The 57,671-nt window shown below is 62.5% G+C and carries 44 protein-coding genes, 4 pseudogenes and 1 riboswitch (2 of these 49 running past the window's edge); of the genes and pseudogenes, 26 read left to right on the plus strand and 22 right to left on the minus strand.

The genetic code is table 11. From position 1 onward, the window contains the following. The 3 genes from M3O59_RS16465 to M3O59_RS16475 all read right to left on the minus strand — a co-directional run. Positions 1-662, minus strand: partial view of a YiiG family protein gene (locus M3O59_RS16465; protein ID WP_116906849.1) — the 5' portion only. 379 nt of this gene lie to the left of the window's left edge; only the first 662 of its 1,041 coding nucleotides appear in the window; it begins with the start codon at positions 660-662; its stop codon lies beyond the left edge, outside the window. A gap of 219 nt (positions 663-881) precedes the next feature. Continuing rightward, a complete protein-coding gene (locus tag M3O59_RS16470; RefSeq protein WP_064629185.1) occupies positions 882-1,697 on the minus strand; it encodes an SDR family oxidoreductase in 816 nt (271 codons plus the stop codon). Between the two features lie 126 nt (positions 1,698-1,823). Continuing rightward, positions 1,824-2,483 carry a serine/threonine-protein kinase gene (locus tag M3O59_RS16475; protein WP_116906846.1) on the minus strand — a complete coding sequence of 220 codons (660 nt, stop codon included), beginning with the start codon at positions 2,481-2,483 and terminating at the stop codon, positions 1,824-1,826. Positions 2,484-2,625: 142 nt separating this feature from the next. Between M3O59_RS16475 and M3O59_RS16480 the strand changes: the two genes are divergently transcribed. Next, complete coding sequence (locus M3O59_RS16480; protein ID WP_116906845.1) at positions 2,626-4,707, plus strand: bifunctional DedA family/phosphatase PAP2 family protein; 2,082 nt, start codon at positions 2,626-2,628, stop codon at positions 4,705-4,707. Positions 4,708-5,143: 436 nt separating this feature from the next. On the opposite strand, the gene M3O59_RS16485 is transcribed toward M3O59_RS16480, so the two are convergent. The 4 genes from M3O59_RS16485 to M3O59_RS16500 form a co-directional block, all read right to left on the minus strand. Further along, a complete protein-coding gene (locus tag M3O59_RS16485; RefSeq protein ID WP_064629191.1) occupies positions 5,144-6,028 on the minus strand; it encodes a bestrophin family protein in 885 nt (294 codons plus the stop codon). A gap of 286 nt (positions 6,029-6,314) precedes the next feature. Then, on the minus strand, positions 6,315-6,911 hold the full coding sequence (locus M3O59_RS16490) for an LON peptidase substrate-binding domain-containing protein (RefSeq protein ID WP_116906844.1): 597 nt from the start codon (positions 6,909-6,911) through the stop codon (positions 6,315-6,317). Further along, positions 6,911-8,278, minus strand: a complete 1,368-nt coding sequence (gene mpl / locus M3O59_RS16495; RefSeq protein ID WP_181920668.1) for a UDP-N-acetylmuramate:L-alanyl-gamma-D-glutamyl-meso-diaminopimelate ligase — start codon at positions 8,276-8,278, stop codon at positions 6,911-6,913. The genes M3O59_RS16490 and mpl overlap by 1 nt, the downstream gene beginning before the upstream one ends. A 347-nt stretch (positions 8,279-8,625) precedes the next feature. After that, entirely contained in the window at positions 8,626-9,189 is a 564-nt protein-coding gene (locus M3O59_RS16500; RefSeq protein WP_116906842.1) for an adenylate kinase, read from the minus strand. A gap of 158 nt (positions 9,190-9,347) precedes the next feature. Here M3O59_RS16500 and M3O59_RS16505 point away from each other — a divergent pair, with 158 nt between their 5' ends. From M3O59_RS16505 to M3O59_RS16550, 10 genes and pseudogenes are all read left to right on the plus strand, one after another. Then, positions 9,348-10,604 carry a 6-phosphofructokinase gene (locus tag M3O59_RS16505; protein ID WP_116906841.1) on the plus strand — a complete coding sequence of 419 codons (1,257 nt, stop codon included), beginning with the start codon at positions 9,348-9,350 and terminating at the stop codon, positions 10,602-10,604. Positions 10,605-11,177: 573 nt separating this feature from the next. Further along, positions 11,178-11,939, plus strand: a complete 762-nt coding sequence (locus M3O59_RS16510) for a hypothetical protein (RefSeq protein ID WP_116906840.1) — start codon at positions 11,178-11,180, stop codon at positions 11,937-11,939. A gap of 50 nt (positions 11,940-11,989) precedes the next feature. Next, entirely contained in the window at positions 11,990-13,120 is a 1,131-nt protein-coding gene (locus M3O59_RS16515) for a TrbL/VirB6 family protein (protein WP_249047101.1), read from the plus strand. Positions 13,121-13,172: 52 nt separating this feature from the next. Next, positions 13,173-13,700, plus strand: coding sequence for a DUF4189 domain-containing protein (locus M3O59_RS16520; RefSeq protein WP_181920690.1), 528 nt, complete (start codon positions 13,173-13,175; stop codon positions 13,698-13,700). A gap of 31 nt (positions 13,701-13,731) precedes the next feature. Next, positions 13,732-14,253: pseudogene (locus M3O59_RS16525) on the plus strand (type IV secretion system protein); the annotation flags it as partial. Positions 14,254-14,278: 25 nt separating this feature from the next. Next, positions 14,279-14,803 carry a DUF4189 domain-containing protein gene (locus M3O59_RS16530; protein ID WP_116907002.1) on the plus strand — a complete coding sequence of 175 codons (525 nt, stop codon included), beginning with the start codon at positions 14,279-14,281 and terminating at the stop codon, positions 14,801-14,803. A gap of 613 nt (positions 14,804-15,416) precedes the next feature. Then, positions 15,417-15,995 (plus strand): hypothetical protein, encoded by a 579-nt coding sequence (locus M3O59_RS16535; RefSeq protein ID WP_116907004.1) that lies wholly within the window; start codon positions 15,417-15,419, stop codon positions 15,993-15,995. Beyond that, a complete protein-coding gene (locus M3O59_RS16540; protein ID WP_116907001.1) occupies positions 15,992-17,338 on the plus strand; it encodes an alpha/beta hydrolase family protein in 1,347 nt (448 codons plus the stop codon). The genes M3O59_RS16535 and M3O59_RS16540 overlap by 4 nt, the downstream gene beginning before the upstream one ends. Positions 17,339-17,430: 92 nt before the next feature. Further along, positions 17,431-18,444: pseudogene (locus M3O59_RS16545) on the plus strand (type IV secretion system protein); the annotation flags it as partial. Between the two features lie 280 nt (positions 18,445-18,724). After that, entirely contained in the window at positions 18,725-19,048 is a 324-nt protein-coding gene (locus M3O59_RS16550) for a DUF4189 domain-containing protein (protein ID WP_249047102.1), read from the plus strand. A gap of 327 nt (positions 19,049-19,375) precedes the next feature. Here the strand turns inward: M3O59_RS16550 and M3O59_RS16555 are convergent. Next, a protein-coding gene (locus tag M3O59_RS16555) for an IS5 family transposase (protein WP_330462227.1) occupies positions 19,376-20,139 on the minus strand; the annotation gives its coding sequence in 2 pieces (ribosomal slippage) (positions 19,376-19,824 and positions 19,824-20,139; 765 coding nt in all). Between the two features lie 362 nt (positions 20,140-20,501). On the opposite strand from M3O59_RS16555, the gene M3O59_RS16560 reads away from it, so the two are divergent. Beyond that, on the plus strand, positions 20,502-21,086 hold the full coding sequence (locus tag M3O59_RS16560) for a hypothetical protein (RefSeq protein WP_116907060.1): 585 nt from the start codon (positions 20,502-20,504) through the stop codon (positions 21,084-21,086). After that, positions 21,083-21,823, plus strand: a pseudogene (locus M3O59_RS16565) (DUF6792 domain-containing protein); the annotation flags it as partial. The gene M3O59_RS16560 and the pseudogene M3O59_RS16565, both read left to right, overlap by 4 nt. A gap of 7 nt (positions 21,824-21,830) precedes the next feature. On the opposite strand, the gene M3O59_RS16570 reads toward M3O59_RS16565, so the two are convergent. Further along, positions 21,831-22,629, minus strand: a protein-coding gene (locus M3O59_RS16570) for an IS5 family transposase (protein WP_373419007.1) whose coding sequence is annotated in 2 segments (ribosomal slippage) — positions 21,831-22,359 and positions 22,358-22,629 — 801 coding nt in all. Because the reading frame shifts where the segments join, the coding sequence is not laid out codon by codon here. Between the two features lie 76 nt (positions 22,630-22,705). Between M3O59_RS16570 and M3O59_RS16575 the strand changes: the two genes are divergently transcribed. Then, a complete protein-coding gene (locus tag M3O59_RS16575; protein WP_249047081.1) occupies positions 22,706-23,038 on the plus strand; it encodes a hypothetical protein in 333 nt (110 codons plus the stop codon). Between the two features lie 362 nt (positions 23,039-23,400). Here M3O59_RS16575 and M3O59_RS16580 read toward each other — a convergent pair whose 3' ends face one another. After that, entirely contained in the window at positions 23,401-23,925 is a 525-nt protein-coding gene (locus tag M3O59_RS16580) for a hypothetical protein (protein WP_116907021.1), read from the minus strand. Positions 23,926-24,176: 251 nt separating this feature from the next. On the opposite strand from M3O59_RS16580, the gene M3O59_RS16585 reads away from it, so the two are divergent. Beyond that, entirely contained in the window at positions 24,177-26,204 is a 2,028-nt protein-coding gene (locus M3O59_RS16585) for a sodium-translocating pyrophosphatase (protein ID WP_116907022.1), read from the plus strand. A gap of 257 nt (positions 26,205-26,461) precedes the next feature. After that, positions 26,462-27,564 (plus strand): IS3 family transposase gene (locus M3O59_RS16590; protein ID WP_373418981.1). Its coding sequence is split into 2 segments (ribosomal slippage): positions 26,462-26,711 and positions 26,711-27,564, totalling 1,104 coding nucleotides; the frame shifts between segments, so codons are not numbered across the junction. A 134-nt stretch (positions 27,565-27,698) separates the two neighbouring features. Here the strand turns inward: M3O59_RS16590 and M3O59_RS16595 are convergent. Further along, positions 27,699-28,181 (minus strand): hypothetical protein, encoded by a 483-nt coding sequence (locus M3O59_RS16595; protein ID WP_116905904.1) that lies wholly within the window; start codon positions 28,179-28,181, stop codon positions 27,699-27,701. A gap of 196 nt (positions 28,182-28,377) precedes the next feature. Between M3O59_RS16595 and ppa the strand changes: the two genes are divergently transcribed. Both ppa and M3O59_RS16605 read left to right on the plus strand, forming a co-directional pair. Next, a complete protein-coding gene (gene ppa / locus M3O59_RS16600; RefSeq protein WP_064629205.1) occupies positions 28,378-28,914 on the plus strand; it encodes an inorganic diphosphatase in 537 nt (178 codons plus the stop codon). Positions 28,915-29,027: 113 nt separating this feature from the next. Continuing rightward, positions 29,028-30,176 carry an HDOD domain-containing protein gene (locus tag M3O59_RS16605; RefSeq protein ID WP_064629207.1) on the plus strand — a complete coding sequence of 383 codons (1,149 nt, stop codon included), beginning with the start codon at positions 29,028-29,030 and terminating at the stop codon, positions 30,174-30,176. 454 nt (positions 30,177-30,630) lie between these two features. Here the strand turns inward: M3O59_RS16605 and M3O59_RS16610 are convergent, their stop codons facing one another. The 6 genes from M3O59_RS16610 to ggt form a co-directional block, all read right to left on the minus strand. Then, on the minus strand, positions 30,631-33,600 hold the full coding sequence (locus M3O59_RS16610; protein WP_064629209.1) for a TonB-dependent receptor plug domain-containing protein: 2,970 nt from the start codon (positions 33,598-33,600) through the stop codon (positions 30,631-30,633). 48 nt (positions 33,601-33,648) lie between these two features. Continuing rightward, entirely contained in the window at positions 33,649-34,542 is an 894-nt protein-coding gene (locus tag M3O59_RS16615; protein ID WP_116905903.1) for a helix-turn-helix domain-containing protein, read from the minus strand. Between the two features lie 110 nt (positions 34,543-34,652). Then, positions 34,653-36,992: a winged helix-turn-helix transcriptional regulator gene (locus M3O59_RS16620; protein WP_116905902.1), complete on the minus strand. Its 2,340-nt coding sequence runs from the start codon at positions 36,990-36,992 to the stop codon at positions 34,653-34,655. 422 nt (positions 36,993-37,414) lie between these two features. Then, positions 37,415-39,292, minus strand: coding sequence for a phosphomethylpyrimidine synthase ThiC (gene thiC, locus M3O59_RS16625; RefSeq protein ID WP_116905901.1), 1,878 nt, complete (start codon positions 39,290-39,292; stop codon positions 37,415-37,417). 115 nt (positions 39,293-39,407) lie between these two features. Beyond that, positions 39,408-39,505: riboswitch (TPP riboswitch) on the minus strand. A gap of 453 nt (positions 39,506-39,958) precedes the next feature. Beyond that, complete coding sequence (locus M3O59_RS16630) at positions 39,959-41,797, minus strand: methyl-accepting chemotaxis protein (RefSeq protein WP_181920554.1); 1,839 nt, start codon at positions 41,795-41,797, stop codon at positions 39,959-39,961. Positions 41,798-41,875: 78 nt separating this feature from the next. Beyond that, positions 41,876-43,585 (minus strand): gamma-glutamyltransferase, encoded by a 1,710-nt coding sequence (gene ggt / locus M3O59_RS16635; protein WP_249047079.1) that lies wholly within the window; start codon positions 43,583-43,585, stop codon positions 41,876-41,878. 653 nt (positions 43,586-44,238) lie between these two features. Here ggt and ilvC point away from each other — a divergent pair. The 5 genes from ilvC (at position 44,239) to M3O59_RS16660 (ending at position 50,026) form a co-directional block, all read left to right on the plus strand. Then, positions 44,239-45,240 carry a ketol-acid reductoisomerase gene (gene ilvC / locus M3O59_RS16640; protein ID WP_064629222.1) on the plus strand — a complete coding sequence of 334 codons (1,002 nt, stop codon included), beginning with the start codon at positions 44,239-44,241 and terminating at the stop codon, positions 45,238-45,240. A 40-nt stretch (positions 45,241-45,280) separates the two neighbouring features. Then, positions 45,281-47,002 carry an acetolactate synthase 2 catalytic subunit gene (ilvG, locus tag M3O59_RS16645; RefSeq protein ID WP_116905900.1) on the plus strand — a complete coding sequence of 574 codons (1,722 nt, stop codon included), beginning with the start codon at positions 45,281-45,283 and terminating at the stop codon, positions 47,000-47,002. Further along, complete coding sequence (locus M3O59_RS16650) at positions 46,986-47,243, plus strand: ACT domain-containing protein (RefSeq protein WP_064629225.1); 258 nt, start codon at positions 46,986-46,988, stop codon at positions 47,241-47,243. The genes ilvG and M3O59_RS16650 overlap by 17 nt, the downstream gene beginning before the upstream one ends. A gap of 153 nt (positions 47,244-47,396) precedes the next feature. Further along, the gene (locus M3O59_RS16655) at positions 47,397-48,467 is read left to right on the plus strand and encodes a threonine dehydratase (RefSeq protein ID WP_249047083.1); all 1,071 of its coding nucleotides are present in this window, start codon (positions 47,397-47,399) and stop codon (positions 48,465-48,467) included. Next, positions 48,464-50,026, plus strand: a complete 1,563-nt coding sequence (locus M3O59_RS16660; protein WP_064629229.1) for a 2-isopropylmalate synthase — start codon at positions 48,464-48,466, stop codon at positions 50,024-50,026. Before M3O59_RS16655 ends, M3O59_RS16660 begins: the two co-directional genes overlap by 4 nt. Before the next feature lie 416 nt (positions 50,027-50,442). On the opposite strand, the gene leuB is transcribed toward M3O59_RS16660, so the two are convergent. From leuB to leuC, 3 genes are all read right to left on the minus strand, one after another. After that, a complete protein-coding gene (leuB, locus tag M3O59_RS16665) occupies positions 50,443-51,516 on the minus strand; it encodes a 3-isopropylmalate dehydrogenase (protein WP_116905898.1) in 1,074 nt (357 codons plus the stop codon). An 80-nt stretch (positions 51,517-51,596) separates the two neighbouring features. Further along, positions 51,597-52,244, minus strand: coding sequence for a 3-isopropylmalate dehydratase small subunit (leuD, locus tag M3O59_RS16670; protein ID WP_064629233.1), 648 nt, complete (start codon positions 52,242-52,244; stop codon positions 51,597-51,599). Between the two features lie 68 nt (positions 52,245-52,312). Continuing rightward, on the minus strand, positions 52,313-53,752 hold the full coding sequence (leuC, locus tag M3O59_RS16675; protein ID WP_064629235.1) for a 3-isopropylmalate dehydratase large subunit: 1,440 nt from the start codon (positions 53,750-53,752) through the stop codon (positions 52,313-52,315). A 122-nt stretch (positions 53,753-53,874) separates the two neighbouring features. Here leuC and M3O59_RS16680 point away from each other — a divergent pair, with 122 nt between their 5' ends. Next, positions 53,875-54,759, plus strand: coding sequence for a LysR family transcriptional regulator (locus M3O59_RS16680; RefSeq protein ID WP_064629237.1), 885 nt, complete (start codon positions 53,875-53,877; stop codon positions 54,757-54,759). A gap of 183 nt (positions 54,760-54,942) precedes the next feature. Here the strand turns inward: M3O59_RS16680 and M3O59_RS16685 are convergent, their stop codons facing one another. Both M3O59_RS16685 and M3O59_RS16690 read right to left on the minus strand, forming a co-directional pair. Continuing rightward, positions 54,943-55,197, minus strand: a complete 255-nt coding sequence (locus M3O59_RS16685) for a GGDEF domain-containing protein (RefSeq protein WP_249049339.1) — start codon at positions 55,195-55,197, stop codon at positions 54,943-54,945. Next, positions 55,177-56,427, minus strand: a pseudogene (locus tag M3O59_RS16690) (ligand-binding sensor domain-containing protein); the annotation flags it as partial. The pseudogene M3O59_RS16690 and the gene M3O59_RS16685, both read right to left, overlap by 21 nt. A gap of 270 nt (positions 56,428-56,697) precedes the next feature. Here M3O59_RS16690 and M3O59_RS16695 point away from each other — a divergent pair. Together M3O59_RS16695 and M3O59_RS16700 are read left to right on the plus strand one after the other, a co-directional pair. Continuing rightward, positions 56,698-57,351: a TetR/AcrR family transcriptional regulator gene (locus M3O59_RS16695; RefSeq protein WP_064629239.1), complete on the plus strand. Its 654-nt coding sequence runs from the start codon at positions 56,698-56,700 to the stop codon at positions 57,349-57,351. A gap of 128 nt (positions 57,352-57,479) precedes the next feature. Beyond that, positions 57,480-57,671 carry the beginning of a protein-L-isoaspartate O-methyltransferase family protein gene (locus tag M3O59_RS16700; protein WP_116905906.1) on the plus strand. 465 nt of this gene lie beyond the right edge of the window, so the window shows 192 of its 657 coding nt (coding positions 1-192); the start codon lies at positions 57,480-57,482; its stop codon lies beyond the right edge, outside the window.

Raw genomic sequence — 57,671 nt, forward strand, 5'->3', positions numbered from 1 at the left:
GCGTCGCGCATCATCGCCAGCCGGTAGTACGCGCGCGTGCGGCCCTCGCCCTGCTCCAGCGTCCTGAGTTTTTCGCGCTGCGCCGCGTCGTTTTGCAGGTCCAGTTCGGCGCTGAAGGCGGTACTGGCATCGGCATAGGCGGACAGCGCCTCCATCAACTGCGAATGCAGCTGTTTGCCCTTGGCGAACTGGTCGTCTTCGTAGTCCTGGCGCGTGTAGTAATCGGCCAGCGCGTGACTGATCGGCTGCAGCGCCGTCAAGGCCGCGCGATAGTCGCGCGCCGCCTTGTCCAGTGCCGGCAGCGAAGGCTTGGCCGCAGCGGCCGCGCCGACCGGCGCATCGCACTGCTTCATGTCATACGCGTCGATATCGTACGGACCGGTCATGCCGGACTCGCCACCGGTCGGGCCAGCGAACGGGTCCTGCATCCAGCCGGTGTAGGACCTGGCGCCGGCGTGCACCTTCGCGTTGACGCGGTTGAAGCAGTCGATATAGGCGCCAAGCTTGGCAGTCACGCCTTGCAGGAAATCCAGCTGTTCTTCAGTCGATGTGGTATCCGCACCCTCGGCATCGGTTGCAGCCTGCTGCGACTTGCCGCCACAGGCGGCCGCCAGGACAGACACGCAAGCGGCCAGAACAAACCCACGGAACTTGGGAGACACGCGCGACACATCCCTTTTGGAAACGTTTTCAGCCGCGCACGGTAGCAAACCCTCCTGTGAACTCCCTGTGCTCGCTCCAGATAAAACGTGAGGCTGCTGGACCGCCACGGCACGGCCGCTGGTGGGCCGCACCTACACTCTCAATTGCGGCACCTGCGCGCCGATGCTCAAGCGCCCTCCGTCTCCAGCCAGCCGCACGGGCCGTCACGGTCGCCGCGCTCAATCGAGAAACAGATCCGGCAACAACGCACGCGACGGGTCGACCGCATAGCCGCTCAAATCGGTGACGCCGGCCTGTGCCAGCACCTGCTCATCGATCAGGAACTGGCCATGAAAGCCAGCCGCCTCGCGCGTCAGCACCGCGTGCGCCGCATCGGCCACGATCTCCGGCCGGCGGCAGGCCGCCGCATCCACACCGGGCAGCATGTTGATGGCATCGGTGGCGATCACGGTACGCGGCCACAACGCATTGATCGCCACGCCCTGCGGGCCAAATTCTGCTGCCAGCCCCAGGGTGACCAGGCTCATGCCCATCTTGGCCAGCGTGTAACCGGTGTGCGCGCCCCACCATGCCGGGTTCAAGGACGGCGGTGGTGCCAGCGTGAGGATGTGCGGATTGGCAGCCTGCAGCAGGTGCGGCAGGCACGCTTGTGCGCACAGAAAACTGCCGCGTGCGTTGACCTGTTGCATCAGGTCGAAGCGCTTCATCGGTGTGTCCAACGTTCCGCGCAACCAGATCGCACTGGCGTTGTTGACCAGGATGTCGATCCCGCCGAAGGCATCGACCGTCGCCGCCACCGCCGCGCGCACCTGATCCTCCTCGCGGATATCGCACTTGAGCGCCAGCGCCTGCCCACCGGCCGCAGTCACCGCCGCGGCCGCACTGTGGATGGTGCCGGGCAGTTTGGGATTGGCCACCGCCGATTTGGCCGCAATCGCCACATTGGCCCCATCGCGCGCCGCCCGCAACGCAATCGCCAAGCCAATTCCGCGCGAGGCACCGGTGATGAACAGGGTTTTGCCGTTTAACGTCATGGGATTTGGGAGTCGTGATTGGAGATTCGTAAAAGCTTATCGCCTTCACCACTACAAGCGACCAGACCACCGCTCGAGCAATACGCTCTTACGAATCCCAAATCCCGAGCAACCAATCCCCGCCGCTCAGGGCTTCGGCCCCTGCCCTTCGTTGTCTTCCCAATGCAATATGCGGCGGGTCACGAAGCGATAGACCGGTTTGCCGGTGGCGAACCACAGCTCGCGCACCCAGGAGGTGCGCTTGAGCACGCGGCGTTCCACCGGGGTCAGTGCGGCCGGGCAGTACATACGCTTGTGCTTGAGCAGGTGGCGCAGGTCTTCGCGGGCAAGCAGGCGCATCCAGCGTGCGCGCGGGTTGCCGCGCACTGCCAGCTGGAAATCGACCACCGCCGGGCTGCCGTCGTCCTGCACCAGCCAGTTGGCTTCCTTGGCCAGATCGTTGTGCGCAACGCCGCGCCGATGCAGCTGCTGCAACAGCCGGCGCGCGCTGCGGAAGTAGGCCAGGTCGCCACGCGGCGGGCGCTGGTACATCGCAGCGCCGGCCAGATAGCTGCGGTCCAGGTGCTGCCCGTCCCAGTGCAGCAACCGCGGTGTGCGCGGCAAGCCGTCGAGCTGGCGCAAGGCCAGCGCCTCGCGCCGTGCCAACCACCAGGCCACGCCACGCAACAGCCACGGCGCCACGCTCAGGTCGCGACGCACGAACACGCGTTCGCCATCGCGGATCAACAAAATGCGCCCGAACGTATCGGACTTCAGCGGCAGATCGCCGGTGGGGTCGTGACTCATCCCCCATTGTAGGCGGCCGCTCTGTCTGGCCGCGCGCGTATGTGCATGCGGCACGTGCGCGGCCGCAACCGCAGGTGAAGCCGACAGCCCGATGTGAGGACGGCGCAAGTCAGCTGCCGCCGCGCCCACCTATAATTCGGAGATGAACTCATGGATCGACGCCACGCTGGAGTGGATCGGACACCACCCCACCTTGGCTGGCGTGGTGATCTTTGCCATCGCATTCTGTGATGCGGTGATCGTGCTGGGCGCCATCGTCCCGGCGTTGCCGTTGCTGTTCGCCATCGGCGTACTGATCGGGCTCGGGCAGATCAATGGGCCGTACGCGGTGGTGTGCGCCACGCTGGGCGCCTTTGTCGGCGATGCGCTGAGCTTCTGGGTGGGCCATCGCTGGGGTCACCAGCTGCACACCTATTGGCCGTTCCGGCGCTACCCGCAATTGCTGGAACGCGGCGAACTGCTGTTCCGGCGCAATGCCTTCAAGAGCATTCTGATCGCGCGGTATGTGGGTGCGGTGCGGCCGTTCGTGCCGGCCATTGCCGGCATGTCGCACATGCCGTTCAAGCGCTATCTGATCGCCAGCGGGCTGGCCTGCATTTCCTGGGCACTGCTGTTTTTGGTGCCCGGCTGGGTGCTGGGCACCGCCTACGACGCAGTGGCTGCGGTGGCCGGGCGGCTGTTCGTGGTGGTGACGCTGATGGCCGCCGTGATCGGGCTGGCCTGGGCGATCGTGCTGTACTCGTACCGCTGGTCGGCCGGGCATCTGGATGCGCTGCTGGCGCGCCTGCTGGAGTGGTCGCACCGGCATCCGGTGCTGGGCAATTGGTCGGTCAGCGTGTTCGACCCGCGCCGTCGCGAATCGGTGCCGCTGGCAATGATGGCGCTGATGCTGTTGCTGCTGGGCTGGGGCTGGTTCGTGCTGTTGATGGTGGTACTGGCGCATGGCGAACCGCTACGCGTGGACCTGGCCGTGCACGACCTGATGCTGGCGCTGCGCAACCCGCTGGCCGACTACCCGATGGTCGCGCTGGCCTCGCTGGGCGACTGGCAGGTATTGCTGCCGGCCATCGCCGCAGCGATGGGTTACCTGGTCTGGCGCCGGCGCTGGATGGCGGTGGCGCACTGGGTGATTGCGCTGGCGTTCGGCCTTGCCCTGACGCAGTTGCTTGGCGCCACCGTGCAGGTGGTGCGCCCGCCCGCAGCCAGTAGCGGCTTCGGGTTTCCGTCGGTGGCGGTCACCATGGCCACGATTGGCTTTGGCTTTTTCGCACTGCTGATCGCGCGCGAGTTGCCGGGCCGCCGCCGGGTATGGCCGTATCTGGTCAGTGGCGCGATCGTGTCGCTGATCGGTTTCGCACGGCTGTACCTGGGCGCGCACTGGCTCAGCGATGTGGTCGGCGGCATGTTGTTCGGCATCTTCTGGCTACTGGTGCTGGGCATTGCGTACCGCCGCCGCGCCACCCGCGCGTTCTGGGTCAAGCCGGTGTCGTGGATCTTCTATGGCGTATTCGTGGGCTGCGCGATCTTCTTTGCGCCGCGCAATCTCCACACCAAGCTGGCCAAGTTCGAACCGCCACCGCCACTGCTGATGGACCTGCCCGCCAGCGACTGGTGGAAGGGGCAATGGCGGCTGCTGCCGGCACGCCGTAACGAATTCGACGACGACCAACGCTGGCCGCTGGACGTGCAGGTGGCCGGCCCGTTGGCGCCGCTGCAACGCCAGCTCGAAGCGCGTGGGTGGCGGGCACAACCGCAGGCCGGTTGGGAGCAGGCACTGCATCTATTGGATGTCAGCGGCCGCCCGGACGAGGTGCCGATCCTGCCGGCCACGCTGGACACCCAGGTCGAAGCCCTGCTGATGGTGCGCCACGCCGCGCCCGGCCATGTGCACGTGCTGCGCCTGTGGCCCGCAGCCGCACGCTTGCAGCCGGATACGCAACCGCTATGGGTGGGCAGCACGCAGACCTTGCGCTACAGCCGCCACTTCAGCCTGATCGGCCTGTGGTACCCGCTGCGTGGAGTCGATCCGGCATTGAGCGCATTGCGCGATGCACTCGGCCCGCTGCCGCATCGCGTGGAGCAGCGGCGTCGTTCGCAGGTGCCGGTGATCCTGATCGACAGTACCTCGGGCAGTGCGGTGCGTGGCGAGGACAACGCTGCACCGCAGAAGGAAACCACTGCGTCCAAGCCTGCTGCATCAGATCCGCCACAACAGCGCCGCTGAGCGATCGGGCAACAGTAGGTGGCGGTCGGCAATCCGCGCCAGACCGCTACTGGTTGCTTGTTGAAAACGCAGCAAAGGCGCAGCGTCGGTCGAGTGCGCGGTGCCCTCACCGCTCGCGGGACACGCCGTTAACCCCTCCATGGGGCTCGTTGGCGGCATCCATGCCGCCAACGGTCCCGCAATCGGTGAGGACACCGCGCCACACAGTTGGCTGGCGGCTCTATTGAAGAACGAAATCACCTCACCACCAATTTTGCTGGCTGTTTGATCGAAAGCTAAGTGCACCGACCGACTCGACTGGCCCTGCAGCCAGGCCGCAGACCAACCGCTCTACAACTGCCCCATCCGCACCGTTCAATCACCTACGGCAATCAAGAACTTGCGCTTCAAAGCCGTTTGAATGTTCCCACCCGGGCAGGTCGAAGGCGCGATGCATTCACCACAACACGCCGTCCACCGGCTGCATCGGCTCCGGCGCTTGCTCACCTATCGCCTGAAGCGCATCGATCTCCACCGTGCGGCACATGGTGTCCAGCGGCAGGTCGTGGATGGTATTGGCGAACGGGTCGACCAGCTCATCGCCGATCTTCAGCACCGCCAAAAACATCAGCCCGGCCACGGTCGATCCCACCGGTGTGGCGTATTGCAGTGTTTCCACCAGCCCGATCGGCAGCAGCACGCAGAACAGCCGCGTAAACAGGTTGGGATAGAAGCGGTATTGATACGGCAGCGGCGTGTTTTTCAGGCGTTCCATGCCGCCTTGGGCGTTGGCGATGTCCACCAGGATGCGCTCCACACTGGCCTGCTGGATGCTGTCGATCCAGCCATCGCGCCGCGCCTGTTCCACGCTGCGCCCGGTGGTGTCGAGCAAGCCGTTGGCGGCATTGGTGCGGGTGATCACTGCCGCCACTTCATCGGCGTCCAGCCACGGCTGCAGAGCCCTGGCAACCGGCAACCGACGCAACTGGCAACGCAACGCATTGACGTAGGCAATCTGACGCAACGCGATCGTGCGGCCCAATGCAGCCGCTTCCGGTGCGGACAGAATGCTTACGCTCAAACGCACCAGATTGCGCGATGCGTTGATCATCTGGCCCCACAGCACCCGCCCTTCCCACCAGCGCTGATAGGTGGAATTAGCGCGAAAACCCAGGAATAACGCCAGTGCCGAACCGAAGATGGTCAGCGGCAACGCCGGCGCACGGAACGGCAGCACGTAATAGACGATCGTGATCAACACATCCCAGACAAACAACAGCGCCAGGGTCCGCCCGACCTGGTTGAATACATCCGCCACACGCGGTTTGACATCGATGATCAAGGCTCACTCCTTCACTGAAACGCGTTTCGCCATTGCGCGCATCCAGTGCGTGGATGCCATCGATAGCGCACTCAAGCGCGTCAAGTGTGCCGTTGCGGCGGTGCAAGCGCGGTGATGGGGATCCCAGCGATTGTCTCGCGAGAGCGAAACAGGCCTGAGCGATCATCCGTCAGGCGCGACCGATGGATGGAATCTGCATGCATCACCTGTCGGCGTTCGCGGCCTCCGCACCCGATGCCCGGCGGCGCCTGCTGATTGGCCGCGTCAGGTTACTGGCCGCGCTCGCTCAGGGCATCCAGGCCAGCAACTGTTCCAGGCGCTGATGCGGGCTGTCCTGCTGCAACAACGACAAGCGTTGCTGCTCGGTCAACGGCAGCAGCTCGGCCAGCCGCCAGCCCACCCACGCAGACTGATCCAGCAGCCCTGGACCGACAGATGCGAATTCACCACCCACCTTTTCGAGCAAGCGCTCGAGCACGGTTGCCAGCAGGCTGTGCTCGGGCCGCAATTCGTCGTCGGGGTCCGGCTCGCACCAGCTCACCTCGCCTACCAACAACCCGTTGTCGCGGATGCGCGAGCGCTGCACATGAAAGCGACGCGTGCCACGCAGCCGCAGCACCAGCACGCCGTCGGCGCCGACATCGAAATCCTCGGTACGCACCTCGGTGCCGAACGCCGCCGGCGTTGCCGGTACGCCCACCTCGTTGCCATCCAGAATCAAACACACACCGAAGCTTGTACCGTTGCGCCCGCATTCGCGCACCAGATCCAGATAGCGGCGCTCGAACACGCGCAGCCCCATCGCCGCGCCCGGCAACAACACGCTGTGCAGCGGAAACAGCGGCAACGCGTTGGTGTCGGCAGTGTCGGAAATCGGCGCCATCACCACAGCTGCGCCAGGAAGCGACGCGGCGCACCGTCGAAGCCGCCGTTGGACATGAACACCACGTGGTCGCCCGGCTGCACGATCTCGCCCAGGGTCTGCAGCAATGCATCCACGTCCTGCGCCACGCGCGCATCGCCACGGACCTGCGCGATGATCGGCGCCGCATTCCAAGCCAGCTCCGGCCGATGCAGGAACACCACCGCATCGGCGTCCTGCAGCGACGGCGCCAGCGCATGCGCATGCGCGCCCAGCCGCATCGAATTGCTGCGCGGCTCCATCGCCACCACCACGCGCGCCGCGCCGACCTTCGCACGCAAGCCCTGCAGCGTGGTCGCGATGGCGGTGGGATGGTGCGCAAAGTCGTCATACACGGTGATCGCATGCGCGCTGCCGATGACTTCCAGCCGCCGCTTGACGCTTTGGAACTGCGCCAACGCCGGCATCACCGTTGCCGGATCCACACCCACCGCATGCACTGCCGCCAGCGCCGCCAACCCGTTGAGCACGTTATGCCGCCCGACCAGTGGCCACTGCACCTGGCCGATTTCCATACCACGGTGCAGCACCGCAAACGCGCTGCCATCGGCTGCAATCAGGCGCGCGCTCCAGTCAAACGCCGCATCTAACCCGAACCGCTGAACCGGCGTCCAGCAGCCCATCGCCAGCACCTCGGCCAGGTGCGTGTCTTCACCGTTGACGATCAGCCGCCCGCGCGCCGGCACCGTGCGCACCAGATGATGGAACTGGCGCTGGATCGCCGCCACGTCCGGGAAGATATCGGCGTGGTCGTATTCCAGGTTGTTGAGGATCGCCACCAGCGGCCGGTAGTGCACGAACTTGCTGCGCTTGTCGAAGAACGCGGTGTCGTACTCGTCGGCTTCCACCACGAATTCGCGCCCCTGGCCCAGCCGCGCCGACACGCCGAAATCTTCGGCCACCCCACCGATCAGGAAGCCCGGCGCACGCCCGGCCGCCTCCAGCAGGTAGCTCAGGATGGTGGTGGTGGTGGTCTTGCCATGGGTGCCGGCGACCGCCAGCGTGTCGCGACCCGGCAATACCCGCTCGGCCAGCCACTGCGCACCGGAGGTATAGCGGCGGCCGGCATCCAGCACGGCTTCCACCGCCGGATTGCCGCGCGACAGCGCATTGCCGATCACTACATCGGTGGCGTCCGGCGAGATGTTGGAGGGCGCGTACCCCTGTGCAAGCGCGATGCCCAGCGTTTCCAGCTGGGTGGACATCGGCGGATAGATGGCCTGGTCGCTACCTTCCACCTGCCAGCCCAGCTCACGCGCCAGAGCGGCAACACCGCCCATGAAGGTCCCGGCGATGCCGAGGATGTGGAGTTTGGTCATGCCGCACATTGTCGCCGATCGCCGGAGTTGCGGGACATTCCACCTGCCGCCAGCCCGGTTGTCAGGAAAATCCTACCGTACTGTCGGGAATTTCCCGATATGCGAACTGTGTCACATCCATCACTATGCTGAACGCCAGTCGCAGCACCCCTTTGGTCCTACTCCCCAAGAGGCCAAATCCCCAGGGAGTTCATGCTGTCGGGGCTCTGAGCAGGCCCATTACTGGCGTTATTCTGCCCCGGTCGTCTTGTACGCCCGGGGTTTTTCTTTTGGGCGAACCCATCGCGGGCGCCAATGGCAGCGCGGCAGACGCCGCGACTGCAAAGGACCGGGCCTTGCGCCCGGTCCGTGTTGACCTAGCGGCCGAGCGCCTTGCTGATGCGTTCCAGCACTTCGTCCAGCGAGCCCACGCCATCCACGCGCGCCAGCTTGCCGCGTTGCTCGTAGAAGCCGATCACCGGTGCGGTGGAATCGGTATAGACCTGCAGCCGCTTGCGTACCGATTCCGGGTTGTCGTCTTCGCGGCCTTCGGCCTTGGCACGCCCGGCGATGCGCTCGACCAGCAACTCGCTGGCCACGTCCAGCTGTACCACCGCATCCAGCGGCTGACCGATCTTGCTGAGCAATGCATCCAGCGCATTGGCCTGGGCCACGTTGCGCGGGTAGCCGTCCAGGATGAAACCCTTGGCCACATCGGCCTTGCCCAGGCGCGCTTCCAGCATGCCGAGCAGGATGTCATCGGAGACCAGATCGCCGCGTGCCATCACTTCCTTGGCCTTCAGACCCAGCGGCGAGCCGGCGGCCACTTCGGCGCGCAACAGGTCGCCGGTGGAAATGTGCGGGATCTCAAAGGTGTCTTTAAGACGTGTCGCCTGGGTGCCCTTGCCCGAACCGGGCGGTCCCAACAGAACCAATCGCATCAGTGGACTCCACTTTCGAATAAAAACGCGTTGCGGTTGGCGGCGTTAGACTCAAGCCTTCGCCGACGCCGACCGTATGGTCGTGCAGCTTACCGCATCCGGGGAATGTCCCGGCACTGTCCCCTGCGCCATGTTTCCATGTGAGGAGCCCGTCCCCTATGTCCACTGGCAACCTGTTGTATGCCCAATCCGGCGGCGTCACTGCCGTCATCAATGCCACCGCCGCCGGCGTCATCACCGAAGCGCGCGCGCGCAAGATCAAGGTATTGGCAGCCCGCAACGGCATCCTGGGCGCCCTGCGCGAGGAGCTGATCGATACCTCCAAGGAATCGGCCGCGGCCATTGCGGCACTGGCGCAGACGCCCGGCGGCGCCTTTGGCTCGTGCCGTTACAAGCTCAAATCGCTGGAAGAAGACGGCGCCAAGTACGAGCGCCTGCTGGACGTGCTGCGCGCGCACGACGTGCGCTGGTTCCTCTACAACGGCGGCAACGACTCGGCCGACACCGCCTGGAAGGTCTCGCAACTTGCCAAGGCCTACGGCTACCCGCTGCACTGCATCGGCGTGCCCAAGACCATCGACAACGACCTGGCGGTGACCGACACCTGCCCCGGCTTCGGCTCGGCCGCCAAGTACACCGCGGTGTCGGTGCGCGAGGCCGCACTGGATGTCGCCGCCATGGCCGACACCTCCACCAAGGTCTTCATCTATGAAGCGATGGGCCGCCACGCCGGCTGGCTTGCCGCCGCGGCAGGCCTGGCCGGGCAAGGCCCCGACGACGCACCGCAGATCATCCTGCTGCCCGAACGTGCCTACGACCAGGCCGCGTTCCTGGCCAAGGTGAAGCAGGTAGTGGAGAAGGTCGGCTGGTGCGTGGTGGTGGCCAGCGAAGGCATCCAGGACGCGCACGGCAAGTTCGTCGCCGACGCAGGCGGCGCAGCCGACTCGTTCGGTCACGCACAACTCGGCGGCGTCGCCGCGTTCCTGGCCGCACAGGTCAAACAGGAACTTGGCTACAAGGTGCACTGGACGCTGCCCGACTACCTGCAACGTTCCGCACGCCACCTCGCCTCCAAGACCGATTGGGAACAGGCGCAAGCCGTCGGCAAGGCCGCCGTGCAATACGCGCTCAAGGGCATGAATGCCGTCATCCCGGTGATCGAACGCGTCAGCGATGCCCCCTACCGCTGGAAGATCGTGCCCGCGCCCCTGCACAAGGTGGCCAACCACGAAAAGAAGATGCCGCCCAGCTTCCTACGCAAGGACGGCTTCGGCATCACCGAGAAGGCGCGCCGCTACTTCGCCCCGCTGATCAAGGGCGAAGCGCCGCTGGCCTACGGCAGCGATGGTCTGCCGAAGTATGTCAGCCTGAAAAATGTGGCGTTGGCGAGGAAGTTGCCTGCGTGGGAGGGCTGAACAGGAGCACGGCCGCAAGCCTGGGCGACTGCGACAGCACTGGCGCTTCAGCCGCGTAGGGATGTAACCCATTCCGGCTGCTGCATCCGGGGAATGCGGGTGCCGGACTGCCTTCTGGTTTCGGCTGACGCCGCGCCGCGCCCGCTGTTGATCGACCGTAACCGGGCCACTGGCCTGGCAAAGGAGAGTTGCTTGCAGGCAAATGCCGCGATCGCCCGTAGGGATTTCCTTACAAAAACTGATAAGACAAGCCAGGCCGCGCCGCGGCGACACTCATCCGAAAGGACCGCCTACCTCATTAGTAGAAATTTGGTTAAGTGTGTGCCACAGTTCGCACCAAACCTGCCTCATCGCGCATAAGGATCATGGCTTCAGCAGGCAATCCTCTTCCCACGTCCCCAGGCGGCAGTCCCTGTCGCAGGGTGCTGTGTGTTGAAGAAACGGCCTCACTCATTCGCGACGAGCCGATGATCTATAAAGCCAGTGCTGCCTGCTGACCAAGCGTGCAGCCTTCTTTCCCGCCGTCACTGTTCCCGCCACCCATCTATACCGAAAAGATCGACGAGACTCGCCATGACCGCACGTCCCCGCCGCCTCCGCCATCCGATTTCCTGCCTTGCCGCCGGCCTGCTGCTGACCATCGGGCTGTGTGCAGGGCCTGCCAACGCGCAAGTGGTCATCGTTAACCCGTCGGGGGAGACAAAGGATATCGCGGAATATGCGGAACAGGCCAAGCGATGGACCGACACTGCCAAGCAGTATCAACAACAGCTGCAGCATTATCAGCAGCAGCTCATCAAGTGGCAGCGTCTGCAGTTCAATGAGCCTGGACTGGAAAACAAATTTGTCACGCGCAAGTTGAATCATGGGCTAGACGCTTATTGTCCCGGAGCTTCCGGCATTGCCGGTCTTCTTGAAAAAATGATGCCGATTTCACTGGATTCGCTTACTGGCAACAATTTGCAGAAAACGCAAAACGAAATTTGCAAGCAAATTGTGGTAGCACAAAACTCGCAATACAACGAGGCGATTTTGATGATCCAGCGCCTGGTGGAACGTTCCAGAGACTTCGAACGTGTGCAACGCCAGCGCGATAAGGTGGGAGACAAGGAGGGTGCGCTCGCTGCGAACGACAACGAAATTCGGCGTTATGCGGCACGCAACGCGATGGAGCTCACCCACTGGGAAGCCAGGATGAAGGCCTATGACATCTACATCGCAGGCCTCAAGGATGACCAGAGCCTGCTGGCCAAGCGCGCGCTGGAGGGTGACAAGAGCGACATCCTCGGGCAGGTCATCCAGGCAGCTGCGTTAAAGATTGCGCTGTCCAAGTAAATGAATTAGCAGGCAACCAAAGCCTCATCACGGTACATAGGCAGACAGCAATGGACGTTTTTTTTCAGGGCGGGATGAACTGGTTGCAGCCGCTGGCGGACGCCAACCTTGGCGACTTCGTTTTCTTCAAACTGGTCAGCGATTATTTCAACCAGGAAATCCAGACCTTCGGCCTCGATTTGATGAAGGAGACCATGAAGTGGGTCAGCACCATCGCACTGACGGTAACCACGCTGTGGGTGCTGATTCTTGGCTATCGCATCGCCACCGGGCAATCGCGCGAGAGCGCGATGGCCACCATGATCAAGGCGGCCAAGGTCGCCATCATCATCAGCGTGGCGTCGGCGGTCGGGGCCAATGGAGCCATGCTGCACCAGACCATGACCCAAAACCTGGACAAGGAAATCCACGGTCTGTTCACCGGTGACGACGACAGCACCGCTGAGGATGCCATCGACGATAACCTGGCCTACACCCAGCTTGCCTTGGCGGCGCTGGATGCCGTACGGGTGGATGCCAGCGAGCCGGAGATGCTGGAGAAAAAAGGCAGGGCCGTGATGCTGGCAGGCTTCGGCACCGCCAGCCCACCGATGGCCGCCGGCGCGATGTTGTTGCTGTTCAAGTTCACCATGGCCTTCTTGATCGGCATCGGGCCCATCTTCATCCTGGCACTGGTCTTCGACCAGACCAAGGACCTGTTCAAGAAATGGCTGTTCTACGTCATCGGCACCTTGTTTTCGATGTCGATGCTGTCGGTGGTCACGGCCATGGTGCTCAAGTTCACCGCCAAGGTGGCCGCCGCCTATTGGGCGGTCAAGTTCATTAAATTCGGCGATGCCGAAGGCTTGTCTAGCCAGGCCCTGCAGCAAGGCGGTATCGGACTGATCATGACGATGCTCATCATCACCGTACCCACCATCGCCGCCGCGCTATGGCAGGGCAATATGGGCACGTTCATGGCTTACTCGGCGTTTGGGACTGCAGCTAGCCCAGGACCACAGGGGCAGCCGGCTGGTTCTTACATGCCAGCTCAGGTTGCTAAAGGCGACCGACAGCAACAAGCTATAGCTGAAAACCCTGCAAACCAAACAACCAGAATTACAGGCGAGATGCCGGCCCAAGCATACTTACCGACCGGCTCGCGCGGGCAAGCGGGACGGGGTGGTGATCAGAGTGTTTAATCATCACGCCATGAATCTAGTTACTCATCGCATATCTAGAGGCGGCACAGTTATGAGGACCCTCCTTCTATTAGGCTTTCTGATTTTATTTTTTCCCGTAATTTCCTGGGCGCAGGGCTGCCCAGTTGGACAGTATCAAATCGGTGGTCAAGGGGCCGTTGCGTGTGCGCCTATTCCACAAGGAAATGAAATCCAGCATGAGCCACGTCCCAGCGGAAAATGGATCAAAACCTGGGGGGCAATAGCCAACGATAATAATAGCAATTATGGCGTATCCACCGGAAAAGTTAAAAAAACAGAAGCTGAGAAAGTTGCAATAGAAAAATGCAAGCAGACAAGCGATAGAGAAAAAGACTGCCACGTTGTTTATGTTTATGAAAATCGTTGTGCAGCAATGTCTCAGCCTGTCCAGACAGGATCTGTTAAGCAAACCGGAAATGTGAGGGTTGTTTTCTCTGCCGGCCCGTCAGTAGCTTCTGCCAGCAAAGATGCAATCTCGTATTGCGTAAAGGAAAATCCAGGAAGTGAATGCAGCGTTGTATATCAGCAATGCTCAGAGCCAATCTTCAAAGCCTATTGACACTTAGCGCGGGAAATTTGCATTCAACCGTCTGGCGCTGGTCTTCGACCAGACCAAGGACCTGTTCGAGAAATGGCTCTTCTACATCATCGGCACGCTGTTCTCGATGGCCATGTTGTCGGTGGTCACGGCCATGGTGCTCTAGTTCACCGCCAAGGTGGCCGCCGCCTATTGGGCGGTCAAGTTCATTAAATTCGGCGATGCCGAAGGCCTCTCCAGCCAGGCCCTGCAGCAAGGCGGTATCGGACTGATCATGACGATGCTCATCATCACCGTACCCACCATCGCCGCCGCGCTATGGCAGGGCAATATGGGCACGTTCCTGTCGTACACTGCGTTCAATAGTGCGGCATCACCAGGCCCCCAGGGCCAGCCGGCTGGGTCGTATATGCCGCAGCAAATCGGCAGAAACTCCAATCAAATTAGTGATCGTGATTCCGTAGCAGCCCCGCAACAACAGGGACGCGCCATTGGATATGCAACAAGTCCGGAACCGATACAAGTTGCAGGCTCGCGAGGTAATGCCATCAGAAATGATGGAAGTAATAGCTGAATGCGACCAAACATGCGTGAAAATCATGGATAAAAGAATTTTTAAAATTTTATTAATTTTACTCTTGACCCCTGGACTACCTGCATTAGCTGAGCAAGGATGTCCTCCGGGACAATATCCAATTGGCGGGCAGGGTGTAGCTGCATGTGCACCGATTCCGCAGGGAAGCTCCGGCCAGCAAGAATCTCGACCACTCGGCAAGTGGATTAAAACCTGGGGGGCGATATCTCTCGACAAGTCCAGTGTGGGAGCTCTCGGTGTGTCAACTGGGAAGCTTTCTAAATCTGAAGCGGAACAGGATGCGATAGCGGGCTGTGTAAAGGCTGGTGGGAAAGAGTGCCAGAAATGGAATTCTTATAAAAATCAGTGCGCGGCTGTGGCCGAACCCTATCAGAATGGCCGCTCATCAGCAGGGACCATCCACTTCAGGACAGGAGCGTCGCCGGAAAAAATAAAGATCGAGGTTGAAAAAAATTGTTCTGCGGAAAATAAAACTCAATGCAGAGTTATATATGAAGCTTGCTCAGAGCCAATTTTTGAAAGTTATTAACACCCTTTTTCAAAAAAATTATTTATAAGCAAAGTTACACTGAGCCTTATGAGATAGCCTCAATACCAACAGCTCTTTTCATGTGTGCAACCGTCGCCAGTGCTCAGCTCGGGCAGGAGTATGTAATTATAAAGTGACCAACACTGCAATACATCCCTGTCACATTCTGGACGTCGGTTATGCTAATTGCTTGCTTTCCCTCGATCCTGCACCAAGGGCCTTCAAGCCCACCAATCTCTATCGCTTAAATAGAGCATAAGCTGACATTTGCAAGTGTCTGCCCTATTGCCTTTCGGTACGGCAGCGCGAAAATTCCAACCGCATCAAATTTGTGACTGATGCATCAATGGCTTTATCACTTTCCAAAGCATTGCCAGTTCACCTTTAGCGCTTTGATCGACGGATTGGCTCCTAGCTTCGCGGGTCCTACGAGTTTACGTTGCCACACCGGTGTGATGTTAGGGATAGCGCGGATTACCCCGAATACGGGAAAAACTACACATCTTCTATCGCGCAATGCGCGCATGCAGCAGAAGTATCTCCAATGATTTCCAAGATTGTCGGCCGTTTCGCTTTCCTCCTAATGCTATTTATCCTTGCAGGATGCAAACCCATGACTACCTCGCCCTCGAAAGTTGACGCGACGACCAGCGATCCGGTCTACCAAAAGAATCCGCATCCCAGCCAGGCGTATCGCATCACCATGACCATCGAGGATGCGCCGGGTTCATTTGGTGCTGTAGCTGGTACTGCGTTCTACGACATGACCAACCGCGATGACTGTGCGCCGTTCGATGCTGCACTGGGGATGTCAACAAAGCGCAAGGAAGACGCGATCCCAATTGACTTCCAAAAGATCAATGACACCACCTACGTGGCAACGATCCATACAGATGGCATGGCCGAAGTCGATTACTATGACAAAGGCGTCTGCCATTGGGAGTTTGGCGGCGTAGGAGTTTCGCTGAAAGCTACCGGTAAACATGAGGAAACAGAGTTCCTACCAAGTTTAGACGGTAAGCAACTGGCGACATTGACTCCAGAAACCAAATACTTTTGGAAGTCTCGTTACCCGAAGTCTGAGATGGCGGCGTTCCCTGACATGGGCCAGCCAAAGGCTGAAAATTTTAACGAGGATGCCCGAAACAATTTGTTCAAGGTTACGCTGGCCGCGGAGAAGATAGCCCCATGAGCCTGACTAGCCAGCAATATGCAGCGCTTTCACGCGATGTCTACGACGAACCAGAACGGACAGGACCAAGAAGTCCGACTGTTGATATCGGCGGAGTGTCTTACCGACGTCTCAAGTATGTTGACAGCCCTTCTGGCTATCAGGGCATCGTCTATCAACGCACCGATACCCAGGAGATCATCGTTGCCCATCGCGGCACAGAGACCGAGCGGCAGTTCAAAGAAGATGGCCTTTATACCGATGGCGGCATGGTGTCATTGCGCCACAACAATCAAGCCGCCGAAGCGATCGAGCTGACCAAATATGCGTTGAACTATGGCCACGATTTAGGCAACGGCGGTAAGCCTCCTCAGGTCACCATCACCGGCCACTCCCTCGGCGGCAATCTGGCCCAGGTCAGTGCACACCACTACGGCCTCAAAGGCGAGACCTTCAATGCCTATGGCGCAGTCAGCCTGGACCGGCGCATTCCCGAGGGTGGCTCGGATGTCATTAACCACGTAATGGCCGGCGATGCCGTTAGCGCTGCCAGCAAGCATTACGGCCAGGTCAGGATCTACGCTGCGCCACAGGAAATCACGGCTCTGCAAAAGGCCGGTTATGCCAATGACCACAGCCTGTTGGATGACCGCAATCCGGCGGTCGCCAAACCGCTTGGCGACTCGCACCGCATGCATAACTTTCTGCCGGTCGATGCAAACGGCAAACCGGATCGCTCTGTGCTGGAAGATCCCGAATCACAACAGCTGGCCCAGCATTACGCGCCGATGATCGACAAGTATCGCGACGATGTGGCGCTCTTGCGCGGTAGCTTGACCTTGGCATCGCGCAGCGCCCAATCGATGAACGTACCCGATGCCATCAATCACCTGCGCGGTACCCTCGCCCCTGGTGCCGGCGCGGCCGAGATGGCAGCTGAGCGCTGGAAGGAAACGCAGCAGCGCATGGAGCGCGAAGACAAGCCGGTCTATGTGGGCCCTGGCTGGAAGCTGCCGCTGGGCAATGCTTCCGAGCGCTGCATAGATCCGAGCGCGGCGACCATGCCCAATGATCCGTTGTACCGCTCCATCCACAGCAAGTTGCCGCAGGGCACCTCCGATGCCTTGGCCATGTATGCCACCGTGGAAGCAAAGCGCGCCGGCATCGTTAACGTCGACCAGCTGCGTAGCGTCACCGTGCAAGACGGCAACGCCTGGATCGTCGGCAACACGCCGGGCTTCCGCGCCAAAGTCGATCTGGCGGCGGAAGTACCACCCATGCAAGAAAGTTTGCGCCAATCGCAGGCTTTGGATACGCAGCGATCGCAGGAGATTTCCCAGCCCTCGCCTGCGCGTGTACTCTGAGAACTATTGCCCTTGCAGCAGAGCGTACGATGCGTATGCAAGTAATTATTGCATGTCCCAGATTTGATCCCTGCGCCAGATCTGAGATAGGCGGCTTGGATTTGATGGGCCGTGCCATGAGTTGGGTCAGCACCATCGCACTGACGGTAACCACGCTGTGGGTGCTGATTCTTGGCTATCGCATCGCCACCGGGCAATCGCGCGAGAGCGCGATGGCCACCATGATCAAGGCGGCCAAGGTCGCCATCATCATCAGCGTGGCGTCGGCGGTCGGGGCCAATGGAGCCATGCTGCACCAGACCATGACCCAAAACCTGGACAAGGAAATCCACGGTCTGTTCACCGGTGACGACGACAGCACCGCTGAGGATGCCATCGACGATAACCTGGCCTACACCCAGCTTGCCTTGGCGGCGCTGGATGCCGTACGGGTGGATGCCAGCGAGCCGGAGATGCTGGAGAAAAAAGGCAGGGCCGTGATGCTGGCAGGCTTCGGCACCGCCAGCCCACCGATGGCCGCCGGCGCGATGTTGTTGCTGTTCAAGTTCACCATGGCCTTCCTGATCGGCATCGGGCCCATCTTCATCCTGGCACTGGTCTTCGACCAGACCAAGGACCTGTTCAAGAAGTGGCTGTTCTACCTCATCGGCACCTTGTTCTCGATGGCTATGCTGTCGGTGGTCACGGCCATGGTGCTCAAGTTCACCGCCAAGGTGGCCGCCGCCTATTGGGCGGTCAAGTTCATTAAATTCGGCGATGCCGAAGGCTTGTCCAGCCAGGCCCTGCAGCAAGGCGGTATCGGACTGATCATGACGATGCTCATCATCACCGTACCCACCATCGCCGCCGCGCTATGGCAGGGCAATATGGGCACGTTCCTGTCGTACACTGCGTTCAATAGTGCGGCATCACCAGGCCCCCAGGGCCAGCCGGCTGGGTCGTACTCAGCTCCCGCGAAAAATTCTGAGACTTCTCGCAGCTCCGAAAATCTGGGTACATTGAATAATGGCGGAGCTTCCACTGGATATTCTCAGCCCCCAGTTCAACAGAATCCTGGAAGCCGTGGCTTAGCAAGTCAAAGCAGTAACGACCGCCTATCTTCATAACATCTTCATTCATCCAGTACTAAATTCCGACTCTAAAATAGGTCGAAAAACTAGTAACCATGAAAATTTTAACAAAGCCCCATTTTGCATTTGCATTATATTTTTTAATTATATATTCACCAAATGTACTTGCTGAAGGCAGCTGCCCGCCAGGCCAATATCCCATAGGTGGCAAGGGGTAGCCGCCTGCGCTCCAATTCCGCAAGGCAGTTCCAGCTCGCAGCAGAGCTACCCAGGCGGAAAATGGGTTAAAACTTGGGGCGCGGTAGCGGTTGGAACAATCAGTAACACCCCTTATTACGGGGTTCCGACTGGGAGAAAATCAAAATCAGATGCAACCAAGGATGCGCTAAACCTTTGCGCCAAAAAGGGACCCACCAACTGCAAGGTAACATTAACTTATTTTAATCAATGCGCAGCCATAGCTGAGCCACAAAATGCATTAGGCGAGGTTGACATGAAAGGAAATGTGATAACCGTTGGAAAGGCATCACTAGACGAAGCTAGGCAATATGCAATAGAAGAGTGTCAGAAAGATAATAATACCCCTCAATGTAAAGTTATATATAACAAGTGTTCAGAACCTTTCTTTAAGGAGTTCTGATTTTAACGAACTTTGGGCAACTCTAAAGCTTTAGATAAATACAAAAGAGGGCACGCCACAAAAAATCATTACCTTCATTTTAGATTTTTTAAGCATATTGACCACACAGTCTTCAGCACATATGGGTGAGTCATGATGAAGCCACTCACTGTATTAAAACAACAATCTCTTCACCTTCTGTGCGCTGAGCGCCACTATCAATTGCAGCCCTTTGTCGATCCAGGCACAGGCACGTGTACAGTCATTAATCGCATCGTTTCAATAAGCATGCGCTCAGATCTTTGCACGCGTCGCACAATATTTTATCAGCACGCTAGCTAGGGCCTGTTAACACATCCGAAGTCCATCAACGACAAGGATGAAGCTTAAGAATCCGAGGAACATGACATCCAGCTTTTCGAAGCGCGAGAAAATCCGGCGGTAGCCCTTCAAGCGACGAAACAGCCTCTCCACTTCGTTGCGCCGCTTGTACATTTCTCGGTCGTACTCCCAGGGCTCGACCCGATTGGCTTTTGGCGGAACCACCGGGACGTAGCCAAGATCAAGCGCTAGTTGGCGCGTCTCATTGCCTTCGTAAGCACGATCCATCAACAAATGAATCGGTCGCTCCACAGGCCCAAGGTGTTCAAGCAACGTGCGGCCCGCAGGTGCGTCATGGGCGTTGCCAGGCGTCAATCCGAACGTGATCGCTGTTCGAGCATCTGCGGCAACCATATGAATCTTGGTATTCCATCCGCCGCGCGATTTACCGATGGATTGTGGGCCGTTTTTTTTAACGCACCAGTCCCATCCGGATGCACCTTGATGCTGGTAGAGTCCAGCGAGACCGCCTCGATTTTGATGCGCACGATGTGGGACTTCTGCAGTTCAGCAAACATCCGGTCCAGCACACCTGCCTTGGCCCAACGGTTCATGCGTGTGTACACCGTGTGCCAATTGCCAAAGCGCTTGGGCAGGCCGCGCCATTTGCAGCCATGCTCGGCAACATAAAGGATGGCATTGACCACTTGCAGGTTGGTCATGCCGACATTGCCGCGCTGCCTCGGCAGACACTGTTCGATGAGAGAAAATTGTGCGGGTGTGATTTCCATGCGCAATAGTTTAACCGCTCAGATCATTAGTGTTAACAGGCTCTAGAATAGCCCAACTAGCAATTGTTGCACAGTACTTGGTGACTGACACATATATGACTTTACTGCTTTTTAAGGCATGACTTTTCCATCTACAGCGTATTGATCGACAGATTGGCTCTTTGGTCTCCGCTGATCCAGCCAACTGCTTCATCGCGCTGGCGCGACGCCAGAAGTAGCGTGGATAGCCCCCCATTCGAGCCTAAACTGCGTGCCTTCACTGCACAATGCGCGCAGGCAGCAGAAGCATCCCAATGACTCCCAAGATTGTCGGCCGTTTCGCTTTCCTCCTCATGCCCCTCTTCTTTGCAGGATGCAAGCCCATGAATGCGCCGAGCGAACCCTCATCTCCCTACAATGTCGACACCGACCCAGCCTATCGGAAGAACCCGCATCCGACGCAAGCATATCGGATCACGATGAAGATCGAGGATGCGCCCGGGCCGTTTGAGTGGATTTCGGGTACTGCATTTTATGAAATGACTAATCGCGATGCGTGCACACCTATCGATCACTCATTGGGCATGTCCACGAAGCAGAAGGAAGATGGCATCCCCATAGCTTTCGATAAAATCAACGACACCACATACGTGGCAAAGATCTATGCCGACGGGATGGTTGATGCGGATTATTACGGAAAGGGCATCTGTAATTTTGAGCTGGATGGCGTCGGCATTTCACTCAAGGCGACCGGAAAGCATGAAGACACTAGGTTTGAGCCAGCTTTATTCAAGAAAGAGCTTCATAGCTCAGCCCCTAAAATCACTTACTTCTGGAAAGGCCGTTATCCCAAAGAGGATATTGACAACTTCCCAGACAGTGGAAAGGCCAGAGCGGATCAGTTCAACAATGAGGCCCGACGAAACATATTCAAAGTCACGCTAATCACGGAAGAGGTAATGCCATGAGCCTGACAAGCCAACAATATGCAGCTCTTGCGAAAGATTCTTACGATGAGCCGCCTGAGACGGGAGCGAGCAGTCGCCCTGTCGATATCGGCGGCATTTCTTACAAACGACTTGAGTATGTAGACAGTCCTTCAGGCTATCAGGGGATTATCTATCAGCGGATCGATACCAACGAGATCATTGTCGGCCATCGCGGCACCGAGACTGAGCGGGAACTCAAGCAAGATGGTGCCTACACCGATGGAGGCATGGTCGCCGCCCGTCATAACCGCCAGGCAGCCGAAGCACTTGAGTTGACCAAGCATGCATTGGTCTATGCACAAAAACTCGGTAAGGACGGCGAAGCGGTTGACGTCACCGTCACCGGCCATTCCCTCGGCGGCAATCTGGCCCAGGTCAGTGCACACCACTACGGCCTCAAAGGCGAGACCTTCAATGCCTATGGCGCAGTCAGCCTGGACCGGCGCATTCCCGAGGGTGGCTCGGATGTCATTAACCACGTAATGGCCGGCGATGCCGTTAGCGCTGCCAGCAAGCATTACGGCCAGGTCAGGATCTACGCTGCGCCACAGGAAATCACGGCTTTGCAAAAGGCCAGTTATGCCAATGACCACAGCCTGTTGGATGACCGCAATCCGGCGGTCGCCAAACCGCTTGGCGACTCGCACCGCATGCATAACTTCCTGCCCGTCGATGCTAACGGCAACCCGGACCGCTCGGTGCTGGAAGATCCTAAGAACCTGTTCACAATCTTCTGAGTAACAGTGCCAAGAAGGCCAAATGGATGAACTGCAGGCTGGTGTTGAGTTTGCGCTCGCAGTTCTTCCATAGCCTTCGGTTCTTCTCCAGCCAAGCAAAACTACGCTCGACAATCCATCGCTTGGGCATGACCTTGAAGGTGTGCAGTTCGCTGCGCTTGGCAATCTGCACCGTGAGCTGCTCGCCTAAAATCTCTCGCGCGCCGCTGGCAAACGGTACTCCGGTGTAACCGCCGTCGCACAGTAAGCTTTGTACAAGCGTCAGGTTTGACTGACAGCGCTCCAACGCCTGCAGCGCACCTTTGCGGTCGGTCACCTCCGCCGTCGTCACCGCGATTGCGTGGGGCAACCCCTGACTATCAACAGCGATATGCCGTTTGATGCCCGACACCTTCTTGCCTGCGTCATACCCCTTTTGCCCAGCTGTGTCCGTGTTCTTGACGCTCTGCGCGTCCACGATCAAGAACCTGGTGCAAGCGTTGCGCCCCTGTCTCACGCGGGCCACGCCAACCTGATTTTTTGAGCGCCCGCTCCAGCAGGCTCACCCCCTCATCGTCGCACTCGCTCCACTTGGCAAAGTACGAGTGCACGGTCCGCCACTTCGGAAAGTCGCTGGGTAGCGCTCGCCATTGGCAACCGGTTCGCAGCACGTACAACACTGCGCACCACACCTCATATAAATCCACACGGCGTGGCTTGGTGCGCTTGCGCGCTTGTTCCAGGATCGGCAGCACGTGTGCGAACTGCTCCCGGCTCATGTCACTCGGATAGGTCTTTTGGCGCATCCGCATAGTCTGCACTGATCTGCGAAGATCGTGAACAGGTTCTAAGTCGCAGCAGTTGGCACAGCAATATGCGCCGATGATCGACAAGTACCGCGACGATGTGGCGCTGCTGCGGGGCGGTCTGACCCTGGCATCACGCCACTTGCAGTCCATGAACGTAATCGATGGCATCAATCACCTGCGCGGTACCCTCGCCCCCGGTGCCGGCGCGGCGGAAATGGCAGCCGAGCACTGGAAGGAAACGCAGCAGCGCATGGAGCGCGAAGACAAGCCGGTCTATGTGCCACCCGGCTGGAAGCTGCCTTTGGGTGCCGCTGCCGAGCGTAGCGTTGAGCCAGGTGCGAATTTAATGTCGAACGATCTGCTGTACCGCTCGATCTACAGCGAAGTGCCGCAGAACACCCCCTAATGTCGTGGCTATGCATGCCACTGTTGAAGCCAAACGCGCCGGCATCGTCAATGTGGACCAGCCACGCAGCGCAAACCTGGGGCAAACGTAGTTGCCTGCTTATGCCTGTGGTCGCTCCAACTGCGCAGGACGGCGATCATGCGTAAATCTAAGCCGATACGACTGTGTTTCTTAAAGTGTGAACGATGGTTGGATCACTGTCTCGATGTGGATGCGCAAACAAGGCAGCCGCATCGATAGCAACACCGGCATCACTCTTTATCGATACGCGCGAACTGGGTGGCATGCCGCTACTGAGCGTCATGCCACGCGCACGTCTATACCTCAAACAGCAACAACGCGCCCGCGTCACGCCGCACCTGTCACTGACACCCCTGGCCTTCCACCGTCATCTGCGCAGCGAACATCGGTACCTGCGGAATCTTGCCGGCTGCGGCCTGTTGTTTGGCATCCTCCAGATAGATGCGCGACTGGCCCTGGCCATCGAGTTGGGGCTTGGCATCTACCGGTTTGCGCCATACGCGCACCACCGCTTGCTGCGCCGGGCAGGCGGCGCTTGGTACGCGGATCACATCGTTGAAGATCCACCCCGATGCGACGCTGGGCGTGGCCTTGGCGAAATCCACGAAGCGTGCACGTGGTTGGCAGGTGGGACTGCTGCGCACCACCGACAAGGTGTACGGCTGTGCAGCATTGCCGGTGAACACGCCTTCCAGACGCGCGCAGGCCTCGGGAATCTGACGCAGGGTATGCACGGCACCGACCGCTTGTGCGGTGCCGGGTGCGCGTTGTTTCAGTTCGGGCGTCGGTTCGGCTGCGAACGCTTGTGTGGTCAGCAGCAGCATTGCAAGCGTCGCGGCATATCTTTGCGCAGCATGGTGGGACATGGGCACTCCTGGGTCGACCGAATCACGTTGGCCGCAGGCTGTCATGCCGCGACTGAACGACGCGCCAAAGCCTGGCGCTGGTAGCCACGCAAGCTGCGGCGCATACTCGTTCGCGATCCGGCCACCTGAACATTCGCGACGCGCATTACGGCTCATGTAGCCGTCGAGTCCGTATTCGTCAGTCCACTCGTTGCGTGTGCATCGCCCTTGGTTCGTCCCGACCGGACGACATCCATTCTTTGGGAGGGGTCATGCTGGAACACTACGGGTTGTGGCTTGCGCTGGGTTGTGCGGTGTTGGCAATCGTCTATGGCATCGTCTCGGCGCGCTGGGTGGTCGCGCAGCCGAGCGGTAACGCACGCATGCGGGAGATCGCCGCCGCGATCCAGGTAGGCGCGCGCGCCTACCTCAACCGGCAATACCTCACCATTTCGATTGCCGGCGCCGTGCTGTTCGTGTTGGTCGGGCTGTTTCTGAGTTGGTATACCGCGATCGGGTTTGCGCTGGGTGCGGTGTTGTCGGGCTTGGCCGGCTATATCGGCATGAACGTCTCGGTGCGCGCCAATGTACGCACCGCAGAGGCGGCGCGGCATGGCATCGGCCGTGCGATGGATGTCGCATTCCGTGGTGGCGCCATCACCGGCATGCTGGTGGTCGGCCTCGGCTTGCTCGGTGTGGCCGGTTATTTTGCCGTGCTGCAAGCGATGGGGCTGCCACTGGAGCAGAATCTGCATGCACTGGTCGGGCTGGCGTTCGGGTCGTCGTTGATTTCGATCTTCGCGCGCCTGGGTGGCGGTATTTTCACCAAGGGTGCGGACGTAGGCGCGGATCTGGTCGGCAAGGTCGAAGCCGGCATTCCCGAGGACGACCCGCGCAACCCGGCGGTGATTGCGGACAATGTTGGCGACAACGTCGGCGACTGCGCGGGCATGGCTGCAGATCTGTTCGAGACCTACGCGGTCACCGTAATCGCCACGATGTTGCTCGGCAGCCTGACGCTTGCCGAAACGGGCCCGCACGCGGTGCTGTATCCGCTGGTGCTCGGTGGCGTGTCGATCGTCGCTTCGATCGTGGGCGCAGCCTTCGTCAAGGTCAAAGCCAGCGGTTCGATCATGGGCGCGCTCTATAAAGGCGTGATCGTCTCCGGCGTGCTGGCGGCGCTCGCTTACTGGCCGATCACCCAATCGCTGATGCGCGACAACGTCCACGGCGCCCCGGCGTTGTATGCCTGCGCGCTGATCGGATTGGTGCTCACCGGCCTGATCGTGTGGATCACCGAGTACTACACCGGTACCCAATACAAGCCGGTGCAGCACGTGGCATCGGCCAGCACCACCGGTCACGGCACCAACATCATCGCCGGGCTCGGCATCTCGATGAAATCCACCGCGCTGCCGGTGATCGCGGTATGTGCGGCGATCTGGGGTGCGTTTCATTTCGGCGGCTTGTACGGCATTGCAACCGCCGCCACGGCGATGTTGTCGATGGCCGGGATGATCGTTGCCTTGGATGCGTATGGGCCGATCACCGACAACGCCGGCGGCATCGCCGAAATGGCCGAGCTGCCGCCGGAAGTGCGCGATATCACCGACCCGCTGGACGCGGTAGGCAACACCACCAAGGCCGTGACCAAAGGCTATGCCATCGGCTCGGCGGCGCTGGCGGCGCTAGTGCTGTTTGCCGACTACACGCACAACCTGCAGGCCGCCAATCCCGGCCAGGTCTTCGCCTTCGACCTGTCCGACCACACGGTGATCATCGGGTTGCTGATCGGTGGATTGATTCCGTATCTGTTCGGTGCGATGGCGATGGAAGCAGTCGGCCGCGCAGCAGGCGCAGTGGTGGAAGAAGTGCGCCGCCAGTTCCGCGAGATCCCCGGCATCATGGCCGGCACCGCCAAGCCGCAGTACGACCGCGCCGTCGACATGCTGACGCGCTCGGCGATCCGCGAAATGATCGTGCCTTCGCTGCTGCCGGTGGTGGTTCCGATCGTGGTCGGCGTGCTGCTCGGGCCGCGCGCGTTGGGCGGCTTGCTGATCGGCACGATTGTCACCGGCCTGTTCCTGGCAATTTCGATGACGACCGGCGGCGGCGCCTGGGATAACGCCAAGAAGTACATCGAGGACGGCCATTTCGGCGGCAAGGGCAGCGAGGCGCATAAGGCCGCCATCACCGGCGATACGGTCGGTGACCCGTACAAGGACACCGCGGGACCGGCGATCAACCCGTTGATCAAGATCATCAATATCGTCGCCTTGTTGCTCGTGCCGCTGCTGTAACGGCGCGGTGGCCGCGGGCGACGAGACCTGCGGCCATGCGTTACAGAAGGCTGCAGGTCTCGTCGCCTGCAGCGGATTGCTGAGCGGTATCCCGTCACCTGCATCACCGCCAACGCCTGTCCCGCCTACGGAAATGCGCTGGGCCGGCCCGATCCGCGACTGCGGCCTGAGGGATACGCTCAATGCTCTCGACGTCCCCCCGATTTTGAGTAGCGCCGCAGTTTGGAGTCCAATTCCCTACCCGAAGGAGATTGGACGTGAAGAAGCGTTTTACTGACGAGCAGGTCATCGGCTTTCTGCGTGAGGCCGAAAGCGGCGTGGCGATCAAGGACCTGTGCCGGCGCCATGGCTTCAGCGAGGCCTCCTACTACCTGTGGCGCAGCAAGTTTGGCGGGATGAGCGTGCCCGATGCCAAGCGACTCAAGGACCTGGAGGCAGAGAACACGCGCCTGAAGAAGCTGCTCGCCGAGCAGGTGTTCCAGAACGATCTGATCAAGGAGGCGCTGCAAAAAAAATGGTGAGCGCACCGGCGCGTCGTGCGCTGGTGCGCGAGTGGATCGGGCGAGGGGCCAGCGAGCGTGGCGCGTTGGCCGCGATCGGCATGAGCGCCAGTGCGCTGCGCTATTGCCCGCGCGAGGACCGCAACGTTGCGCTACGCGAGCGCATCGTGGAACTGGCGCATCGCCACAAGCGCTACGGCGTGGGGATGATCTATCTCAAGCTGCGCCAGGAAGGACGCCTGGTGAACTACAAGCGTGTGGAGCGCTTGTACCGCGAGCAGCAGCTGCAAGTCCGCCGCCGCAAGCGCAAGAAAGTGCCAGTGGGCGAGCGTCAGCCGCTGCTGCGGCCATCGCAGGCCAACCAGGTGTGGTCGATGGACTTTGTGTTCGACCGCACCGCCGACGGCCGGGCGATCAAGTGCCTGGTGATCGTGGACGACGCCACACATGAGGCGGTCGCCATCGAGGTGGAGCGTGCAATCTCGGGCCATGGCGTGACGCGTGTGCTGGAGCGGCTGGCCATCAGCCGCGGCTTGCCGCAGGTGATCCGCACCGACAACGGCAAGGAGTTCTGCGGCAAGGCAATGGTGGCCTGGGCGCATGCGCGTGGCGTGCAGTTGCGACTCATCCAACCCGGCAAGCCGAATCAGAACGCCTATGTCGAATCGTTCAACAGCCGGCTGCGCGATGAATGCCTCAACGAGCACTGGTTCCCGACACTGCTGCACGCACGCACCGAGATCGAGCGCTGGCGACGCGAATACAACGAGGAGCGACCCAAGAAAGCAATTGGCGGCATGACCCCGTCCGCGTATGCCCAACAGCTGGCCAACACCGATATCATCAACCCCGGACTCTAGACCCGGCCGCTACTCAGGATGGGGGGACGTCGCTCTCGCAGGGCGAGGTGGCGCCTACCCCCGCCCGCCGCCGCGGGCTAGGCTCTCGCTGGAGAGCCCAGCCTGCCCTGCAGAGCCCGTGCCTCGGCCAGCCATCACAGGCAGCCGATCAAACCGTCGTAGATCGGCGGCGCGCCGCCCGGCAGCGGCTCGAACAGTGGGTTGGTCACTGCCAGCGTGCGATACATCTCGTCCAGGCGGGTGCCGGCCTTCAGGGGCGCGGTGCAGCGCCAGACGCGGCTATCCGAGCGCAGGTAGCCGCTGCGGGGGTCGACGCTGACCTCGCTGGCGCCGAAGGTCCAGATGCAGCTACGCACCACCCCGGTGACGCGATGGACCGAGCAACGGAAGCGCAACGGCTGATAGTCGCTGAATTCGCCACCGCAAAAGGTGTCGCCGCAGATATTGTCGAAATCGCGCTCCAGCCGCTGTTCCAGATCGATGAAGGCTTCCCAGCCCTCGCCATCGGCCGGCCAGTCCACCGCATCCACGTAGGTCGGCGTGGGCGTTGCCGCAGCGGCAACCTGGGCGGTGAGGGACAGCAGCAAGACAAGGAGCAGACGCGCGAGCCTGGACATGGCACTTCCTATGCAGTGGATGAGCCTTCAGCGTGCGCCGCGGCTCAGGCCGCAACGATCGGGAAGACGCCCGTGATGAATGCGGGCTATGCCGCATGCGCCGGTCAGAACATTGCCCATTCAGTGTCGCTGCATCGCAACAGCCGAACGCGTAGAATCGCGCTCCACACACTGCTGACGCCTTGGAGCTACCCGCATGGGCCTTGAACTGGTCACCTCTGGCAAGAACCTGCCGGAAGAAATCAACGTCGTCATCGAAATCCCCAAGGATTCCGAGCCGGTCAAGTACGAAGTGGACAAGGCCAGCGGCGCGATCTTCGTCGACCGCATCCTCTCCACCCCGATGCGTTACCCCTGCAACTATGGCTACGTTCCCAACACCCTGTGCGGCGATGGCGACCCGGCCGATGTACTGGTGGTGCTACCGCTGCCGCTGGTGCCGGGCTCGGTGGTGCGTTGCCGTCCCGTCGGCGTGCTGCGCATGAGCGACGAGGCCGGAAGCGACGAAAAGATCCTGGCCGTGCCGATCGAGAAGATCTTCTCCGGCTATGCGCATATCGAAGACATCGCCCAGGTGTCCAGCCACTGGATGGAACGCATCGGCCATTTCTTCGAGCATTACAAGGATTTGGAGAAGGGCAAGTGGGTCAAGCTGGACGGTTGGGGCGGTGCGGCCGAGGCCAAGCGCATTCTGGTGGAGTCGGTGGAACGCTACAATTCCGACGCACCCTGATCCATCGACCGTGATGCAGCCCTGCACATGCAGGGCGATCGGGATCACGCTTTTGTCGTGATCCCGGTGACCGCCGGCGGCAGATTGGGTACATTGCCGACAGCGTTTGGCCGGTGTCTGTCACCGGTGACTTCTGGGGAAGTGTCTTGCGTATTCTGTTTGTTGGGGACGAAGCCAGTCTTCCGTCCGACCTTGTCGACTACGTTGCCGATCTCGGCGACCAGTGGCAGGCGCAGCAGGTGGCCGATGGGAATTCGGCGATCGAAGCTGCCGCGCTGTCGCCGTTCGACGCGGTCATCGTTGCACCGATCTTGCCGGACCTGACTGCCGCCACCTTGCTGGGGCAGATCCGCACGCTGCGCCCGGACACCATTCGTGTCGCCCTGATCGATGCGCAGGACGGCCAACGCACGCCGCCGGCCCGCATCATCGGCGTTGCGCATCGTTTCCTGCCGATGCCGCTGGCACCGGAAGTGCTGCTTGAAGCGGTGACCAGCCTGGAGGAGCTGCGCGATCTGCTCAGCAACCCGCGCCTGCGCGCGGCTATCGGGCGCATCGAAAAACTGCCTTCGCCACCGCACCTGTATCTGAGCCTGATGCACGCGCTGGAAGAAGACGATGGCGCCGATGCCGCCGACATCGCCAAGCTCATCGCCGGCGACCCGGCGATTGCGGCGAAGGTGCTGCAACTGTGCAATTCGGCGTTCTTTTCCGGCGGCCGCAGCATCACCGATCTGCGCACGGCTGTGACCCGCCTGGGCGTGGCGACGCTGCGCGATCTGGTGCTGGCCAGCGAAGTGTTTTCGATCCAGACGCTCACCCCGGCCGAGCGCAGTGCGATGCAGCGCCGCGCCCTGCTCTCCTCGCGCCTGGCCGCCAAGGTGCTGCCGCCGACCAGCGCCGAACTTGGATCCACCGCAGCGCTGCTGGCCGACATTGGCCTGCTGCTGCCCGGCGTGCGCGACGAGCGCGAGCCGCCAGCCGAAGGCGGCGACGAACGCCTGGGCCACACCGAAGCCGGCGCGTACCTGCTCGGCCTGTGGGGCCTGCCGATGCCGATCATCGAAGCGGTGGCGTTCCATCGCCATCCGCAACGCTCCAGCCTGCGCAGCTTCTGGGTCACCGGTGCAGTGCATGTGGCCACGGCGCTGGCCAGTGGCGAAGCCGTGGACGAAGAGTATCTGACCAAGGTCGGCGTCATCGCTCGTCTACCGGCCTGGCGCGAACAGGCCGATACGTTGCTGGGGCTTGCTGAAGCGTAAGCGGCGGCGGTGAAGGCAGCGATGGAAGTAACGAAAAGGCGCGATGACATCGCGTTTTTTCTTTGGCATTTCGCCGTCACGGGACACCCGTAGGATGCATGACGGGCGTTGGAGGCGCACTGACTTATGGCAACGTCAGCAACCGCGCGATCAGCAACGAACCGCTGGCATGCAGTGCGTGAAGTCACTGCTGTCCAAATCAACCTGGTGTTGCGGCGATCGAATTCTTACCTGCGCACCCGGACGATGGTAAACCACGCGCGCACGTGTCGTGCGCGATGCGTTTGCGACAAAGCTCTGGAAGCATCTTGTACGCGCCGTCCCGGCAGCGAACCACGTTCCTGATCATCATCGCGTCGCATAGGCACGCAGCGTTGAGAGGCGATCAGTGACAAACACAAAAAAAGCGGGCCTTTCGGCCCGCTTTTTCGACTCACTTACAACGCTTCGGTGATCAGAAGCGCTGGTTGTACTGCACGAACAGGAAGCGGTCGTAGTCGAGCATCGGATCGATCGCCGCGGTGCTGCTGTTGGTGATCGAATAGGTGATCGGCGGCTGCCTGTTCCAGATGTTGCGGGCACCAACGGTCACGCTGCCATCCCACGGAGCCTGCCAGGTGACCGAGACGTCCTGATAGGAGATCGAGCCCTTCTTGTTGGCGCCCGTACCGCCACCCCATGCCGGGTTCGAAGTCTGGTAGCCCGGATCGTTGCATTCAATGCCAGCCGCTGCGTCCCAGCAGTAGTCGCGGAAACCGCCGTAGTAACGCAGGTTCCAGTTGGCCGACAACGCACCCAGCGACCAGTCCAGGCCCAAGGTGGCGCGCACGCGCGGGAAGTTCCAGTAGCCGGCAGAGTTTTCCCACTGGGCACCGGCTTCTGCCTGCGACTTGTAGGTCGCCAGGTAGTTGGTATCCAGGTTGACAGCGAACTTGCCGTACGCGGTTTCCGGCATGCGGTACCGCACACCGAAGTTGTAGCCTTCGGTTTCCAGACGGCCCAGGTTGACGTTGCCGCGGCTCAGCGTGGTGACCTGCCCGGTGACCGCGTCGCGACCGTAGTCGGCACAGTAGCTGGCAAGGCTGTTGAGGTAGCAGTTGTTCAACACATCATTGGCCGAGAGCGCGGTGATGATGTTGGAAATCGAAATGCGGTACCAATCCAGCGAGAAATCCAGACCCTGCACCCAATGCGGGCTGTACACCATACCGACGGTACGGGTGATGCTGTTTTCCGGCTCGAGTTCGGCATTGCCGACGCCCGAATTGAACGGGGCATTGCCCTGCACGTCGCGACGCGTCACCGGGTTGCCTGCAGTATCGGTCTGACGGAAACCAGCCGGCAGGCCTTCGCCGGCGCAGCGTGCTGCCACACCCGCATTGCCCAGCGAGCCGAAGGTGGCATCGCACGGGTCGGTGAAGGTGTCGAACGTCTGCGAGCCGCCACCGAAGGTGTCGGCCAGCGTCGGCGCACGGAAACCGGTGCCGTAGGTACCACGCACAAGCAGGTCGTCGATCGGCTTCCAGGTGAAGCTGAACTTGCTGTTGGTGGTGTCGCCGAAACGGCTGTAGTTGCTGTAACGCGCAGCCACGTCGAACGACAGTTCCTTGGCGCCCGGCAGATCCTTCAACACCGGAATCAACAGCTCCAGATAGGCTTCGTTGGTCTGGTAGCGACCTTCGGTTGCCTGTGCGGCCAGGTCGGTGGTGTAACCGGCGCTGGACAGCTGATCCGGGTAGTCGTAACCGCTGATCTCGCGATGTTCGAAACCGGCCGCAAAGCCCAGCTCACCCGCCGGCAAGTCGAACAGGCCACCGGTGATGTTGGCGGTCCACTGCTTGCTCAGGCTCTGCTGCGTGGCCTGGCCCAATGCATTGATGTACTGCAGCGCGTTCGGCGTGGAGGCCGACGGGCCACCCAGGATATTGAACGGGGTGCACTGGCCCAGCGCATTGCTGGTACCCAGCGCGATCGGAGCCGCTGCGGTACCGCACTGCACCTGACCCTGTGCATTGAGGAACGACGGACCCAGTGCCTTCTGCAACGCCAGCAAGTTGATGTTGCCGCGCGAAACCTGCGTCACATCGTACTTGTTGTAGTTGAAGCCCACGTCCCAGTTCCAGCCGTGGCTGCCGACGTCGAACACGCCTTCGAGCGCGGCGTCGAAGTGGGTGGACTTGACGTTGCTTTCGGTGGTGCGCGGCAACTCGATGGTACGGCGGAACCAGCTATTGATGTCCTGACCGATCGGGTTGTAGTAGCTGCTACCACTGATTGCCACCGGGAACTGCGGCTGCGAGGTCGCCTGCAGCGGGTAGCCGGCAATCTGGCGAAGGGACTCACGCTCGGAGTACATCGCGGTCGACTTGAAGGTGATGCTGTCGGTGATGTTGTAGCTACCGCTGGTGAAGACCGACTTGTTCTTGCTGGACTGCTGCAACATCATCTGGTCGACGGAGTTGTAGTAGTCATCCACGCCAGCGCCAACGTGATAGTTCGACAGGCTGCGCGAATCGGCGCCGACGCCCTTGCCATCAAACGAACCGGTATGGTTGAGCACCCACTGGTTGGGGGACCATGCACCCTCGCCAGCACCGACGACATTGCCGTCGGTATCGAGATAGTTGCCAGCGCCAGGCGTACCCACTGCACGCGGATCGTTGAAACGACCCCACGGGCCGGTCGCGCTCAAGCTGTCTTCGATATGGTTCGGCCCGGAGGAGTAACGGGTCAGCGCGCGGTCCTTGGCCCACACCGGATCTTCCTGGGTGTAGTTGACGCCAAACACCAGCGAGGAGCGCTCGTTGGTGGTGCCTGCGGTGAAGGAGTACTGCTCCTTGGAACCGTCGCCGCGGCCGTTCTGACCGAAGTACGCCGACGCTTCGGCACCTTCGTAGTTCTGGCGCAGGATGATGTTGACCACGCCGGCCACTGCGTCGGAGCCATAGATCGCCGAGGCGCCGTCCTTCAGGACTTCGATGCGCTCGATCAACGAGCTGGGAATGGTCGACATATCGCTCAAACCAGCCAGGCTGCTAGTCCAACGCTTGCCGTTCACCAACACCAGGGTACGGTTCTCACCCAGGTTGTAGAGATTGACGTACTGGCCGCCCTGCTCCGCGTTGGAGCTCAGCACTGCTGCCTTGCTGAAGGTCTGGGTGCCGGCGATCGAGAGGTTCTGGAGGATGTCGCCAACGCTCACCAGGCCGGACTTCTGAATGTCCTGCTGGGTGACAGTGAACACCGGCTGTGCGGTTTCAAGGTCGACCGAGCGGATGCGCGAGCCGGTGATTTCGATGCGGTCCAGCGTCGTGGTCGACGGGGCGGACTGCTCTTGTGCGTTGGCGGCAAAAGCCGGCGTCAACGCGATCGCAATACCGGCGGGCAACAGGCCCAGCCGCACTGCGGAGGTGCGAAGGTTCATCAATCTCTCCAGGGTTCGTTAGTGGCGCGTTAAGCGCCCCCGTGCAAATTACGATTGCGTGAACGCCGTCGCTTTGCGCGTCACGTTCCCTGGCTTTGCCGAATCTGGCGGATTCGAAGTTTGGTCGCGGTAATGCGATGCGGAGACACCGAAACGCGCACGAAACGCCCGTGCGAAGCTGCAGCAATTGTCGAAGCCGCTTGCTGCCGCAACCTCGCCGATCATCATCGAGGTATCGCGCAGCAAATCCGATGCGCGTTCCAGGCGCAGGCGTGCCGACAACGCCTGCGGGCTCTCTTCATACAGACTCTGAAACGTCTTGGAGACATACCAACTGGAGAAGTTGGTCAGCTGCGCCAACTCGCTGATACGCACCACCCTGTCGCTGTTGCCTTCCAGATACAGCCGTGCACGCTGCATGCGGCCGAACACCTGACGACGACGGCTACGCGAGCGCCCCGGACAACGCTGCTCCTGCTCGGTGAAGTCGCGCTGCATCGCTGCCAGATGCAGCAGCAGCGGGCGTGCCGATGCGCTACCGCTCTGCGCGGCAGCGTTACGCCATAGCCGCAACGCAATGCGCAAATCGTTGCGCGCCAACTGGCTGCGGCCCGGATACAGCGTGGCGTCGGTCAACTCGGTCAGCGATTGCAGGCTGTCGCCATCCAGGCTGACGCCCACGCACAGTGCGCTGCGGTCTGCCTGCACGGTGGGGTGTGAGTCCTTGTCGAACGCGATCCAGTCGCCGGCACGCAAACGGAAGCGGCCTTCCTTGGATTCCACCCATGCACGTCCGCGCAACTGCACCCATACGGTGAAGGTCGCTGCGCTGGTACGGATGCTGCCGAGCCGCGAGACTGCCAGACAGGTGGTCGATGTCGACTCGCTGGCGCTATCCAGCGCGAGCGCAAGCCCGCGGTCGGCGGTGATGACCTGTTGCATGTTGGCAGCCCCTTTTACAAAAGAGGGCGTAGTGTTTTGCCGAATCTGGCGTCAGTCAGGAAGTTCTGACGAAGCTGTACCGAAATTGCGACGAAGCCTTTCCGAAAAACTTACGAAGCAATTTTTCTCAACGCCCACAACAGGTTGGCGATGACGCCAACAGGTGCCGAAGAGCGCTGCGGCAGCGGCATGTAGGCAATCGCGCTGCCATCTTCTTCGGCCAGGGCGACGTACAGCGCGCCATCGTGCTGGTCCAGACTGAAACCATTGATCGTGGTGAACTTGGCCACATCCAGGCACTGCCCGCGACCGCTGCGCAGCTCACCGTCGTACGTCGCGCAAGTGTCGGTGGAGGTCAGGTAATGCAGCTGACCATGCATGCCCGGCGCCCAGCTGCGATAACGCCAGCGCGATGGCTGCCGCGGCTCGATCACCTGCAAGGTCCCGGCGTCCAGCGACGGCGCGATTTGCCATAACCCGCCACCACTGAGCCGGGTGAGCAACACCTGCCCGCTGCCCCGGTCCAGCCGCATCTGCGAAACATCCTGCAGGGATGCCAGCGCGCGCCAGGGACTGCTGCGCCGGTCGTACAGTGTGGCGAAGGTATGCCCGTCGTTTGCGGCGGCAAGCACCAGCAGTTGGTCGGGATCGGGAAGGTGGATCGCCTGCAACGGGCGCGGCTGCGGCACCGGCAGTCGCACCACCTTGCCGCTGCCCGGGGTCACTTCGAACAGCGCCGCATGCCCGCCGGCATCGCTGCCGCTGACCAGCACGCGTTGCGAATCGGCAGACCAGTCGGCGGCCTGACGCGCATCCGGACGCAGCCCTTCGATCAGGCGCACCGAGCCGGGTTTGGTGACATCGCCCCACCACAATCCGTACGTGCCAGACCGGTTGGACGCAAAAATCAACTGACGCCGATCCGGCGCGATCATCGGCTGATCGTCGCGCCCGCCGGAAGGAAACAGGCGGCGCCGGATGTAGCCACCATTCATGGTGTCGGCAATGACCTGATACACGCCGAATTGCGGTTTGCGTTGCACGAACACCAGATGGCCCTGCGCCACGTCCGGCGCCTGCGCATCATCCACGCCCAGGTCGTGCAGGCTGCGGTCGTGCAAATCGAGCCGATACAAGCGCGCCTCGCTGTCCACACGACGCCCGAAGATCAGGCCGCTGCCATCGGGCAACCAGCTCCAGCCACGGATATCGGCATTGTCGTAGGTGAGTCGTTCGGCACTGCCGCCCTGGGCGGGTATCCGCCACAGATCGCCCAGCTGCGGATTACGCAGGAACACGATCCAATGCCCGTCGGGCGAATAACGCGGCGCGTAGTCGAAGTCATGCAATTGCGCGGGATAGTCCAGCGTCTGCCACCGCCCGGTTTCCAGATCCAGGCGCCGTATGCGTGCGGCGCCGTGCGTGCCGGTCATGCTGCCGAACACCAGCGCGCGCCCATCCGGCGACCAGCTGAAACTCAGCATGTCCGCGCCGTCGCACCGCACCACTTCGCGTGCCGCCGCAGCCACTGTGGCGGCGGCGATCATGACCCGACAGCTGCCATCGGGCGCCTTTCTGGAAAAAGCGATCTCGCGCCCATCCGGCGACCACGCCGGCAGGCGATCGGAGACGCCCGGCGCAGGCGTATCCAGCACGCGCGGGTAGGCGTTGTCCGTGGTCTTGACCAGGATCGAGGTGCCGGGGCGATCGCGGGTCAGCGATGCATACGCCACCATCGCGCCATCCGGCGACAGGCTTGGCGTCAGATCGAAGCCGCCGCCTGCGGTAATCACCTGATACGGCCGCTTGGGGCTGCCCAGTACGGCAGACGCCTGCGCGGCCTCAGGAGCAGGGGCACGCAGCCAGACGGTACGTACCGCCAGGCCCAGCACCACCAACAATGCCGCGCTGGCGATGGCCAGCGCGATCCAGCGCCGCTGCCGCGATGCCAGCGACGCCGCTGCTATCGGCGCTACGGGTTGGCCGGATGCGCCTGGGACGGGTTGGGCGCCGCCACCGGAGGGGTTGGGGGCAGACGCCCCACCATTGCCGGTTTGTGCCCACTCCGGCGCGCGTGAACCAAGGTTGTCCTGCGGCAGCGTTGTCGATGCGTGTGCCTGCGCTTCCCATGCCACCGTCGCCATCAGGCGATAGCCGGTCTTGGCAATCGTCTCGATATGCTCCGAGCGCTGCCCGCCATGCGTGGCAAGTGCCTTGCGCAGCTGCGTGACCGCCTGGGTCACCACATCGTTGGTCGGCAAGGTATCGGGCCACACCTCGGCAAGCAGCTGCTCGCGTGTGACTACCTGGCCTGGCTGTCGCGCCAGGGTCACAAGCACGGCCAGGGATTTTGGCGCCAGGCGTAGCGGCCGTTTGGCGCCCGGTGCGTGCACTTCGCGCGAGGCAATGTCGACCACGCACTGGCCGACACGTAGCCGGCCCGATGGCACTGCATTAGCGGGAGGAACACTCATTGGCAAAAAACACGCATCGACATGCAAGAACTACGAAAGAGCGCATCACGCAATGCGCGAAACGCCAAATTCAGCAAAGGAGTACGACCAACTGTGTCATGCATCCATTTGGTGCAAATTTTACGCTATGCCTCGTTGCTTCCTACAACAGGCGGCAGCGTCAGGCTCTCTCTCTCTCGCCGACGAATTCAAATAATTACGACGTACCCTTCGCGCCTTCTGGCGCGTTTTTTTATCTGCGATTCAGCTAAATCCGCTGAAACGTAGATCCGCAGTAATCGCTTGCAACGCAGCAGTACCGCGGCACTTGCGCACCGCGACAGGATCTGTACAGCACTAAGCTGAATTTCTGCTAAGCAGGCACCGCATTACTTTCTGAAACTTCTGCATGTAACGCATCACAAGGCGCGATAAACCTGCGCGCCCTGCTCCAGAAACTGCGTCGATTTCTCCTGCATCCCCGCCGACACCGCGTGCTCTGCGGCCATGCCGTGCTCGGCCGCGTAATCGCGCACGTCCTGGGTGATCTTCATGGAACAGAAGTGCGGCCCACACATCGAGCAGAAGTGCGCCAGCTTGTGCGCGTCCTTGGGCAGGGTCTCGTCGTGAAACTCCTTGGCCTTCTCCGGATCCAGGCCAAGATGGAACTGGTCGTCCCAGCGGAACTCGAAACGCGCCTTGCTCAAGGCGTTGTCGCGTACCTGCGCACCCGGGTGCCCCTTGGCGAGGTCTGCCGCATGCGCAGCGATCTTGTAGGCCATGATGCCGTCGCGCACGTCCTGCCGGTTGGGCAGACCCAGATGCTCTTTCGGTGTGACGTAGCAAAGCATCGCCGTGCCGAACCAGCCGATCATGGCCGCGCCGATCGCGCTGGTGATGTGGTCGTAGCCGGGCGCGATGTCGGTGGTCAACGGCCCCAGGGTGTAGAACGGCGCCTCGCCGCACTCGCGCAGCTGCTTGTCCATGTTCTCCTTGATCAACTGCATCGGCACATGGCCCGGACCTTCGATCATGGTCTGCACATCGTGCTTCCAGGCAAGCGTGGTCAGCTCGCCCAGCGTTTCCAGCTCGCCAAATTGCGCCGCATCGTTGGCATCGGCAATACAGCCCGGGCGCAGACCATCGCCCAGCGAAAACGCCACGTCGTAGGCCTTCATGATCTGGCAGATGTCTTCGAAGTGGGTGTAAAGAAAGTTTTCCTTGTGATGGGCCAGGCACCACTTGGCCATGATCGACCCACCGCGCGAGACGATACCGGTGACACGCTTGGCCGTGAGCGGCACGTAGCGCAACAGCACACCGGCATGGAGGGTGAAGTAATCCACGCCTTGTTCGGCCTGCTCGATCAAGGTGTCGCGGAAGATCTCCCAGGTGAGTTCTTCGGCACGCCCGTCGACCTTTTCCAGTGCCTGATAGATCGGTACCGTGCCGATCGGCACCGGCGAATTGCGGATGATCCACTCGCGCGTTTCGTGGATGTGCTTGCCGGTGGACAGGTCCATGACCGTATCGCCGCCCCAGCGGATCGCCCACACCAGCTTTTCCACTTCTTCGGCGATGCCCGAAGACACCGCGCTGTTGCCGATGTTGGCGTTGATCTTGGTCAGGAAATTGCGCCCGATGATCATCGGTTCGCTTTCCGGGTGATTGATGTTGTTGGGCAAGATCGCGCGGCCGCGTGCAATCTCCTCACGCACGAACTCCGGCGTGATGCGGTGCTGGATCGCCGCACCGAACGACTCGCCCGGATGCTGCTTGCGCAAGATCGCATCGGTCACCGCGTCCAGGCGCTGATTTTCGCGGATCGCCACGAACTCCATCTCGGGGGTGATGATGCCGCGTCGCGCGTAGTGCATCTGGGTGACGTTGGCGCCTTCGCGCGCCACCCGCGGCAAGCGCCGCGCCGGAAAGCGCACCGCATCCAGCCGCGCATCGTGCTCACGGCCGCGCCCGAAGCTGGAACTCAATCCATCCAGCGCCACGGTATCGCCGCGCTCGGCAATCCATTGCGTGCGCAGCGGCGCCAGACCGGCAGCCAGATCGATGGCCGCCTGTGGATCGGTATAAGGCCCGGAGGTGTCGTAGACGCTGAGCGGCGGATTGTCTTCGCCACCAAACAAGGTGGGCGTACGCGTCAACGCGATCTCGCGCATCGGCACCTGCAGATCCGCGCGTGAGCCTTGCACGAAGATCTTGCGTGAACCGGGAATCGGCTGGGTCACAGCCTGGGACAGCGACTGGGCTTGTTGCTGCAAAACGGTGGGCGCGGCATGCATGGCGTTCGTCCTGTGTGCTGGAAAACCAGCACCAATGGCGCTGGCTCTGCGAAGAAGTCGCAGTGCGGACGAAGCGGCGGCGCTCAACACTCAGGTGACCGTGCAGGCACGGACCCTCGCATCTAACGAAGCTTCCCTACGCCGGTATGAGCCGGATCAGGTTCGAAGGGACTATCTCAACCGCAGCACGCCGCGGTACCCCCACTTCGGCGGCGATTAAACCACATCGCCTCCGCTGGCGGCAGACACGCATGCGCAATGCTGCAGAGCAACCTGAAAAGCACGCGGGGCCATACGGCAGGCCGCATTGCTCTGGTCGATCTAAATCCGAAGGCAAACCGCGCGGCGTGAGTTTCCCGCCGATGGAACAAACGGCGCCCTCGGGTTCGCGGCACTTGTTAACGCAGCCAGATCGCGGCCTGCAACACATCGGTAATGTGGTGACGGCGGCCACATCCGCCGGAGCGCTGCACACCACCCTAGGCTGAACGCAACGCTCGGCACTTCCCCGGTGACATGCGCAGACATTTCCACGGCACACCGTGCAACTAGCCTGCCTGCACTACAACAAGAAACCTGCGCGCGCTCCCTGTCGCCGATTCCGGCGGCTTTTTTTGGGTTGCCGCGTTGACGCACGACAGCCAGGGCCCGGCCGGATGCGGACGGTCACTCCAGGGTGTACCCCACCCGCAAGCCGCCCCAGTGCTTGCGACCGACGAAGATCGGGGCCGACAGGTCGAACATGATCTGCCCGGTGTCGCGGCGATAGACCTGCAGGCGGTACGGGTCGGTGTGCGCACCGACGCTCCGGCCGACGCGGTCGGTGAACTTGCGCTTGGTGCGGTTGCCGACCAGATCGCGCTTGGCATCGCCGGTCAGCGGTTGGGTGAAGCGCAGGTTGTGGGTGGGCACGTAGCCGTCGGGATTGGCGCAGATGGCGAATACGATCCACGGGTGCGCATCCAGCAACGGCTCCTGCAGCGGCGGCAACACCTGATCGCAGACCGCGTCGAAGTCGGTACTGAACTTGGGCGGCTCCACGCCGGCGATCGGCGTATAGGTCTGCGCGAACAACGCCGCTTCGTCGATCTGACCGCGCGCAATGGCTTGCGCCAGGGCGGTGCCGATCTTGCCGGCCGTGGCGACCGCCAGTTCCTTGACCCGCGCGTGCCTGGGCACCTGCAGCGGGTCCGGCGGCAAGCGGAACAAGCCCACGCAATCGCGCAGGGTTTCTGTACCGCGCTCCAGCGCTTCGCTGCGTTCGGCCACATGCGCGGCGTGCTGCAGATTGCTGCGGCCCAGGGCCACCACGCCATCCACTGCGCGTTCGATCCCGCGGATCTCGCCGTCCTGCGCCTGGATGCGCCCGGCCACCGTGGTCATCGCGCTGCTGGCCTGCCCGAGGACGCGGGTGATGCCATCGAGCACTGCTTCGGTGCCGCGCGCGGAGGCCGCGCCCTCGCCCACTGCGGCGCTGGTCTCGGCCAGGATCGCGCGCACGTCGCGTGCCGCCGCGGCGGCGCGTTCGGCCAGGCGGCGGATCTCGGTGGCGACCACCGCAAAGCCGCGGCCGGCATCGCCGGCATGTGCGGCCTCGATGCTGGCGTTGATCGACAGGATATTGGTCTGGAACGCCACCGAGTCGATGACCTCGATGACCTCGCCCGCACGTGCCGCACGGCGTTCCACTTCATGCATGGCCTGGCCCAGCGCGTGCGCCGCGGCCACGCCCTGGCGCGCGCTGTCGTCGGCGCTGGCCGCCAGCGCGATCACTTGCGCCAGTTCAGCATTAACGTCCTGCAGGCTGGACGACAACCGCTCCACGGCCGTGCGTGCGCCGTCCAGCGCCTCGGTCTGCGCCTGCGATTGACGCACCATCTCGTCATTTTCGGCCACCAGCGGCGGCACTTCGGCGGCAATCTGCACCGACAGCGCCACGGCTTGGCGGATCGCTTCGGCCAGATTGCCGAAGCCGGCCTGTAGCCGGCGGCCCATGTCGGTGTCCGCCAACCCGGGCGGCAACAGCAGTTCGAGTTCGCAGCCGGCCAGCGCCTGCGCGGTGCGCTCCAGCACCGTGCGGTCTTCATGTTCGGCGTGCAGGCGCGCCACCAACGGCTGCAACAGGGGCGAGATCGGCACCGGGCGGCTGCCATCGGCCAGCCGCGTGGCCTCGCGCAGCAGGATCGCGGTTTCCACGTGCGGCAGCGACAGCATCCAGCCGCCGTGCTCGCGATCGCGCACGTAGCGCACGCGCCGGGCCGGGTCGTCGCCCGGGGCGGCCCACACGCCGTCTTCGCCGACCAGATCGGCTGCGCTCAATCCCCATAACACCGACGCCGGCGCACCCTGCAGTTCGGCTGAAGTTTTGCCCAGTACATCCAGGCCGGCGCGGTTGCAGGCCACCAGGCAGGCCTCGGCAGACAGCCGCAGCAAGGCGACCGGCGCGTCCGGAAGCAGGGCCGCCTGGGTCTGCGACGGCGGCTCGGGCTGTTGCATCGAATTCATGAGGGCTCCTGCTCCATCACTTGATTAGCGGCGCGCTGCGCAAAGAATTGAGTAGCGCCCGCATTTACGTGAGTGCGCTCAGTATCCGGCCGCCTGGCCGTCCTTGCGGCTTTCCGAGGCACCGTAGTACACGCCGTTGGCCGGGTCGCGCGCGATCGCCTGATAACCGCCATACGGGCCGTCGGCAAAGATCACCTGGTGGCCTTTGCGCATCAGCCCGCGAATGGTGTCGTAGGAAAAACCGGTTTCCAGGTTGACCTCGCCGCCATCGCTCATCGCGGTGGCCTGGCCGGTGGGCTCGGTGGAGCCTTCGTGCTGGATACGCGGTGCATCGCCGGCTTCCTGCAGATTCATATGGAAGTCCACCAGGTTCATCACGATCTGCACATGCCCCTGCGGCTGCATCGCCCCGCCCATCACGCCGAAGCTCAGCCACGGCTTGCCGTCCTTGGTGACGAAGGCCGGGATGATGGTCTGGAACGGCCGCTTGCCTGGCGCGTAGCCGTTGGGGTGATCCTTCTTGAGCACGAACATCTCGCCGCGGTCCTGCAGGATGAAGCCCAGCCCCGGCGGCGCCATGCCGCTGCCCATGCCGCGGTAGTTGGACTGGATCAGCGACACCATCATGCCGTCGGCATCGGCCACGGTCATGTAGATGGTGTCGCCCTCTTCCAGCTGCTTGGGCGTGCCCGGTTGCACTTCCTTGAGTGCCTTGTCCATGGAGATCAGCCCGCGGCGCTGGGCCGCGTAGTCCTTGGACACCAGCTTGGCCAGCGGTGCGGGCTGGAACGCCGGGTCGGCATAAAAGCGCGCACGGTCGGCAAACGCCAGCTTCTTGGCCTCGGTGAACAGGTGCACATGCTCGGCCGAGCCGAACGGGATCTTGGAAAAATCGTAGCCTTCCAGAATATTGAGCATCTGCAAGGCGGCAATGCCCTGGCTGTTGGGTGGCAGTTCCCAGACGTCGTAGCCGCGATAGTTGGTGCTGACCGGCTCCACCCACTCGCCCCGATGGCTGGCCATGTCCTCGTAGCTGAGGTAGCCGCCATTGGCCTTGAAATAGGCGCCGATGGTGCGCGCGATGGCGCCCTTGTAGAACGCATCACGGCCGCCATCGGCGATCTGCTGCAGCGTATTGGCCAGGTTCGGGTTCTTCCACAGCTCGCCCTTGCGCGGGGCGTGGCCGTCGATGGTGAACTGCTCCTTGAAGCCGGGGTACTGCGACAGGCGCGGCACCGAACGGTCCCAGTAATAGGCAATGGTTTCGGCCACCGGATGGCCTTCGCGCGCGTAGCGGATGGCCGGCGCCAGATTCTGCGCCATCGGCTTGCGCCCGAAGCGCTCATGCAGGGCGAACCAGCCGTCCACCGCGCCCGGCACCGACACCGGCAGCGGGCCGGTCGGCGGAATGTCCTTCAGGCCGCGCCGCTGGAACTCGGCCAGGGTCAGCGACTTGGGCGAGCGGCCCGAGCCGTTGTAACCGTAAAGTTTGCTGGTCTTGGGGTCCCACACGATCGCGAACAGGTCCCCGCCGACGCCGTTGCCGGTCGGCTCCATCAGGCCCAGCGCGGCATTGGCCGCGATCGCCGCATCCACCGCCGAGCCACCGTTCTTCATGACATCCAACGCGATCTGGGTGGCCAGCGGTTGCGAGGTGGCGGCCATCGCATGCGGCGCGATGACTTCCGAACGGGTGGCGAAGGGCTGCCCGGTGATCCGATCGGCAGCGCTGAGAGGTAGCGCAAGCAGCGCCAAGGCAGACACCAACAACACAGGTACGCAACGCATGACAGAAAATCCCCGGACACAACGTGTGAGACGCCAACCATACCAGCGGGCCGGGCTGCCTCGTTCGGTACATGCTGCCCGGCACGTTGAATGCCGCGCAGATGGTGACCGCCGTCGGCGCTTGTTGTGTCAGGCCGATGCTGTTTCAGTGGTAACCATGCTGCTGCCGCACGGCTTTGTACGCATCTCTGCAGATCGATGCAGCGGTTTCATGCGCAAGGGTTGACACCCTGGCTGCCGCGATGGTTATCTCAGCTCCATGCACCACCGCCCCACCACCTCGAACGCCCTGATGTCCGCGCCTTCCGGCGCGTTGGCAGCCTCGCTTCTCGTGCTCGTACTTATTACCTCGCCAACCGGTGCGGGACGAGACTTCGTGTAGGCAACAGACACACAAGGCTTCGATCAGACCCCGCACCGGCAACGGCGCGGGGTTTCGCGTTTCAGGGACCACCAAAAGTTTCGAATGACATGAACGACATCACCAACATCGCCAGAACATCTACCAGCAACGCCCATCCCTGCGCTGCTGGCAGCGTCTGCATGTGCAGTGCCGTCGCGCATCCCCGCTTTGCTCAGCCGGCCAGTGTCTGCACTGCCGGCTGATCTCTTTCCACTGCAATCTCCACTGCCAACCCCGCAAGGACACCTTCATGAGCAACGACACCCAACCGAAAATCGCGATCATCGGCTACGGCAGCCAGGGCCGCGCGCATGCGCTGAACCTGCGCGATTCCGGCTTCGACGTCACTGTCGGCCTGCGTGCCGGTGGCCCGACCGAATCCAAGGCCCAGGCCGACGGCTTCACCGTCGTGGCGCCCTCAGAGGCGGTCAAGAGCGCCGACCTGGTCGCCATCCTGACCCCGGACATGGTGCAGAAGAAGCTCTATGAAGAGGTCATCGCCCCGAACATGAAACAGGGTGCCTGCCTGCTGTTCGCGCATGGCCTGAACGTGCATTTCGACATGATCACCCCGCGCGCCGATCTGGACGTGGTGCTGGTCGCGCCCAAGGGCCCGGGCGCGCTGGTGCGTCGCGAATATGAAATCGGCCGCGGCGTGCCGTGCATCTATGCGGTGTACCAGGACACCAGCGGCAAGGCCGAGCAGTTCGCGCTGACCTATGCCGGCGGCCTGGGCGGCGCGCGCGCCAACATCATCAAGACCACCTTCAAGGAAGAGACCGAAACCGATCTGTTCGGCGAGCAGGCCGTGCTGTGCGGCGGCGCCTCGTCGCTGGTGCAGGCCGGGTTCGAAGTGCTGGTGGAAGCCGGCTACCAGCCGGAAATCGCGTACTACGAAGTGCTGCACGAATTGAAGTTGATCGTGGACCTGTTCTATGAAGGCGGCATCACCCGCATGCTGGAATTCGTCTCCGAAACCGCACAATACGGCGACTATGTCAGCGGCCCGCGCGTGATCGACGCCAGCACCAAGGCGCGCATGAAGGACGTGCTGACCGACATCCAGAACGGCACCTTCACCAAGAACTGGGTGGCCGAGTACGAAGCCGGCCTGCCGAACTACAGCAAGTTCAAGCAGGCCGATCTGGAGCACCCGATCGAGGAAGTGGGCAAGAAGCTGCGCGCCAAGATGGTGTGGCTCAACGGTCAGCAGCAGGCCGCCGCCGCACCCGCGAATCAACAGGCGGCGTAACGCCGCCTCCCCCACCGCTTAAACCGAAGGTCCGCAACGCATGAACACCTCCGCACACAGCGCGCCCCGAAACGGCGCGCGCTGGCTGACGCAGGCCCTGGAAGCCGAAGGCGTGGAAACGCTGTTCGGCTATCCGGGCGGCACCATCATGCCGTTCTACGACGCCCTGGTGGATTCCAGGCTCAAGCACATCCTGGTCCGTCACGAACAGGGCGCCGCACTCGCTGCCAATGGCTATGCACGTGCCAGCGGCCGGGTCGGCGTATGCGTGGCCACCTCCGGCCCCGGCGCGTCCAACCTGGTCACCGGCATCGCCGACGCGATGCTCGATTCGGTGCCGATGGTGTGCCTGACCGGCCAGGTCGCCACGCCGTTGCTGGGCACCGACGCGTTCCAGGAACTGGACGTGTTCGGCATGACAATGCCGATCGTCAAGCACAGCTTTCTGGTGCGGCGTGTGGAGGACCTTCCGGCAATGGTGCGCGAGGCGTTTCGCATCGCGCGCGAAGGACGTCCCGGGCCGGTGCTGATCGACCTGCCCAAGGACGTGCAGGTGGCCGATGCCTCGCATCTGCCGGTGCATGTTCCGGCCGCGGTGTTGCCGCCGCCGGCACCGGCGGATGCGAAACTGGCCGACGCACTGGCGGCGATCGCCGGTGCCGAGCGCCCGGTGGTGTACGGCGGTGGCGGGATTGCACTGGCCGGGGCTGTGGATGCATTCCGTCGCTTCGTCGAAGCCACCGGCATCCCGACCGCGCTGACCTTGCGCGGCCTGGGCGCGTTGCCGCATGCGCATCCGGATTACCTGGGCATGCTGGGCATGCACGGCACCCGTGCGGCCAATATGGCCATCCAGGAATGCGACCTGCTGCTGGTGGTGGGCGCACGGTTCGACGACCGTGCCACCGGCAAATTGAGCGAGTTTGCCCCGTTTGCGCGCGTCATCCATCTGGATGCCGACGCGTATGAAATCTCCAAGCTGCGCACCGCCGATATCGCGGTGCCCGGCGATGTGGCAACCAGTCTGAAAGCATTGAGTGCGGCACGTGGCAACTGCCAGGCCTGGCGCACGCGCTGTTTTGCCAACCGCGAAAAATTCGGCGCGCGTTACGACGCGCCCGGTACCGACATCTACGCCCCGGCGCTGCTGAAGCGCCTGAGCGAAGTGGCCCCGGCCGACACCATCATCGCCTGCGATGTCGGTCAGCATCAGATGTGGGTGGCCCAGCATTGCCGCTTCAACCATCCACGTAATCACCTCACCAGTGGCGCGCTGGGCACCATGGGCTTCGGCCTGCCGGCGGCGATGGGCGCGCAGTTCGCCTGCCCGGACCGTACCGTGGTACTGGTCTCCGGCGACGGCAGTTTCATGATGAATGTGCAGGAGCTGGTGACGATTGCGCGCTGCAAGCTGCCGGTGAAGATCGTGCTGCTGGATAACAGCTCGCTGGGCATGGTGCGGCAATGGCAGGAGCTGTTTTTTGCCGAGCGTTACAGCGAGATCGACCTGTCCGACAACCCGGATTTCGCGGCATTGGCGCAGGTGTTCGGCATCCCGGCCAAGCGCATCATCGCGCGCGGCGACGTGGATGCGGCGCTGGCGGAGTTACTGGCCCAGCCCGGCCCCGGCCTGCTGCATGTGGCCATCGACGCACGCGCCAACGTGTGGCCGCTGGTGCCGCCCAACAACGCCAACAGCACCATGCTGGACAGCAATCCCGCACACGCGGCCAAGGAGACGACACATGCGTTACCGGCTTGACCTGGTGTTGAAGCCGGCCGAAGGCGCACTGGTGCGGGTGATCGGCATGACCGAGCGCCGCGGGTTTCGCCCGTGCGCGATCCAGGGCGCTGCTGCACCCGACGCTGCCGGGCGCTGGCATCTGCAACTGGACGTGGACAGCAGCCGTCCGCCCGAAACGCTGCGCCTGCAACTGGAAAAGGTGTACGACTGCGAGTCGGTGGTGATCACCGCATTGGATTCGGTCGAGGCGGCGGCATGACCATGCAGGCTTCGGGTACGCAGAGCCCGGTCACGCACACCTCGCGTGACCATCAGATCGCCGTCCGGAGGTGTCTTCTTCCGGATCGGCCGCGCGCGTGCCGCAATGCCTGATTCCGGCCGCCCTTCCGCACAGGAGCCAGAGGTAAGCGAGGTGGCCATCAGCGTGGCCGACGTACTGGCCGCACAGGCACGTCTGCGCAAGTACCTGTCGCCCACGCCACTGCATTACGCCGAGCGTTTCGGCGTGTGGTTGAAGCTGGAGAATTTGCAGCGCACCGGGTCCTACAAGGTGCGCGGCGCATTGAATGCGTTGCTGGCCGGGCTGGAACGCGGTGACGAGCGTCCGGTGATCTGCGCCTCGGCAGGCAATCACGCCCAAGGTGTCGCGTGGTCGGCCTATCGGCTGGGCGTGCAGGCCATCACGGTGATGCCGTTTGGCGCCCCGCAGACCAAGATCGCCGGCGTCGCGCACTGGGGCGCCACCGTGCGGCAACACGGCAACAGCTATGACGAGGCCTTTACGTTCGCGCGCGAACTGGCCGATCAGAACGGCTATCGCTTCCTGTCCGCTTTCGACGACCCGGACGTGATCGCCGGCCAGGGCACGGTGGGCATCGAGCTGGCGGCGCATGCGCCGGACGTGGTGATCGTGCCGATTGGCGGCGGCGGGCTGGCGTCCGGTGTGGCGCTGGCGTTGAAATCGCAGGGCGTGCGCATTGTCGGCGCGCAGGTGGAAGGCGTAGATTCGATGGCCCGTGCGGTGCGCGGCGACTTCCGCGAAATCACTCCCGTCCCCACCCTGGCCGACGGTGTGAAGGTCAAGATTCCCGGTTTCCTCACCCGCCGCCTGTGCGCGAGCCTGCTCGACGATGTGGTGATCGTGCGCGAGGCAGAATTACGCGAAACAGTGGTGCGCTTGGCACTGGAAGAACACGTTATCGCCGAAGGTGCGGGGGCACTCGCCTTGGCCGCCGGTCGCCGCGTTTCAGGGAAACGCAAATGTGCGGTGGTCTCTGGCGGTAATATCGACGCAACCGTTCTGGCCACACTCTTGTCCGAAGTGCGGCCGCGTCCGCCACGCAAGCCGCGCCGTCGCAATACCGAGCGACTGCGTAACGAACGCAGCGCCAAGCCTTCACCCCACACACCCGTTCTTTCCCGCCCATCCGCAGTCGCTCCAACGCCTTTCACCGCCATCGCCGTAGAGGAGTCTTCCTGGTGAACACGACCGTATCCAACCAGACGCCGCGTATCCGAATTTTCGACACCACCCTGCGCGACGGCGAGCAATCCCCCGGCTGCAGCATGACGCCCCAGCAAAAGCTGGTGATGGCGCGCGCGCTGGACGAGCTCGGCGTGGACATTATCGAAACCGGCTTCCCGGCCAGCTCGCACTCCGACCGCGAAGCGGTCGCAATGATGGGACGCGAACTGCGGCGCCCTACGCTGGCGGTGCTGTCGCGCTGCCTGCAGGCCGATATCGAAACCTCGGCGCGCGTGCTGGAAGCGGCCGCCAATCCGCGCCTGCATGTGTTCCTGTCTACCAGCCCGTTGCACCGCGAGCACAAACTGCGGATGAGCCGCGAGCAGGTGCTGGAATCGGTGCACAGGCATGTGACATTGGCACGCAGCTACATCGACGATGTGGAATTTTCTGCCGAAGATGCCACGCGCACCGAAGAAGATTTCCTGGCCGAGGTCACGCGCGTGGCCATCGCCGCCGGTGCCACCACCATCAATCTGCCCGATACGGTGGGCTTCACCACGCCGGAAGAAATCCGCGGCATGTTCTCGCGCCTGATCGCCAGCGTGGAAGGTGCCGACAGCGTCATCTTCAGCGCGCACTGCCATAACGATCTGGGCCTGGCGGTAGCCAACTCGCTGGCCGCCATCGAAGGCGGCGCACGCCAGGTCGAATGCACCATCAATGGTATCGGCGAGCGCGCCGGCAACTGCGCGCTGGAAGAAATCACCATGGCGCTGAAGGTGCGCGGCGCGTTCTACAACATCGATAGCGACATCAACACGCCGCGCATCGTGTCCACGTCGCAGTTGCTACAGCGCCTGGTCGGCATGCCGGTGCAGCGCAACAAGGCGGTGGTGGGCGGCAACGCGTTCGCGCACGAATCGGGCATCCATCAGCACGGCATGCTGCGCCACCGCGGCACCTACGAAATCATGCGCCCGGAAGACGTGGGCTGGGAATCGTCGCAGATGGTGCTGGGCCGCCATAGCGGCCGTGCAGCGGTCGAGCAACGCCTGCGTGCATTGGGCTACCTGCTGGAAGAGGAAGAGGTCAAGCTGGTGTTCGAGCAGTTCAAGGCGCTGTGCGAGAAGCAGCGCGTGGTCACCGACGTGGATCTGCAAACATTGATGCAGGACGCCACCGTCCAGGAAGGCTATCGCCTGGCCTCGATGACCATCAGCGATGTCGGCAGCCGCGCGAATGCGCTGGTGGAATTGTCCGATCCGGAAGGCAATCGCGTCGCCGAAACTGCGCAAGGCAATGGTCCGGTGGATGCGCTATTCGGAGCGCTGGCCTCGGCCACTGGCGTGAAGCTGGAACTGGACAGCTACCAGGTCCACAGCGTGGGCATCGGTGCGGACGCACGTGGCGAAGCCAGCCTGAGCGTGCGCCACGAGGGTGTGGAATACGAAGGCACCGGCACCAGCAAGGACATCATCGAAGCCAGCGCACTGGCATGGCTGGATGTGGCCAACCGCCTGCTGCGTCAGCGCGAGCGCGGCGTGGTCGCCGGCAAGACCGCTGCGGTGGCGTAACACTGCTCATTCGCTGGACGATGCAAACCTGACGGCCGGCGGAGTGATCCGCTGGCCGTTTTGGTGTTTGGTGATTGGTAATTTGAACGTCTTCTAAGAATGCTTGCTTGCCGATCAGCAACCGCAAAGAGTAGGAGCGCGGCGTCGTGTCCAGGGGCGGGACCGTTGGCGGCATGGATGCCGCCAACAAGCCTCCAGGGACGGATTCACGGCGTGTCCCGACACCGGATGCGGCATCGCACGATCGACCAATACGCTTCTGTCGAAAAATTCTGTGCGCGACATCCCTCACTTCAATGCGAGTGCTTCGCTTGACTGATGTGATCAGACATGGAGAGCCACCACACGAAAGTGGCTATCGCCCGAAGAACGATAACCACCAGTACAACTACAACGCTTCGAGAAAGCGAGCACTTTTACAGCGCGGCCACCACTGCATCGCCCATTGCCACGGTGCCGACCTTGGTGGTGCCTTCCGACCAGATGTCGGCAGTGCGCAGGCCTTGGTCGAGCACCTTGCCGACAGCTTGCTCGATCGCATCGGCAGCGGCGGCCTGCGCGAAGGTGTAGCGCAACATCATCGCCACCGACAGGATGGTGGCCAACGGATTGGCGATGCCCTTGCCGGCGATGTCCGGCGCCGAACCGTGGCACGGCTCGTACATGCCCTTGTTGTTGGCATCCAGCGAGGCCGATGGCAGCATGCCGATCGAGCCGGTGAGCATGGAGGCCTGGTCGGACAGGATGTCGCCGAACATGTTGTCGGTCACGATCACATCGAACTGCTTGGGCGCACGCACCAACTGCATGGCCGCGTTGTCCACGTACATGTGCGACAGCACGATATCCGGGTAGTCCTTGGCGACTTCTTCGACCACTGCACGCCAGAGCTGGCTGGATGCCAGCACGTTGGCCTTGTCGACCGAGCACAACTTTTTGCCACGCAAGCGCGCCATGTCGAAGCCGGCCTTGGCGATGCGGCGGATCTCGCTTTCGCTGTACGGCAAGGTGTCGTAGGCCTGGCGTTCGCCGTTATCCAGCGTGCGCGTACCGCGCGGCTGACCGAAGTAAATGCCGCCGGTGAGTTCGCGCAGGATCAGCAGATCCAGCCCGGACACCACCTCCGGCTTGAGCGTGGAGGCATCGGCCAATTGCGGATACAGCAACGCCGGGCGCAGGTTGGCGAACAGGCCCAGCTGCGAGCGGATTTTGAGCAGGCCGCGTTCCGGGCGCAGCGACGGGTCGATGGTGTCCCACTGGGGGCCACCGACTGCGCCCAGCAGCACTGCATCGGCAGCGCGTGCGCGCTCCAGTGTTTCATCGGCCAACGGGCTGCCGTACTTGTCGTAGGCCGCGCCACCCAGTTCGTCGTACACCAGGCTGTAGCCAAGACCGTGCTGCGCGTCGATGCGCGTCAGTACCTTGACCGCTTCGGCCATGATTTCCGGGCCGATGCCGTCGCCGGGAAGAATCAGAATCTGCTTGCTCATGCAATCCTCGTGGAATGACGCAACGGCGCCGGTTATTTCAATGTGCTGCGGTGTTCACCGCGCAAACGTCACTGCACAACTTACTGCAACGCGCCAAACAACCACGGCTGATGCACGCGATGGCCCTGCTCGAAGCGGCCAATTGCATCGGCTTCCTGCAAGGTCAGGCCGATGTCGTCCAACCCGTTGAGCAGGCAGTGCTTGCGGAAGGCGTCGAGTTCGAATGCGTACTCCACACCATCGGGGCGGCGCACGCGCTGTGCGGCCAGGTCCACGGTGAGTTGGTAGCCCTCGGTCGCCAGGCACTGCTCGAACAGCGCATCTACTTCCGCTTCGGCAAGCACGATCGGCAGCAGGCCGTTCTTGAAGCTGTTGTTGAAGAAAATGTCGGCAAAGCTGGGGGCAATCACTGCGCGGAAGCCATATTCGCCCAGCGCCCACGGCGCGTGCTCGCGCGAGGAGCCGCAGCCGAAGTTTTCGCGTGCCAGCAACACGCTGGCGCCCTGATAGCGCGGGAAATTGAGCACGAACTCTGGATTGAGCGGGCGCTTGCTGTTGTCGCGGCCAGGCTCGCCGATGTCCAGATAGCGCCACTCGTCGAACAGGTTCGGCCCGAAGCCGGTGCGCTTGATCGATTTGAGGAATTGCTTGGGAATGATCTGGTCGGTATCGACATTGGCGCGATCCAGCGGGGCGACCAGGCCGGTGTGTTGGGTGAAAGGAGTCATTTGAGTGCCAGGAATGGGGAATGGGGAGTTGGGAATAGGCAGAGCAGGAAGCGGGCTTTGGCGATTCCCTATTCCCGATTCTCGATTCCCTGCAAGTCACGCACATCGACAAAGTGGCCGCTCACCGCGGCCGCAGCCGCCATCGCCGGGCTCACCAGATGCGTGCGTCCGCCAGCGCCCTGGCGGCCTTCGAAGTTGCGGTTGGAGGTGGAGGCACAATGCTCGCCGCTGCCGAGCTTGTCCGGGTTCATGGCCAGACACATCGAGCAACCCGGCTCGCGCCATTCGAAACCGGCCTCCAGAAACACCTTGTCCAGGCCCTCGGCTTCGGCCTGTGCCTTCACCAGGCCAGAGCCCGGCACCACCAGCGCTTGCTTGATCGTGGAAGCGACCTTGCGACCCTTGGCCACTGCGGCGGCGGCGCGCAGGTCTTCGATGCGCGAATTCGTGCACGAGCCAATGAACACACGGTCCAGGCGGATATCGGTGATTGGCTGATTGGCCTTCAGGCCCATGTACTTCAGTGCGCGCTCGATCGAGTCGCGCTTGGTCGGGTCCTGCTCGGCCGCCGGGTCCGGCACGTGCTGATCCACCGCCAGCACCATCTCCGGCGAGGTCCCCCAGCTCACTTGTGGCTTGATGTCCTCGGCACGCAGTTCCACCACGGTGTCGAAGTGCGCGCCCGGGTCGGAGACCAGCGTCTTCCACAGCGCCACGGCAGCGTCCCAGTCCGCACCCTTGGGTGCGAACGGGCGGCCTTCGACATAGGCGATGGTTTTTTCATCCACCGCCACCATGCCCACGCGCGCGCCGGCTTCGATGGACATATTGCAGATGGTCATGCGGCCTTCCATCGACAGCGCAGCAATCGCGCTGCCGGCAAATTCCAGCGCGTGGCCGTTGCCGCCGGCGGTGCCGATCTTGCCGATCACCGCCAGCACGATGTCTTTGGCAGTCACGCCGAACGGCAGCGTGCCTTCTACGCGCACCTGCATGTTCTTCATTTTCTTGGCGATCAGGCACTGCGTGGCCAGCACATGCTCGACCTCCGAGGTCCCGATGCCATGCGCCAGCGCACCGAACGCGCCATGCGTGGATGTGTGCGAATCGCCGCAAACAACGGTCATGCCCGGCAAGGTGGCGCCCTGCTCCGGGCCGACCACATGCACGATGCCCTGGCGCGCGTCGTTCATCTTGAACTCGAGGATGCCGAAGTCGTCGCAGTTCTCGTCCAGGGTCTGCACCTGCAGGCGCGAGACTTCGTCGGTGATCGATTCCAGCCCGCCCTGACGTTCGGCACGCGTGGTCGGCACGTTGTGGTCGGGCGTGGCGATGTTGGCATCGATGCGCCATGGCTTGCGTCCGGCCAGGCGCAGGCCTTCAAACGCCTGCGGCGAGGTCACTTCGTGCAGGATGTGGCGGTCGATGTAGATCAGCGACGAACCATCGTCGCGGCGGGTGACCTCGTGCAGGTCCCACAATTTGTCGTACAGCGTCTTGGCAGTCATCGCGGCGATCCGATGGAGTGGCGGTTGGTGGGTGCATCACCTAGCTGGATTCGATGCTAGGAGCTTGAATCGGATAACGCAAATTCATATTGTTTATTCAACAAATGAATTTCAGGAATGGCATGGATCTGGCGAATCTCAGCGCCTTTGTGGCGATTGCCGACAGCGGCAGCTTCTCGGCGGCTGGTGAGGCGCTGCATCTCACCCAACCTGCGGTGAGCAAACGCATCGCCTTGCTGGAGGGGCAATTGTCCACACGGCTGTTCGATCGCCTGGGCCGCCAGGTCGTACTGACTGAGGCCGGCCACGCCTTGTTGCCACGTGCCCAACGCATCCTTGCCGAACTGGAAGACACCCGCCGCGTACTGGAACACCTTGGCGCTGCGGTGGGTGGGCGCCTGAGTCTAGCCACCAGCCACCACGTCGGCCTGCATCGGCTTCCTGCATTGCTACGCAACTTCGCCGCGCAACATCCGCAGGCCGCGCTGGACATCCAGTTTCTGGATTCGGAACTTGCATACGCGGCGGTGCTACGTGGCGAGGTGGAACTGGCAGTGACCACATTGGCACCGGACACGCGCGCGCCGCTACGTGCGCAGCCGATCTGGCACGACCGCCTGCAATGCGTGGTGGCGCCCGACCATCCGTTGGCCGCATTGCGCGAGGTGACGCTGGACGATGTGGTGGCGTATCCAGCGGTGTTGCCCGACCCCGGCACGTTTACCCATCGCATCGTCGCCGGCCTGTTTGCCGAGCGCGGCCTGGTGCCGCACCTGCGTATGACCACCAATTATCTGGAGACGATCAAGATGCTGGTGTCGGTGGGGCTGGCCTGGAGCGTCTTGCCCGAGCGCATGATCGATCATCAGATCGTGGCACTGCCGCTGGCCGATGTGGCGCTATCGCGCGAGCTGGGCTGCGTGACGCATGGCGGGCGCACCTTGTCGCGGGCCGCGCAGGCGTTTGTCGCGTTGCTGCATGCGCAGGCGGATCTGGCGCAGGTATAGCGCGGGCGAACTGTACTGCGTGCTGCAGAGATTCGGGTCGCCGCACGTTCGTCAACGCCGGTTCGATCGACTAGATGTTTGATCCCAGTCTTTGTCTGCTGTCGCAGACGAAGTCACCTCAACAGCGTGCGCAGCACGCCACCCACCGCCACGGCATTCGCTCCACCGCAGCAACGCGCCCCGCTACGGCCCCGCCAACCGATCCCGCCCCTGCCGCTTGGCCTGATACAGGCGACGATCCGCCAACGCCAGCAGTTCGCGTCGGCTTGGCGCTTCGTCGCTCATCGCCATGCCCATGCTGGCGGTGTACAGCACGTTGGCGCCATGAGCATCGATATCGATTGCGGCAGGCCGTTGCCGCATCCGCTCGCACAGTGCGCGTGCCTGTGCCGCATCCAGGCCGGTGACCGCCAGCAGGAATTCCTTGTCGCGCGGCAGCCCGACCCGGTGGTCGTAGACGCGGAAACTGTCGCCGCGCAAACGCAGCAGGCCGCGATCGCTGGCAATCCACACATCGCCGCTGGCATCGCGCAGGAAATCGAACGCGTTCTGCCCGGGGAAATCCGGCTGCCCCAGCCAGGCACGCGTGCTACCGCCCGGCGGCAGCGCGGTCATGCCGCGATCGGTGCCGATCCACACGATGCCCTGCGCATCGCGGTACAGCCCCTGCACCGAGCCGTCCGGTACACCGTCGGCAGCGGTGTAGCGGCGCGCCTTGCCGTTGCGCCAGGCACCAGCCCGGCAGTGGTGCCGATCCACGGATCGTCGCCATCCGGCAATACCGCGCGCACCGACATCGACGGCAGGCCATCGGCCGCACCGATGCGCACCAGCACGCGGCCTTGCGCATCCAGACGCACCACGCCCTGGCTGTAGGTGCCGGCCCAGACGCCGCCGTCGCCTGCATCGGCCAGCGCCAGCACCGATTGTTCGACCACGCGGCTACCTTCGCTGGGCGACAGCGACACGCGGCTGATGGTGCTGTCGCGCCAGCGGTCCAGACCCACTGCGCTGCCCACCCACACGGTGCCGTCGCCGGCCTGCAGCACGCCGCACATGGTTCGAACTCAGACCGTCGTCGTGGGTCACGCCGTGCGCGGCGCCCTCGGCAACCCGCAACAGCCCGTGTGTGCTGCCGACCCAGATCAGGCCTTCGGCATCGTCCAGCAGCGCCGGGCTGGCGACCCCGGAAATGGCGATCTGCTCGTCCGGGTCGCGCGGGCCGCTGAGCATCACCAACATTCCCGACGACAGGCTCGTCCACAGATGTCCGCGCCGGTCCAGCAACAGCGAATCCACGCGGCGGCCTGCCGGAAGCGCTGCAGGCCGCCGCCACGGCTCCACCACCACACGCCGTCGTCGCCCGCGACCAGCAGCCCGCCCTGCCGGTCGCGGGCCAGCCGCCGCACCGACGGATCGCCCATCCCGTGGGCCCTGCCCAAGGCTACGCGCCATCGTGCGGCAGGCGGTACAGGCCGACTCCGGTGCCGACCCACAGATCGCCCCCCGTCATCGGCCGACAATGCAGTGATATGCGCACGCGGCACCGGCCTGGCGGCCGACGTCCACCAGCCGCCCGTCGGCCTCGATGCGGTACAGCCTCTGCGGCGTGCCTACCCAGAGCGCGCCATCGGCGCGCCGCAGCAAGGCGCTGACCGCCAGATGCCGCACGCACGTGCTGCGAACGCAGCCGTATGCGCATGCGTCCCGACCCTGTCCGCGCTCCCCGTCCCCTCGTCCATGTTCGCTGACAATACCTGCCGGTATGCACCGACAGGCCTGCGGCAAATCTATTACCGGGTTTTTTGCGCTGCCTTCGGTGGCTCCCTGACAGCTGCCGGGGGTGCCATGACACCGGGAGCCAACTAGACGGAATCGTTAACGCAACGGATGGACGCCGAGTATAAATATAGAACCCGATGGTCTAGTATTGGCGGCATGTCCAGCTCGTCCCCCCTCAAGTCCAAGGCCAAGAGCAACGGCCCTGGGCGCCCCAAGGACCTTGGGAAACGCGCCGCCATCCTGGGCGCCGCCCGCACCATGTTCATGGAGCAGGGCTATGCCGGGGTCAGCATGGATGGGATCGCCGCGCAGGCCGGCGTCTCCAAACTGACCGTCTATAGCCATTTTGGCGACAAAGAGAGCCTGTTTTCCGAGGCGATCCGTGCGCAATGCCAGCAGATGATGCCGGACGACCTGTTCGATCACGCTCCCGAGGGTGCCCTGCGCGACCAGTTGGTCGAAATTGCCCATGCATTCTTTGCCATGGTCAGCACCGAGTCGGCCATTTCCACGCATCGCATGATGATGGCGCCAGGCACTGGCGACATGCATGTGCGCGAAATGTTCTGGGAAGCCGGCCCCAAGCGGACCCAACTGGCATTGGCGGATTTTCTGTCGGCGCGGGTCGCCGATGGACAGTTGGAGATCCCCGAGCTTCCGCGCGCTGCCTCGCAGTTTTTCTGCCTGCTCAAAGGCGAGCTGTATGCGCTGATGATGTGCGGCCTGCACGGCCAGCCCACCCGCGCGCAGGTGGACGAGCACATTCAGGCCAGCGTGGATTTCTTTTTGAGAGCGTATGCGCCGCGCTGATCGCACCGAGACGTTGGTGGCGATGACTTCCGGCACTGCGCCGGTTGGCCACGCGCGGCGATGCTAGATGCGCCAGGCGCCTCGCGCACCGGTAAAATGTTCGCCCCACCGCGATGGATAACCGCACCATGACGATCGATTTCACCCAGGCCCGCGAAAAGATGGTCGAGCAGCAGATCCGGCCGTGGGACGTGCTGGACCTGCGCGTGCTCGATGTGCTGGCGCGCATGCCGCGCGAAGCCTTCGTGCCGGAGGCTTACAAGACCCTGGCCTATGTGGATGTGGAAATTCCGCTGTCGGCCGGTCACAAGATGATGAAG

The organism is Xanthomonas nasturtii, from assembly GCF_023337365.3.
Lineage (GTDB): Bacteria > Pseudomonadota > Gammaproteobacteria > Xanthomonadales > Xanthomonadaceae > Xanthomonas > Xanthomonas nasturtii.

Excerpts from the sequence above, each read along its gene's own strand:
- M3O59_RS16615 (WP_116905903.1), bottom strand. The coding sequence starts at position 34,542 with ATGCAACAGGTCATCACCGCCGACCGCGGGCTTGCGCTCGCGCTGGAT.
- M3O59_RS16470 (WP_064629185.1), bottom strand. The coding sequence starts at position 1,697 with ATGACGTTAAACGGCAAAACCCTGTTCATCACCGGTGCCTCGCGCGGA.
- M3O59_RS16575 (WP_249047081.1), top strand. The coding sequence starts at position 22,706 with ATGATCGACAAGTACCGCGACGATGTGGCGCTGCTGCGGGGCGGTCTG.
- leuB (WP_116905898.1), bottom strand. The coding sequence starts at position 51,516 with ATGAGCAAGCAGATTCTGATTCTTCCCGGCGACGGCATCGGCCCGGAA.
- M3O59_RS16585 (WP_116907022.1), top strand. The coding sequence starts at position 24,177 with ATGCTGGAACACTACGGGTTGTGGCTTGCGCTGGGTTGTGCGGTGTTG.
- M3O59_RS16530 (WP_116907002.1), top strand. The coding sequence starts at position 14,279 with ATGGATAAAAGAATTTTTAAAATTTTATTAATTTTACTCTTGACCCCT.
- M3O59_RS16490 (WP_116906844.1), bottom strand. The coding sequence starts at position 6,911 with ATGGCGCCGATTTCCGACACTGCCGACACCAACGCGTTGCCGCTGTTT.
- leuC (WP_064629235.1), bottom strand. The coding sequence starts at position 53,752 with ATGACTGCCAAGACGCTGTACGACAAATTGTGGGACCTGCACGAGGTC.
- M3O59_RS16515 (WP_249047101.1), top strand. The coding sequence starts at position 11,990 with ATGGACGTTTTTTTTCAGGGCGGGATGAACTGGTTGCAGCCGCTGGCG.
- M3O59_RS16475 (WP_116906846.1), bottom strand. The coding sequence starts at position 2,483 with ATGAGTCACGACCCCACCGGCGATCTGCCGCTGAAGTCCGATACGTTC.
- M3O59_RS16595 (WP_116905904.1), bottom strand. The coding sequence starts at position 28,181 with ATGTCCAGGCTCGCGCGTCTGCTCCTTGTCTTGCTGCTGTCCCTCACC.
- M3O59_RS16695 (WP_064629239.1), top strand. The coding sequence starts at position 56,698 with ATGTCCAGCTCGTCCCCCCTCAAGTCCAAGGCCAAGAGCAACGGCCCT.
- M3O59_RS16680 (WP_064629237.1), top strand. The coding sequence starts at position 53,875 with ATGGATCTGGCGAATCTCAGCGCCTTTGTGGCGATTGCCGACAGCGGC.
- M3O59_RS16650 (WP_064629225.1), top strand. The coding sequence starts at position 46,986 with ATGCGTTACCGGCTTGACCTGGTGTTGAAGCCGGCCGAAGGCGCACTG.
- M3O59_RS16560 (WP_116907060.1), top strand. The coding sequence starts at position 20,502 with ATGAATGCGCCGAGCGAACCCTCATCTCCCTACAATGTCGACACCGAC.
- M3O59_RS16480 (WP_116906845.1), top strand. The coding sequence starts at position 2,626 with ATGAACTCATGGATCGACGCCACGCTGGAGTGGATCGGACACCACCCC.
- M3O59_RS16520 (WP_181920690.1), top strand. The coding sequence starts at position 13,173 with ATGAGGACCCTCCTTCTATTAGGCTTTCTGATTTTATTTTTTCCCGTA.
- ggt (WP_249047079.1), bottom strand. The coding sequence starts at position 43,585 with ATGCGTTGCGTACCTGTGTTGTTGGTGTCTGCCTTGGCGCTGCTTGCG.
- M3O59_RS16580 (WP_116907021.1), bottom strand. The coding sequence starts at position 23,925 with ATGTCCCACCATGCTGCGCAAAGATATGCCGCGACGCTTGCAATGCTG.
- M3O59_RS16500 (WP_116906842.1), bottom strand. The coding sequence starts at position 9,189 with ATGCGATTGGTTCTGTTGGGACCGCCCGGTTCGGGCAAGGGCACCCAG.
- thiC (WP_116905901.1), bottom strand. The coding sequence starts at position 39,292 with ATGCATGCCGCGCCCACCGTTTTGCAGCAACAAGCCCAGTCGCTGTCC.
- ilvC (WP_064629222.1), top strand. The coding sequence starts at position 44,239 with ATGAGCAACGACACCCAACCGAAAATCGCGATCATCGGCTACGGCAGC.
- M3O59_RS16535 (WP_116907004.1), top strand. The coding sequence starts at position 15,417 with ATGACTACCTCGCCCTCGAAAGTTGACGCGACGACCAGCGATCCGGTC.
- ilvG (WP_116905900.1), top strand. The coding sequence starts at position 45,281 with ATGAACACCTCCGCACACAGCGCGCCCCGAAACGGCGCGCGCTGGCTG.
- M3O59_RS16630 (WP_181920554.1), bottom strand. The coding sequence starts at position 41,797 with ATGAATTCGATGCAACAGCCCGAGCCGCCGTCGCAGACCCAGGCGGCC.
- M3O59_RS16540 (WP_116907001.1), top strand. The coding sequence starts at position 15,992 with ATGAGCCTGACTAGCCAGCAATATGCAGCGCTTTCACGCGATGTCTAC.
- leuD (WP_064629233.1), bottom strand. The coding sequence starts at position 52,244 with ATGACTCCTTTCACCCAACACACCGGCCTGGTCGCCCCGCTGGATCGC.
- M3O59_RS16505 (WP_116906841.1), top strand. The coding sequence starts at position 9,348 with ATGTCCACTGGCAACCTGTTGTATGCCCAATCCGGCGGCGTCACTGCC.
- mpl (WP_181920668.1), bottom strand. The coding sequence starts at position 8,278 with ATGTGCGGCATGACCAAACTCCACATCCTCGGCATCGCCGGGACCTTC.
- M3O59_RS16510 (WP_116906840.1), top strand. The coding sequence starts at position 11,178 with ATGACCGCACGTCCCCGCCGCCTCCGCCATCCGATTTCCTGCCTTGCC.
- M3O59_RS16610 (WP_064629209.1), bottom strand. The coding sequence starts at position 33,600 with ATGAACCTTCGCACCTCCGCAGTGCGGCTGGGCCTGTTGCCCGCCGGT.
- ppa (WP_064629205.1), top strand. The coding sequence starts at position 28,378 with ATGGGCCTTGAACTGGTCACCTCTGGCAAGAACCTGCCGGAAGAAATC.